Annotated in this window: 49 protein-coding genes and 2 pseudogenes (1 of these 51 running past the window's edge); 19 read left to right on the forward strand and 32 right to left on the reverse strand. The window is 49.7% G+C overall.

Annotated features, from left to right (window positions below; genetic code table 11):
- Positions 1-718: 718 nt before the first annotated feature.
- Positions 719-1,657, reverse strand: a complete 939-nt coding sequence (locus WH37_RS27930) for an aldo/keto reductase family protein (RefSeq protein WP_046233948.1) — start codon at positions 1,655-1,657, stop codon at positions 719-721.
- Positions 1,644-2,075 carry a winged helix-turn-helix transcriptional regulator gene (locus WH37_RS27935; protein WP_082111040.1) on the reverse strand — a complete coding sequence of 144 codons (432 nt, stop codon included), beginning with the start codon at positions 2,073-2,075 and terminating at the stop codon, positions 1,644-1,646. Before WH37_RS27935 ends, WH37_RS27930 begins: the two co-directional genes overlap by 14 nt.
- A gap of 201 nt (positions 2,076-2,276) precedes the next feature.
- On the opposite strand from WH37_RS27935, the gene WH37_RS27940 reads away from it, so the two are divergent.
- The 4 genes from WH37_RS27940 to WH37_RS27960 all read left to right on the forward strand — a co-directional run bounded on the left by WH37_RS27940 (position 2,277) and on the right by WH37_RS27960 (position 5,462).
- A complete protein-coding gene (locus WH37_RS27940) occupies positions 2,277-3,011 on the forward strand; it encodes an SDR family oxidoreductase (protein WP_046233949.1) in 735 nt (244 codons plus the stop codon).
- Positions 3,012-3,214: 203 nt separating this feature from the next.
- Entirely contained in the window at positions 3,215-3,817 is a 603-nt protein-coding gene (gene cysC, locus WH37_RS27950; RefSeq protein ID WP_046233951.1) for an adenylyl-sulfate kinase, read from the forward strand.
- 42 nt (positions 3,818-3,859) lie between these two features.
- On the forward strand, positions 3,860-4,588 hold the full coding sequence (locus WH37_RS27955) for a sulfotransferase family 2 domain-containing protein (protein WP_046233952.1): 729 nt from the start codon (positions 3,860-3,862) through the stop codon (positions 4,586-4,588).
- Between the two features lie 73 nt (positions 4,589-4,661).
- Positions 4,662-5,462 carry an HAD family hydrolase gene (locus WH37_RS27960; RefSeq protein WP_046233953.1) on the forward strand — a complete coding sequence of 267 codons (801 nt, stop codon included), beginning with the start codon at positions 4,662-4,664 and terminating at the stop codon, positions 5,460-5,462.
- Positions 5,463-5,650: 188 nt separating this feature from the next.
- On the opposite strand, the gene WH37_RS27965 is transcribed toward WH37_RS27960, so the two are convergent.
- The 4 genes from WH37_RS27965 to WH37_RS27980 all read right to left on the reverse strand — a co-directional run bounded on the left by WH37_RS27965 (position 5,651) and on the right by WH37_RS27980 (position 10,935).
- The gene (locus tag WH37_RS27965; protein WP_046233954.1) at positions 5,651-6,628 is read right to left on the reverse strand and encodes a diaminopimelate dehydrogenase; all 978 of its coding nucleotides are present in this window, start codon (positions 6,626-6,628) and stop codon (positions 5,651-5,653) included.
- A gap of 66 nt (positions 6,629-6,694) precedes the next feature.
- Positions 6,695-7,954: a Glu/Leu/Phe/Val family dehydrogenase gene (locus WH37_RS27970; protein ID WP_046233955.1), complete on the reverse strand. Its 1,260-nt coding sequence runs from the start codon at positions 7,952-7,954 to the stop codon at positions 6,695-6,697.
- A 423-nt stretch (positions 7,955-8,377) separates the two neighbouring features.
- Entirely contained in the window at positions 8,378-10,177 is a 1,800-nt protein-coding gene (locus WH37_RS27975; RefSeq protein ID WP_046233956.1) for a sensor histidine kinase, read from the reverse strand.
- The gene (locus tag WH37_RS27980) at positions 10,174-10,935 is read right to left on the reverse strand and encodes a response regulator transcription factor (RefSeq protein ID WP_046233957.1); all 762 of its coding nucleotides are present in this window, start codon (positions 10,933-10,935) and stop codon (positions 10,174-10,176) included. The genes WH37_RS27975 and WH37_RS27980 overlap by 4 nt, the downstream gene beginning before the upstream one ends.
- A gap of 222 nt (positions 10,936-11,157) precedes the next feature.
- Here WH37_RS27980 and WH37_RS27985 point away from each other — a divergent pair, with 222 nt between their 5' ends.
- On the forward strand, positions 11,158-12,240 hold the full coding sequence (locus WH37_RS27985) for a M23 family metallopeptidase (RefSeq protein WP_231594397.1): 1,083 nt from the start codon (positions 11,158-11,160) through the stop codon (positions 12,238-12,240).
- Positions 12,241-12,330: 90 nt separating this feature from the next.
- Here WH37_RS27985 and WH37_RS27990 read toward each other — a convergent pair whose 3' ends face one another.
- Positions 12,331-12,741 carry a GNAT family N-acetyltransferase gene (locus WH37_RS27990; protein WP_046233958.1) on the reverse strand — a complete coding sequence of 137 codons (411 nt, stop codon included), beginning with the start codon at positions 12,739-12,741 and terminating at the stop codon, positions 12,331-12,333.
- Between the two features lie 157 nt (positions 12,742-12,898).
- Positions 12,899-14,611 (reverse strand): ABC transporter ATP-binding protein, encoded by a 1,713-nt coding sequence (locus tag WH37_RS27995; RefSeq protein ID WP_046233959.1) that lies wholly within the window; start codon positions 14,609-14,611, stop codon positions 12,899-12,901.
- A 404-nt stretch (positions 14,612-15,015) separates the two neighbouring features.
- On the opposite strand from WH37_RS27995, the gene WH37_RS28000 reads away from it, so the two are divergent.
- From WH37_RS28000 to WH37_RS28015, 4 genes are all read left to right on the forward strand, one after another.
- A complete protein-coding gene (locus tag WH37_RS28000) occupies positions 15,016-15,720 on the forward strand; it encodes a GNAT family N-acetyltransferase (protein ID WP_046233960.1) in 705 nt (234 codons plus the stop codon).
- 735 nt (positions 15,721-16,455) lie between these two features.
- Positions 16,456-17,328: an ABC transporter ATP-binding protein gene (locus WH37_RS28005; RefSeq protein ID WP_046233961.1), complete on the forward strand. Its 873-nt coding sequence runs from the start codon at positions 16,456-16,458 to the stop codon at positions 17,326-17,328.
- The gene (locus WH37_RS28010; RefSeq protein WP_231594399.1) at positions 17,325-18,134 is read left to right on the forward strand and encodes an ABC transporter permease; all 810 of its coding nucleotides are present in this window, start codon (positions 17,325-17,327) and stop codon (positions 18,132-18,134) included. The genes WH37_RS28005 and WH37_RS28010 overlap by 4 nt, the downstream gene beginning before the upstream one ends.
- 7 nt (positions 18,135-18,141) lie before the next feature.
- The gene (locus tag WH37_RS28015; RefSeq protein WP_046233962.1) at positions 18,142-18,918 is read left to right on the forward strand and encodes an ABC transporter permease; all 777 of its coding nucleotides are present in this window, start codon (positions 18,142-18,144) and stop codon (positions 18,916-18,918) included.
- Between the two features lie 21 nt (positions 18,919-18,939).
- On the opposite strand, the gene WH37_RS28020 is transcribed toward WH37_RS28015, so the two are convergent.
- The 4 genes from WH37_RS28020 to WH37_RS28035 all read right to left on the reverse strand — a co-directional run bounded on the left by WH37_RS28020 (position 18,940) and on the right by WH37_RS28035 (position 24,119).
- Positions 18,940-19,407 (reverse strand): hypothetical protein, encoded by a 468-nt coding sequence (locus tag WH37_RS28020; protein WP_046233963.1) that lies wholly within the window; start codon positions 19,405-19,407, stop codon positions 18,940-18,942.
- A 94-nt stretch (positions 19,408-19,501) separates the two neighbouring features.
- The gene (locus WH37_RS28025; RefSeq protein ID WP_046233964.1) at positions 19,502-21,343 is read right to left on the reverse strand and encodes an ABC transporter substrate-binding protein; all 1,842 of its coding nucleotides are present in this window, start codon (positions 21,341-21,343) and stop codon (positions 19,502-19,504) included.
- 146 nt (positions 21,344-21,489) lie between these two features.
- Entirely contained in the window at positions 21,490-23,001 is a 1,512-nt protein-coding gene (locus WH37_RS28030) for an ABC transporter permease (RefSeq protein ID WP_046233965.1), read from the reverse strand.
- A gap of 14 nt (positions 23,002-23,015) precedes the next feature.
- The gene (locus WH37_RS28035) at positions 23,016-24,119 is read right to left on the reverse strand and encodes an ABC transporter permease (RefSeq protein WP_046233966.1); all 1,104 of its coding nucleotides are present in this window, start codon (positions 24,117-24,119) and stop codon (positions 23,016-23,018) included.
- 156 nt (positions 24,120-24,275) lie between these two features.
- Between WH37_RS28035 and WH37_RS28040 the strand changes: the two genes are divergently transcribed.
- Positions 24,276-26,012: an ABC transporter ATP-binding protein gene (locus WH37_RS28040; protein ID WP_046233967.1), complete on the forward strand. Its 1,737-nt coding sequence runs from the start codon at positions 24,276-24,278 to the stop codon at positions 26,010-26,012.
- Between the two features lie 242 nt (positions 26,013-26,254).
- Here WH37_RS28040 and WH37_RS28045 read toward each other — a convergent pair whose 3' ends face one another.
- Complete coding sequence (locus tag WH37_RS28045) at positions 26,255-27,079, reverse strand: AraC family transcriptional regulator (protein WP_046233968.1); 825 nt, start codon at positions 27,077-27,079, stop codon at positions 26,255-26,257.
- 126 nt (positions 27,080-27,205) lie between these two features.
- Here WH37_RS28045 and WH37_RS28050 point away from each other — a divergent pair, with 126 nt between their 5' ends.
- The gene (locus tag WH37_RS28050) at positions 27,206-28,663 is read left to right on the forward strand and encodes an alpha-L-fucosidase (RefSeq protein ID WP_046233969.1); all 1,458 of its coding nucleotides are present in this window, start codon (positions 27,206-27,208) and stop codon (positions 28,661-28,663) included.
- A gap of 272 nt (positions 28,664-28,935) precedes the next feature.
- Positions 28,936-29,190, forward strand: coding sequence for a hypothetical protein (locus WH37_RS28055; RefSeq protein ID WP_046233970.1), 255 nt, complete (start codon positions 28,936-28,938; stop codon positions 29,188-29,190).
- Positions 29,191-29,334: 144 nt separating this feature from the next.
- Here the strand turns inward: WH37_RS28055 and WH37_RS28060 are convergent, their stop codons facing one another.
- Positions 29,335-30,147 (reverse strand): UTP--glucose-1-phosphate uridylyltransferase, encoded by an 813-nt coding sequence (locus WH37_RS28060; protein ID WP_046233971.1) that lies wholly within the window; start codon positions 30,145-30,147, stop codon positions 29,335-29,337.
- Between the two features lie 216 nt (positions 30,148-30,363).
- Here WH37_RS28060 and WH37_RS28065 point away from each other — a divergent pair, with 216 nt between their 5' ends.
- Genes WH37_RS28065 through WH37_RS28080 form a run of 4 tightly spaced genes read left to right on the forward strand, consistent with a single transcriptional unit; the run spans position 30,364 to position 34,860 of the window.
- On the forward strand, positions 30,364-31,647 hold the full coding sequence (locus WH37_RS28065) for a UDP-glucose dehydrogenase family protein (protein ID WP_046233972.1): 1,284 nt from the start codon (positions 30,364-30,366) through the stop codon (positions 31,645-31,647).
- Positions 31,644-32,582, forward strand: a complete 939-nt coding sequence (locus WH37_RS28070; RefSeq protein ID WP_046233973.1) for an NAD-dependent epimerase/dehydratase family protein — start codon at positions 31,644-31,646, stop codon at positions 32,580-32,582. Before WH37_RS28065 ends, WH37_RS28070 begins: the two co-directional genes overlap by 4 nt.
- A 17-nt stretch (positions 32,583-32,599) precedes the next feature.
- Complete coding sequence (locus WH37_RS28075) at positions 32,600-33,850, forward strand: glycosyltransferase family 4 protein (protein WP_046233974.1); 1,251 nt, start codon at positions 32,600-32,602, stop codon at positions 33,848-33,850.
- Positions 33,851-33,855: 5 nt separating this feature from the next.
- On the forward strand, positions 33,856-34,860 hold the full coding sequence (locus WH37_RS28080; protein ID WP_046233975.1) for a CotS family spore coat protein: 1,005 nt from the start codon (positions 33,856-33,858) through the stop codon (positions 34,858-34,860).
- A gap of 13 nt (positions 34,861-34,873) precedes the next feature.
- On the opposite strand, the pseudogene WH37_RS37665 reads toward WH37_RS28080, so the two are convergent.
- Positions 34,874-35,143: pseudogene (locus WH37_RS37665) on the reverse strand (DUF3885 domain-containing protein); the annotation flags it as partial.
- Between the two features lie 153 nt (positions 35,144-35,296).
- Between WH37_RS37665 and WH37_RS28090 the strand changes: the two are divergent.
- Positions 35,297-35,836 (forward strand): hypothetical protein, encoded by a 540-nt coding sequence (locus tag WH37_RS28090; protein ID WP_046233977.1) that lies wholly within the window; start codon positions 35,297-35,299, stop codon positions 35,834-35,836.
- A gap of 99 nt (positions 35,837-35,935) precedes the next feature.
- Here the strand turns inward: WH37_RS28090 and WH37_RS28095 are convergent, their stop codons facing one another.
- Entirely contained in the window at positions 35,936-37,573 is a 1,638-nt protein-coding gene (locus tag WH37_RS28095) for an alkaline phosphatase (protein ID WP_046233978.1), read from the reverse strand.
- A 369-nt stretch (positions 37,574-37,942) separates the two neighbouring features.
- On the opposite strand from WH37_RS28095, the gene WH37_RS28100 reads away from it, so the two are divergent.
- Positions 37,943-40,789 carry an S-layer homology domain-containing protein gene (locus WH37_RS28100; RefSeq protein ID WP_082111043.1) on the forward strand — a complete coding sequence of 949 codons (2,847 nt, stop codon included), beginning with the start codon at positions 37,943-37,945 and terminating at the stop codon, positions 40,787-40,789.
- A 33-nt stretch (positions 40,790-40,822) separates the two neighbouring features.
- On the opposite strand, the gene WH37_RS36720 is transcribed toward WH37_RS28100, so the two are convergent.
- Entirely contained in the window at positions 40,823-41,089 is a 267-nt protein-coding gene (locus WH37_RS36720) for a hypothetical protein (protein ID WP_046233980.1), read from the reverse strand.
- A 92-nt stretch (positions 41,090-41,181) separates the two neighbouring features.
- On the opposite strand from WH37_RS36720, the gene WH37_RS28110 reads away from it, so the two are divergent.
- The gene (locus WH37_RS28110; RefSeq protein ID WP_231594401.1) at positions 41,182-42,804 is read left to right on the forward strand and encodes a PucR family transcriptional regulator; all 1,623 of its coding nucleotides are present in this window, start codon (positions 41,182-41,184) and stop codon (positions 42,802-42,804) included.
- Here the strand turns inward: WH37_RS28110 and WH37_RS28115 are convergent.
- The 15 genes and pseudogenes from WH37_RS28115 to WH37_RS28185 form a co-directional block, all read right to left on the reverse strand.
- Positions 42,801-43,091 (reverse strand): hypothetical protein, encoded by a 291-nt coding sequence (locus WH37_RS28115; RefSeq protein WP_052737268.1) that lies wholly within the window; start codon positions 43,089-43,091, stop codon positions 42,801-42,803. The genes WH37_RS28110 and WH37_RS28115 overlap by 4 nt on opposite strands.
- A gap of 63 nt (positions 43,092-43,154) precedes the next feature.
- Positions 43,155-44,579, reverse strand: a complete 1,425-nt coding sequence (gene hydA, locus WH37_RS28120; RefSeq protein ID WP_046233981.1) for a dihydropyrimidinase — start codon at positions 44,577-44,579, stop codon at positions 43,155-43,157.
- Between the two features lie 3 nt (positions 44,580-44,582).
- Positions 44,583-45,884: an NAD-dependent dihydropyrimidine dehydrogenase subunit PreA gene (gene preA, locus WH37_RS28125; protein ID WP_046233982.1), complete on the reverse strand. Its 1,302-nt coding sequence runs from the start codon at positions 45,882-45,884 to the stop codon at positions 44,583-44,585.
- 96 nt (positions 45,885-45,980) lie between these two features.
- The gene (locus tag WH37_RS28130) at positions 45,981-47,339 is read right to left on the reverse strand and encodes an NAD(P)-dependent oxidoreductase (protein ID WP_046233983.1); all 1,359 of its coding nucleotides are present in this window, start codon (positions 47,337-47,339) and stop codon (positions 45,981-45,983) included.
- Between the two features lie 66 nt (positions 47,340-47,405).
- Positions 47,406-48,287 (reverse strand): nitrilase-related carbon-nitrogen hydrolase, encoded by an 882-nt coding sequence (locus WH37_RS28135; protein ID WP_046234006.1) that lies wholly within the window; start codon positions 48,285-48,287, stop codon positions 47,406-47,408.
- 11 nt (positions 48,288-48,298) lie between these two features.
- Positions 48,299-49,579 (reverse strand): M20 family metallo-hydrolase, encoded by a 1,281-nt coding sequence (locus tag WH37_RS28140; protein ID WP_046233984.1) that lies wholly within the window; start codon positions 49,577-49,579, stop codon positions 48,299-48,301.
- The gene (locus tag WH37_RS28145; protein WP_046234007.1) at positions 49,560-50,951 is read right to left on the reverse strand and encodes an aspartate aminotransferase family protein; all 1,392 of its coding nucleotides are present in this window, start codon (positions 50,949-50,951) and stop codon (positions 49,560-49,562) included. Before WH37_RS28145 ends, WH37_RS28140 begins: the two co-directional genes overlap by 20 nt.
- A gap of 279 nt (positions 50,952-51,230) precedes the next feature.
- Complete coding sequence (locus WH37_RS28150) at positions 51,231-51,452, reverse strand: hypothetical protein (protein ID WP_046233985.1); 222 nt, start codon at positions 51,450-51,452, stop codon at positions 51,231-51,233.
- Between the two features lie 87 nt (positions 51,453-51,539).
- Positions 51,540-52,224 (reverse strand): annotated as a pseudogene (locus WH37_RS28155) (ABC transporter ATP-binding protein).
- 206 nt (positions 52,225-52,430) lie between these two features.
- Positions 52,431-52,925: a hypothetical protein gene (locus WH37_RS28160; protein WP_156182402.1), complete on the reverse strand. Its 495-nt coding sequence runs from the start codon at positions 52,923-52,925 to the stop codon at positions 52,431-52,433.
- A complete protein-coding gene (locus WH37_RS28165) occupies positions 52,915-53,733 on the reverse strand; it encodes a helix-turn-helix domain-containing protein (protein WP_046233987.1) in 819 nt (272 codons plus the stop codon). Before WH37_RS28165 ends, WH37_RS28160 begins: the two co-directional genes overlap by 11 nt.
- 356 nt (positions 53,734-54,089) lie before the next feature.
- Positions 54,090-55,613 carry a glycoside hydrolase family 43 protein gene (locus WH37_RS28170; protein WP_046233988.1) on the reverse strand — a complete coding sequence of 508 codons (1,524 nt, stop codon included), beginning with the start codon at positions 55,611-55,613 and terminating at the stop codon, positions 54,090-54,092.
- A 55-nt stretch (positions 55,614-55,668) separates the two neighbouring features.
- Positions 55,669-56,502 (reverse strand): carbohydrate ABC transporter permease, encoded by an 834-nt coding sequence (locus WH37_RS28175; RefSeq protein WP_046233989.1) that lies wholly within the window; start codon positions 56,500-56,502, stop codon positions 55,669-55,671.
- Between the two features lie 9 nt (positions 56,503-56,511).
- On the reverse strand, positions 56,512-57,456 hold the full coding sequence (locus WH37_RS28180; protein WP_231594402.1) for a carbohydrate ABC transporter permease: 945 nt from the start codon (positions 57,454-57,456) through the stop codon (positions 56,512-56,514).
- Between the two features lie 124 nt (positions 57,457-57,580).
- Positions 57,581-57,671, reverse strand: the end of a protein-coding gene (locus WH37_RS28185; protein ID WP_046233991.1) for an ABC transporter substrate-binding protein. Its footprint extends 1,199 nt past the window's final position; 91 of the gene's 1,290 nt are visible here — the last part of the coding sequence; its start codon lies off the right edge, out of view; it ends in the stop codon at positions 57,581-57,583.

Consider the following 57,671-nt stretch of genomic DNA (forward strand, 5'->3'; position numbering starts at 1 on the left):
TCGTTACGTCTATTATTAGGCGTTCCTTAATGCTGTGTCCACTTTTTATTCTAGCTACATCCTGTCCGCGTACAGCCCGAAATCTGAGCAAAAGCCAGAATAGCGGATCCTCAGTCCTCCAAAAAAGGAGTGAGCGTCCCGAGCTGAGTGGTCTCAGCCACAATCACATGCTGCGGTTCCCCGGCCTTGAATCATCTGATGAGATTGGCCTCGAATAAGCACTAAGCAAGGCGCAGCAGGCCGACTCCCGTTTGCATACACATCCTAGGTGAAATCAATACCTACTACAGTCAATGTGTGTCATCTATACTAAAAATAATATCTACTTACAAAAGATACATTTAAAATCAGCACTATTGAATCTCAAAATAAGTATGAAATAATTTTTAATCTACACAGCTTAGCTTTAGGGGGTAAAATGAACAATCCTTCATTTCGTATTGTTGGCGAACTTTCAAGTTTCCCTATTCAAGAAAATCGGCCACTATGTTATTTGTTTAGCTTAGGTTATATAGCCGTCATGCTTTTTTTGGTACAGTTCAAATTCTTAAGCGCTGATCTTGCTTTATATTTCATTTTTTTGGAGCCATTCTTTCATTTCCTTTAATAGCGTTATTCCAAAAAAACAAGAATATGAATTCTTTCCAATTAAAAAACCGCCTGAGGAATGAACCCCAGGCGGCCTGCTCTATTTTTGCTCACTAATCTCGATCATTTATTAAGCCAGTATTTCCTCGATTCGCTCCAAAACGTCAGCGCTAAGCTCCACGCCTGCCGCTTTGGCATTCTCTTCGACCTGTGCCGGGCGGCTGGCGCCCACAAGCGCACTGGACACGTTCGGCTGACGTAAAATCCAGGCCAGCGCCAGCTGTCCAACCGTCAGCTCAAGCTCCGAGGCGATTTTGTCCAACTGCTGCACCTTGGCGATTTTCTCGTCGGTCACATTTTTGCGCATGTTTTCGAGCTTTGCTGCCCGGCTGTCTGCCGGAAGCTCATTCGCCGAGCTGTATTTGCCCGTCAGCAAGCCTTGCGCCAGCGGCGAGAACACCACTTGGCCAATGCCATTGCGCTCCCCGAAAGGAATGACTTCCTTCTCAATGTAACGGTTGAACATATTATATATCGGCTGATTCGCTATGATGCGGTCCAGCAGATAACGGTCGGCAATCGCATGCGCTTCCGCCATCTGCGCCGCTGTCCATTCACTGATGCCGACGTACAGCACTTTCCCCTGGCGAACCAAATCATCCAGCGCGCGCAGCGTCTCCTCCATCGGCGTATTCGGATCATGGCGGTGGCAGTAATAAAGATCAATATAGTCAGCGCCCAGACGCTTCAGGCTCGCATGGCACTGCTCCGTAATATGCTTGCGGGACAGCCCTTGGTCATTGGGCCCATCGCCCATTTTGCCAAACACTTTCGTTGCGAGCACGTAAGATTCGCGGGGATACGCACGCAGCGTTTCGCCCATCACCTTCTCGGCCTCGCCCCGCTCATACACATTGGCGGTATCAAAAAAATTAATGCCCAATCCATAGGCGGTCTCAATCGCTTTGACGGCGTTGCCGCGCTCAACGTAGCCCCCGTATGTCAACCAGCTTCCCAGACTGATCTCGCTGACTTTCAAACCGCTTTTTCCTAAATTACGAAATTGCATTTGAACTCATCTCCTCATACGTCCGGTCCGTCTTCCCTCTCACCTCGGCTGATGCCTCTGGCTGGGAATCCGTGGCCTTATTGGTTTCCAGCTCTTTCACAAACCGGGCATGCTTCCTTCCCCAGCCGCACATGCTGTCCAGCACTGCCGACACGCTAAGCCCATGCTCGGTCAGACTGTACTCCACGCGGGGCGGGATTTCCTGAAATATTTCACGCTGCACAAGCCCGTCTTCCTCCAGCTCACGAAGCTGCTTTGCAAGTGTTCCTTGCGACACATCGGGTATTAACCGCCGCAGCTCGCCAAACCGTTTCGTACCTTCTACGAGTAAAATAAACAGGATGAGCGGCTTCCATTTGCCTCCGAATACTTCCAGCGTTGCAATAACTCCTGCCAATCTCGGCTCTTGTAAATTCATCCCAGTCTACTCCTCTCTCTACCATCATACCAGTTTAATGCCTATCCTGCACACTCGCTATCCAACCTCCGCGCGCTGGCTGATGGTACGAAATTTCGGACTATGTACGAAAAAACTGCGTACTTGGCAGCGCTTATGATCTCTCCAATAATAACGGTAATGGCGATATTCGCCCATCGATAAAATTCAGGAGGTTTGCCTATGACCGCTCTAACTTTGAAAAATCAACGCGTCGTCATTATCGGCGGCAGCTCGGGAATTGGCCTGGCGACAGCTCGCCAGGCACTTGAACAGGGGGCGTCCGTCGTCATTGCCGGACGCTCCGAAGCGAAGCTGGCAGCAGCCCGTCAGCTGCTCAGCTCTGACAAAGTGGAAACATATGCGCTGGATAATCGCGACAACAGCCAGCTGGAACTATTTTTCAAGGCAATCGGCAGCTTCGACCACTTATTCACCCCAGGAGCCTCTTATGTGCGGGGGCCGATCACTTCGGATGAAGCGACAGCGGAAAGCTGCTTCAAGGCGAAGTTCTGGCCGCAATATTATGCGGTGAAATTCGCGCTTCCTTATCTTCATCCGGCCGGCTCCATCGTGCTCATGTCAGGCGCATTCAGCCAGCGGCCGCTGACGGATGGAGCATCCTATGCCGCCTGCAACGGCGCAATTGAAAGCTTGGGAAAGGCACTCGCTGTCGAGCTGGCACCGAAGAAAATCAGAGCGAATGTCATCTCGCCAGGCACGATTTATACGGCGTTCAATTGGGAGGGCGCCGAGCAGGCAACCCGCGATGCCTCCTACAATGCTTACACGGATATGAATGTGCTGGGCCGAGTTGGAAAAGCAGCGGAAGCCGCTCATACGGTTGTCTATTTAATGACGAACAGCTACACGACAGGCACGACCTTGCATCCCGACGGCGGCTATTTGCTGCGCTAGTCCTTATAGCTTAAATGGGATAGCAGATGAACCAGACCATGTGTCCGGACAACAAGTCCGGGCAGAAACGGGCAGCTCCGCCCAAATAAAATCAGGCACAGGCCACTGTGCCTGATTTTGTGTTTTTGTACGAACGATTGTTGCAGGACAACATATTTTAGTACAAAAAGGACCGTAGCGCCCTCCGGAAGTGAAGTGGAAATATGAAACATGAAACGCCCCCTATAGTGCGGCATTCGTCCAAAGTAAGCAAGGAAGACCGACATCAACTGAATGGGCATAAAAGCTGCGTGCTATGGTTTACCGGTTTATCGGGCTCCGGCAAATCGACTTTGGCTTCCGAAGTAGAACATGAGCTGTTTAAGCGCCATATGCACAGCTATGTTTTGGATGGGGACAATCTTCGGCTTGGCTTAAATCAGGGACTCGGCTTCAGCCAGCAGGATCGCAGCGAAAATGTCCGCCGCATTGGCGAAGCCGCTCGGCTGTTCGTCGATGCCGGACTGATTGTATTGGTCGCTGCCATCTCCCCCTACCGGGCCGATCGCGAGCGGGTCAGATCCTCTTTTTCCGAGGACGAGTTTATTGAGATTTATGTTAAATGCCCGCTTGTAGAATGCGAGCGCCGAGACCCGAAGGGCTTGTACAAAAAAGCTCGCGCCGGTAAAATCCCCGATTTCACAGGTATTTCCTCCATCTACGAAGCACCGGTCCAGCCCGAAATCATCATCGCAAGCGATAAGCATACGCCTAATGAATCCGTCCGCCTCATTCTGGATTATTTAAGGGACAACGGCTGCTTATAGGCGTCAGCTCCAGCTAATTTTTTATGAATGAGGTGTAAAATAATGAAAACAGACTCTAACCCCTTGCTGCTTTATATACACATTCCGAAAACCGGAGGTACGTCCTTTACCCAGGCGATTATGGAGCATTGTCCAAACACCGTCTATTATTTTCAAGTAGCAGCCAAACCCGATTTGCTCCTGCAAACGCTAAACCAGGCCGACGCAATCTGCGGCCACCTCCCCTTTGGTCTCCATCGTTCCGTTGCCCGACCCTGCCAATATGTGACGATGCTGCGTGATCCGGTAGATCAAATTGCTTCTTTTTTTTATTTTAAATATAAAAATCCGCGTTATCTCATCAGCTACAATCCTAACCTCACGTTCGAGGATTTCATAAACAATCCGAATTTTGAGTCCGAATACGTCAATTTGCAAACCAGATTTCTGACCGGACAGTTATTCGACACAGCCCCTGATTTAAGCTTGGCGAAAAGAAATTTGGAGCAGCATGTGTCGTTTGTGGGTATTACGGAGCTGTATGCGGAATCGCAATTTTTGTTTATGAAAGCAATGGGCTGGGAGCCGAAGGTTTATTCGAAACTAAATGTCAACAAAAACCGCCCGCCTAAAACAGCAATGACAAGCGATATCATCCACAAGATCCAAAGGAAAAATGCCAGTGATATGGAGCTGTACTCTTTTGCCCGCCAGCTTCTGCTGAAAAAAATTCATGCGCTTTCGCCTGACTCCCAGAAGGAGCTTCGCCTGTATAAACGCAATTGCTGCTAGCAAGTCCGGGACGGATTGGGTTACTATTAGAGGAACTGACAACGAAATAGATGAAAACGGGAGAGAACTAGCTATGGAAGATCACACCTTAAATACTAGATTCGCAGATACCCCTGCAGCAGAAAACCGGCCTAAAACTCCCTCTGTAAAAGGTATTTTTTTCGATGTGGATGATACGCTGTATGACCATTTGCCCCCTTTCACGAAAGCGGTAAAAGAAGTACTTCAGCTCGGCGAAGCCTTCCCCTATGAAGCAGCCTACCGACGCATGCGGCATTACAGCGATGTGCTGTCCGAGCAAATGGGCGGCGCTGGCGCACTGGAAGCTGGGGCTGCGACGGAGCTGATGCGGACGCGCCGCTTCCAGCTGGCGCTAGGCGAGTTTGACGCAGCGCTTACGGACGAGCAGGCCGCAGCGATGCAGGCTGCCTATATTGGCTGCCAATACGACATCGTGATGTTTCCGGGGGCAAAAGAAATGCTGGAGCGGCTTGTGAAAGCCGGGTATATCGTTGGCCTTATTACCAACGGAGCTGGCAGCCATCAGCGCCGCAAAATCGAAGCGATGGATATCGATCATCTGATCCCGCGTGACCGCCAGTTCATTTCCGGCGAAGTGGGCTGGGACAAACCCGACCCACGGATTTTCAAGCTCGTGAATGAGCGGACAGGCACGCTCCCAGCGAACAGCCTCTACATCGGCGACTCCTGGAACAATGATGTAGTAGGCGCCCTGCAAGCGGGATGGATCTCGATCTGGTTCAACCACCGCCAAGTGCAGCCGTTAACGGAGCACGCTCCTGCCTACATCATGTCTGGTTATACGGATTTGCAGGAGCAGCTGGTGAAAATGGGCATTTTGTCTGAACAATAGACCTCATTGAAGAAGGAGACGATCGGCCAACGATTCCACCAAGGTATCCGCAATTCAGCTGTTCCATGCCAATATAGCAAAAACAAGCCGCCCCTCCGCAGAATGAACTGCTGAAAGGACGGCTTGTTTGTCTTTTATATCGTTAATAACTAGTAAAATCAAAGCAAGCTAGTTTGATTTGGAACGAACTACAGCAATTCCTTACGCAGCTGCGCTGCGGATTTCGGCGACAGAAGGCCGAACGGAATATCAAAGACGGTTTTCGCGCCAGCTCCACCTTCTTGAGCAAGCTTGTAGGCTGCTCTCGCATAAGCGACAAGCACGCTCGCTGTGAACTCAGGATTGCTGTCCAGCGTCAGCCCGAACTCAATAATTTGTGTGCTGTTTGCTCCGGTTTTGCCGCTGCGCAGTACCGTGCCGCCATGCGGCATTGCGGAATGCTCTGCTTTCAGCGTCGCTTCGTCTACGAAATGCACAACCGTATCATAGTCGGCAAAATAGTTCGGCATATTGCGGATTTCATCGGCAATTGCTTCTTGATTCGCGCCTTCTTCTGCTACGATATAGCATTCTCTAAGATGCTTCTCACGCGTTGTGAGCTCAGGATTTTCCCCGCTCCGTACACGATTGACCGCTTCTTCAACGGGAATCGTATATTGCACGCCGTTCTTCACGCCATTGACACGGCGAATCGCATCGGAGTGGCCTTGGCTAACCCCTTTGCCCCAGAACGTATACTCCTTGCCCTCTGGCAAAATCGCTTCCGCCAGCAGACGGCTAAGGGAGAACAAGCCCGGATCCCAGCCTGTGGAAATCACGCTGATTTTGCCGCTTGCTTTCGCAGCTGCATCCACCTGCTCAAAATATTCCGGAATGCGAGCATGCGTATCAAAGCTGTCAACCGTGTGGAACAGACGGGCAAAAGCAGGCCCCTGCTCTGGCAGGTCTGTTGCCGAGCCGCCGCACAAAATCATGACGTCAATGTCGCCAATAAATTTTTCTGCGTCTTCGATGGAATAAGCTTTCGTCTCAGACGGAATGGAATCCGGATTTCTGCGTGTAAAGATAGCGTCCAGACGAAGGTCTGGACTTTGTTTGATGGCAAGCTCCACGCCGCGGCCCAAGTTGCCGTAACCTACGATGCCAATGCGAATTTGTTCAGCCATGTGTATCGCCACCTTTTTTATAAATTGTAAAAATGATTGCAAGCAGATTGGGAACGGAAGTCCGTTCTACACCCAGCCTCTTGCTTCCATTGCTGCAGCGATACGCTTGATGGAAATCATATAAGCCGCTGTACGAAGATCGGTGCTGTGCTCTTTCGCCAAATCACGAACGGCCACGTACGACTGGATCATGTTCGTTTCAAGCTTCTCCAGCACTTCAGCCTCGCTCCAGTAGTAGTTCATCAGGTTCTGTACCCATTCAAAATAGGATACTGTTACGCCGCCTGCATTTGCTAGGACGTCAGGAATAACAACGATGCCCTTCTGGAACAGGACGCGGTCTGCTTCCGGCGTCGTTGGGCCATTGGCTGCTTCAGCGATGATTTTCGCTTGAATGCGGTCTGCATTCGCAGCTGTAATGACATTTTCCAGTGCAGCTGGTACCAAAATATCAACATCAAGCTCCAGCAAAGCTTCGTTGGAAATGACGAAGGATTCACCATAGTCCAAAATGGAGGCATTGTCCTTAAGGTTCGAAATTTGATCAATGTCCAGGCCATTCGGATCGTAAATACCACCGCGCGAATCGCTGATCGCGACGATTTTGCAGCCTGCTTCGCTAAGCAGACGCGCTGCGATTCTTCCTGCGTTGCCGAAGCCTTGAACGGCTGCGGTCGCATTTTGTACCGGAAGATGCTGATCCTTGAGCGCTGCCAAAATCGTATAAACGCAGCCTTGCGCCGTCGCTTCATTACGGCCTTTGGAACCGCCGATAATAAGCGGCTTGCCTGTAATGACACCTGGGGAATATTTGCCCTTCATCTTGCTGTACGTGTCCATCATCCAGCCCATAATTTGCGGCGTCGTATACACGTCTGGTGCAGGAATATCTTTATCCGGTCCGACAAAGTCAGCAATAGCTTCCATAAATGCGCGGCTTACGCGTTCCAGCTCGCCTTTGCTCAGCTTGCGAGGATCACAGATAACGCCGCCTTTGCCGCCGCCATAAGGCAAGCCAACAACGCCACATTTGAAGCTCATCCACATCGACAGTGCTTTAACTTCATCAAGCGTAACGTCCGGGTGAAAACGAATGCCGCCTTTAGTTGGCCCAATCGCATCATTGTGCTGGGAACGGTAGCCTTCAAAAACCTGTACGGTACCATCGTCCATCCGAACCGGGAAGTTGACCGACAACACACGCATCGGATGCTTCAAAATTTGTGTCACATGCTCAGGCAGCTTAAGATGGGCGACCGCCGTATCGATTTGCTGCTGGGCAATTTTATAAGGGTTTAATGTTTCTTCTGCAACAGCGACTGTCATTCTCGAAATCATTCCTTCACTCTAATTTGGTATGCATTAAAACTGCCGCTTTACCGCGACCGCGCATTATCGAATTGCACCGACAATGGGTTTTTTTCATTTTACCTTTTTCACCTGCATATTAAAAGAATTTTCTTGATAATAATGCAAAAAATTATTCAAATCGTCCATTGTAACGTTAGGTTTCTTTAAAAGTTATAAGAAATGACATATGACATCAATTGATATATAAATCCGAAATTTTGTGTCAAAACTCGGATTTTAGCCCTGAAAATAAAAATAAGGCAGGTTTTCTGCCACTTCATTTTTCCTTTCCAGCCATTCATAAGCTTATCCCATTGTTTTTATGACACTCATTATCACATGAAAAGGATATAATAGGTAACAAGAGTAGTGGTCGCCTAAAAAGAAACGCTGGATGCTTTATGCATCCAGCCCCGCACCATCTGCCCTCACCTTGATATCGCTCCAATTGAGCCGAATGATCGTACCTTGTCCAGGCGTAGTCACGACCGTGATTTTTCCGCCCATCGCTTCTGTCAGCCCTTTGGCAATCGCCATCCCGAGGCCCGAGCCATTCGGCGAGGAGGCGGTATCTGTGCCACGATAATATCGTTCAAACAGCCGATTCAGCGTATTCTCGTCCATTCCACCGCCATTGTCGGCAAATTCGATCGTCACGCCTCTATTCCTCTTCTCATCCGAAATGATCAACGAGACGGTTAGAACGGTATCCGGCGAATTATGCAGAAGCGCATTTGCTGTAATGTTGTTAACGACACGCTCCAGCCAAGGAGTATAGAGCTGAACCAGCACAGCTTTCTGCGCCGACGCTTGGTACCTGATTCGACCTTTACCAAACAGTGGATCATCTGCCGCTAGCTGCAGCGTATCTCGCAGCCAGGCATTCAATTCTACTTCTTCAACCTCAGGAGGTAAAATCCCCGTCTTCAATCGATACGTCATCGCCAGATCGCTGATCAGCATATCCATATGAGCCGATTTATCAAGCATCGTTTCTGAAAATTTGCGCACATCCGCCTGTGACCATTCATACTTGGGCTCCGCGAGTAAATGGGCGTAGCCCGTAATGGAGGACAAAGGCGTCTTCAAATCATGGGTAACTCCCGCAATCCATTCCTCGCGCAAGCTTTCCGTCTGCTTCCGCAGCTCCTGCTCGCGCTGCAAAGCAGCAGACAGCTTATCAATGGATAAAATGACATCGGCGAAAACACGGTATCGCCGCCGCCATTTGCCAGAAGGCATCCGGCTGCGCGACAAGCCCTTGCGATCCAGCGGCTCTTGATAAACGGCATTGCCGATGGCATCCAGCCACACCAGCATATGCAGCAAAGGTGCGCCAAACCGGCGCGCCTGCCACAGAGACAGCAGCAGGAACAGGATCAGCATCGCGGCAAACATCGCAATGACGCCAATGATGACAATTTGCGCTTCGGCCGGAATGAGCGGCTCTTTGCCCGTCGCCGCTGTTCCGGCATTTTTTTGCCCAACAATCCATGTCTGCTTCGTCTGTTCATTATAGGAAGATTGAATGAGGTAGCCGTACCTGTCGGAGTAGAGCGTCCGGAGTACCAGTTCCTGAACGGAATATTGCCCCGGAATGGCATCCGGCTTATTGTATGAGGCAAGCTCCGTGCCTGCCCGATCCAGCAGTTGCACGAACACTTGACCTTGCCTAAGCTCGTATGCCATCGCATCAGGAAGTAACAGCTGCCCGCCTTGAGCTGCAAATCCGCCATCGCTCACCTGCGTTAATAGAGGTTGAATGATATTCGGCGCGCCATAAACGAGCGTGTACAGCCTCCCGTCCTTCTGCTCGATCCATATTGCCAAATGGTAAGCAAACGGCTGCTTCCCTGTCCAATAAGCGACAAGCTCACCCGGCCCATATTGCTTGGGAACATCCGCAGGCGTATTATAGGAGCTTTCCACCTGCCCCTTCTCATCCAGGCTTTGCAGCCAGCCGCCATTTTCCTTCACCTGCTTCAGCAGGCTCGGATCAAACCGAATCCCCTCTGCTCCAAGCTCCGACGATTCAACTAGCCTCTCCAGCCCAACGCTAGCAAAATCACGCGTAATGCTAATTTCGTTAAACTTTTGCAGCATCCAGATCACCGCAACAGCGGACATGAGCAATACAATGGTCCCGGCTACCGCCAGCTGGAGGATAAACCTCAACGTCAATTGGCGCTTCATGTTCATCGTGGGATATTCTCCCTCGGCAGGCCTTGAACGAGCTTGTAGCCAAGCCCCCTCACATTGACGATTAATTGCGGATTGGAAGGGTCGGCTTCAATCCGTTCCCGAATACGGTGAATATGAACCATGACGGTATTGTCGTCGCTAAAGGCGTCGTCGCCCCAAACCTTCTCGTACAGCTCGCTTTTGCTGAAAATCCGGTTCGGGTTTTTACATAGAAACAGCAGCAGTTGAAACACTAGCGCCGGGCAGGCAACCGCTTGCCCTTCCACCGTCAGCTCGCCCGCCGCTTCATCCACCTTAAATCGTCCATAATCAAAAATAGGGCTGGCATGGGCTTGTCCCCGCTCCATCTCCGCAGCTCTGCCACCATTTACTTGAGTGGACGCGCCAAAATACCGCCGCAGCTGCGCCCTTATACGCGCTACTACCTCAAGCGGATTAAAGGGCTTCGTAATATAGTCGTCACCTCCGATGGCAAAGCCAGTCAGCTTGTCGAAATCGGAAGTGCGTGCGCTCAAAAATAAAATCGGAGCATCCGTCGTCTGCCGGATAAACGGACATACCTCGATTCCGCTGCGCCCCGGCAGCATCACATCCAAAACGATTAAATCATATTTTTTCGCCGTACAGGCGGCAATCGCCGCTTCTCCCGTTCCAGCGCTGTCAATATTCGTGTAGCCTTCCTTGCGCAGCACCGTCTGCAACAGCTCCAGCAGCGCCTGTTCATCATCCACAAGCAAAATCGCTGCATTCTCCACTACGCCGCCTCCTTTCATTATCTGTGCTGTATTTATGCTATTTCTCCATCATAGCATGATAGCCCTGATTAAATACGCTAGGCCGTCTTAACAGAAGCTTAATTCGTCACACCAGCCTGTTGCTGAAAGTTAAGACAGCGTTAAGCCGCCGTTTCATAGCAGCTAAGAGTGGATTGCTACTATAGAGTTATAGACGATAGGAATATAGAGGAGGAGATAGAAATGAAGAAACCATCATTTAAGATGATTAAACAAGGCGGCACTTCGGTTAAAATAGCTGCTGCAATCGGCACGCTTGCCGTGATTTTAACCGCATGCGGGGGCGGGGATACAGCGGCAACGAGCAATAGCGGGGCAACAAATTCCGCCGGAGCTGCTAATCCGGCAGAAAGTGTTGCCTCAAATCCGCCAGCTGCGACGGAGTCAGCAGCAAATCCAAGTGAAGCGCCGGTAACGCCGGAGCAATTGCCAGAGGCACTGCTTGCTGGCAATTATAAAGGGATTTATGAGCGCTTTAGCGCTCCGTTCAAGGAACAGATTAGCGAGGCTGATTTTATAAAAATGGCCGAGTCCTTTATGAGTGGCGTGAAATCGCTCGAAAAATCCTCCATTTTGAACAAAAGCGGCGCTGAACAGCGAACATGGGTGAGCGATTCTGGAAACAAGGGAATTGTTGGCATTTTTGATACGGAAGGCACGATTCTCGGGCTTCAAGTAAAGGAGCTCACCCCTGCATCGGAAACAGACAGCATACTGACCAAAAACAGTTACAGTCTGCCGTTTCGCGGGGAATGGCTTGTCATTTGGGGCGGAAACAATGCGATGGTCAATTATCACTATGAATATGAGAGCCAGCGGTACGCCTATGATTTTGTGAAGGCGAAGGACGGTTATTCCTATGAAGGCGATCCTTTGAAAAATGAAAGCTACTTCGCATTTGGCGAGGATATTATCGCCCCTGCGGACGGTACGGTCGTATCGGTTGTTAACGATATTGCCGATAACGAGCCCGTTGGCGTCATGAATGAAAAGGCGCCTGCCGGCAATGTGGTTGTCATTGATCATGGAGGCGAATACAGCTATCTCGCCCATATGAAAAAAGGTTCAGCAACTGTAAAGCCAGGCGACAAGGTCAGCAAAGGCGATGTCATTGGACAGACGGGCAATTCCGGCAACTCCAGCGAGGCCCATCTGCATTTTCAGCTGTCCGACGGGAAGGATTTGTTCACCTCCCTCGCTATTGCGGTCAAATGGGAAGGCGGCATTAAGCCTGTGCAGGGGGAAACGATTGGCACCGCTGAATAAGTAAACATAATAAAACCGCTGCGAGCATCGGTCTTCTCAGACACTGCTTGCAGCCGTTTTTTGTTTCTCGTTTTTCTTTTCTCCTGATTTTCAATTAAACCGAATTAAACGTTTGTATACGAATGTCGTCTTGCGGTAGTCCGGCCCCTCCTGAAACGGCGTAGGGGGATCGAGCTGCTGCCCCATCTCGAAAAGCGATTCCGCCTCAAGCATCAGCTGCCCTCCTACGCCTCTGTCCACGTATTCCGGATGTACGGTCAGCCCGCCAATATAAGGAACGCCCCCTCGCACATGCAAGTGAATCGAACCGACAATGGCATCGCCATCCACAACCGCTTTGAGAAAAATATGGTCTTGGAACTGCTCCCTTATAGCCGCCAAGGACGAAATATAAGGCTCCAGCCTATACCTGCCGAATCGGCCGACCTTTCCTCTGCTCGCCACTTGCTTCAGCGCGATGATTGCTTCGGCATCGGATACGAGCGCTATTTTTATTATCATCTGCTCCATCACCTCTTTGAGCGTACAATCTTCTGCAAACTTCTTACTATTCATTATAAAAATAAATCTGAACTGATTCTGAACACTCTACTTGTCCCACTATACAAACAAAAAAGCAGATCGAGAGAACTGCTTTTCTCTTGGTCTGCTTCAGCCATTAACCAAACTGTGCCTGATGGAGCCTGCTGTAAATGCCGCCTTGGTGAACAAGCTCCTCGTGACGGCCCTGCTCCTCAATCCCTTGCGGAGTAACGACGACGATGCGGTCAGCGTTTTTGATCGTTGCTAATCGGTGCGCAATAACGAGCGTCGTCCGGCCCTCCGACAGCTCAGCCAGCGACTGCTGAATAATCAGCTCCGTCTCTGTATCAAGCGCCGACGTTGCTTCATCCAAAATAAGAATCGGCGGATTTTTCAAGAACATTCTCGCAATCGACATCCGCTGCTTCTGCCCGCCGGACAGCTTGACCCCGCGCTCGCCAATGACCGTATCCAGCCCTTCCGGCTGCGTGCGAATAAAATCATCCAGACGCGCTCTTCGAGCGGCTTCCCAGATTTCATCCTCTGTGGCACTTAGCTTGCCGTAGAGAATATTTTCACGAATCGAGCCCGAGAACAAAAATACATCCTGCTGCACAATGCCAATTTGGCTGCGCAGCGATTGCAGCTTGATCTGACGAATATCGACGCCGTCCACGGTAATGGAGCCTTCATTCAGCTCGTAAAAGCGCGGCAGCAGGCTGCATAGCGTCGTTTTCCCCGCACCAGAAGGCCCGACAAAAGCGACCGTTTCTCCTTTGCCCACGGTGAGGCTAATGTTGCTGAGTACCTTCTCTTCGCCTTCATAGCCGAAGGATACATTTTGGAAACGAATATCACGCTTAAGCTCACCCATCGCTACCGCGTCCGGGGCATCTGCAATATCCGGCTCAATATCGAGCAGCTCCACATAGCGCTTGAAGCCAGCAAAGCCTTGCGGATAGCTTTCAATAATGGCATTAATTTTCTCAATCGGCTTAAAGAAGACGTTCGTCAGCAGCAAAAATCCGATAAATTCGCCGTACGTCAGCTCGTTCTGAATAACAAACCAAGTGCCGCATACCATGACGAAAACCGTAACCAACCGCATCATCATGTAGCTGATCGTTCCGTTTTGCGATATAAGCTTGTAGCTAAGCAGCTTCGTCAGACGGAAACGGCTGTTGTTCGTGTTGAACTGCTCCTTCTCATACGACTCATTAGCAAATGCCTGAACGACGCGAATACCGCCGACATTATCCTCAACCCGCGCATTGAAATCGCCAATATCGGTATACAGCTGATGGATAGCGGTTGTCATTTTGCGGTTGAAATAAATAACGAACCAAATAATGACTGGCACGACGATGAAGGTCATTACCGCCAGCTTCCAATTAATGAGCATCATCAGCACGAAGGAGCCTGCCAGCGTCATAACGGCGATGAATAAATCCTCTGGGCCGTGATGCGCCATCTCGCCGATCTGCATCATATCATTGGTCAGACGCGTCATTAAATGCCCCGTCTTCGTATTGTCGAAAAACTTAAAGGACAGCTTCTGGATGTGCTCAAACAGCTTTTTGCGCATATCCGTCTCAATGTTAATGCCCAGCATATGCCCCCAGTAATTCACGACAAACAACAGAAGCGTATTAAACACATACAAGGCCAGCAGCCCCAACGATGCCCACACGATGATCATCCATTCTCCCTTTGGCAGCAGATCATCTACAAACCGGTTGACGACGAGCGGAAAAGCCAGCTCAAGCAGCCCGGCCAGCACCGCACAGCCAAAATCCAGCATGAACAACCCTCTATAAGGCTGGTAATAAGAAAAAAAACGACGTATCATCAGCTTGCTCCAATCCCCCTTATCATCTGTCTCTTTAAAAATATATAGAAAACAGCGTTGGGAGACAATGGTTTATTGCAGGTTCGCTTGGACGATTTAAGAAATGCGGTCCAAAACACTCCTCAATTCATTTATTTATTCATTCTTACCTGCCTGTTAGATTGGAACCAAGGTTGCCACTACGAGAAAGGTTGGACTTCCAGGTTCCTTTGTATTTATTTATATTTCCTAAACCAACTGTTTAAGAATTTTTCGATGGTTTGCTTTTAACCCTTCAGTATTTTTCAATTTCAGTTTCATTAACTCCCAAAAGAGATTTTCTTAATAGTTAAACTTCCAATTTCTATTAATAACACTTATAATATTTATCTGTTATAACACTTTTATCCAAAGGAGGGTTAGACATGTTCACTCTTGATATGACAGACTCAAAAAATAACAGAATTCAGTTGTACACATCGGTTACTCACAGAACTTTCAATGAATATCTAGAATATCCCGAATTTGAAGAAAATTATGATTTCTCACCTATTAGGCATGGTATTAAATTAGTAGCATCTTTAGATATGATATTAGACGAAACAAAGGAGCAAGATATAGAAGAAAAACTGAAAGCCGAATATTATTTAGATGACGAAAGTAACGAATTAGTTATTGCGAAAATCAGCATTACTGAATTTCCAGCTGAATGGAAAGAAAACATGGAAGATTCTTGGTTCATGTGGTTAGACACACTGGATGGAGACCATTGTGTTATAGGCAGCCGAGCCGATGAGATCGAGGAGCAAGATTTATATGATGATCCATTTTCATTTGGAAGTCTATTCTATATAGAACGGATCGATGTACACCCAAAGTTTCGGGGACAACACACAGGCATTAATTTAATTCAGTATACTTTTAAACATCTTATTAGAAACGCAAATGGGATGGTATTCTTAATTGCAAAACCAATGCAATCCACTCTCTCTAAAAAGAAAGAGACTTTTAAAAGTCAAGCAAGGCTTGCGAAATACTATGAAAAATGCGGCTTTAAAAGAGTTTCCAAGAAAAAAGCAGATTGTATTTTGATGGAGACAAATTTGCAGGATTTAGTTGAATACAATTGAATTAGAAGAAAACAGAATTGTGATCCCACAATATTTTTAGATAAAAGCGCCTGTTCAAGGCGCTTTTACTTTTCTTAAAACCTGATATCGTTTCTTTCTAAAATCTAGGACGTGTATGCAAACGTAAGCGAGCCAGAGCCAGATCCCGATAGATGCCAGCGTCAAACATACTCCCCCTATTACCGGGGATGTCACCCCTCATGAATGTGAACCTACTTACCAAAAGGCAGCTTCATGCTCCTCGTTTCAGGGGTTTGCCTCCTGAACGAAGACACAAAGATAGAATTGGAGGACACAGCAGCCGCTATTTCAACCAAATCACTGGTTTTGGCACAGGCTGCGGACTCAGGAGCCGCTAATGCGCTGCCCATCATCATTTTGAGAGGATTATGAAGGCAATAGCGGATCTCCTGTCCGCTTAAGGTCCGAAATTGGATTAAAAGCCAGAATAGCGGAATTTCAGTCCTTCAAAAAAGGAGTTGAGCGTCCCAAGCTGCGTGTTCTCAGCCACAGTGTTCTCTGCAACTTGCTCTCAGCAACAATCGCATGCTGTGGTTCCTTAAGCCTTGAATGGTCAGAGGAGATTGGCCTCGAATAAGCATTAAGCAAGGAGTAGCAGGAAGGGCTCCCGTTTGTATACACATCCTAGTCAATAAAAAAATTAGTTTGACAGCGCTTCCCATAAAATGATACTATCTTCTCCCTGTCATTTTAACAACGTGAGGAGGAAAGCACTTGATTGAGGTTAACGGAATAAGCAAGTCCTTCCTGGTGTCGAAGCGGCCGCCGGGATTGGCGCATGCGGTAAAATCGCTTTTTCGGAGGGAATATACGGTGGTGGAGGCGCTGCAGAATATTTCATTTACGATTGGCTCCGGCGAAATTGTCGGTTACATTGGCCCGAATGGCGCCGGAAAATCGACGACGATTAAGACGATGAGCGGCATTCTCGTACCAGATAGCGGGACATGCTCGATTATGGGGTACACCCCTTGGAAGGATCGCGTTTCATATGTAAAAAATATCGGCGTCGTGTTTGGACAGCGCTCGCAGCTATGGTGGGACGTTCCGGTCCTGGACTCCTTCGAGCTGCTGCGCGACATCTATCGCATTCCTCCGCTGGAATATCGATCTACTCTGGCACTGCTCGTGGAAACGCTGGATTTACAAGCGCTGCTGCATACTCCCGTTCGCCAGCTCAGTCTTGGACAGCGAATGCGCTGTGAAATTGCCGCTTCGCTGCTGCATAGCCCCAGCCTGCTGTTTCTGGATGAGCCGACGATTGGGCTTGATGCCGTATCCAAAATCGCCGTCAGGCAGTTCATTAAAACGATCAATGAAGAAAAAGGCGTTACCGTCATTTTGACGACCCACGATATGAATGATATTGAAGCACTCGCAAGCCGCCTGCTGCTCATCGGCAAAGGGAAGCTGCTTTATGACGGCACCGTGCAAGGACTACGCAGCCGTTATGGCAGCAAAAGCGGAGCGGCAGAAGCTTCACAGCTGCAGCAGGCATCCGCTTCAACGTCTGAACAGGGCCATTCTACAGGCAGCCTGTCCATCGAAGACATTGTCGTGCAAATGTATAAGGAGTACGCGCTATGATAAAACCTTATTACGCCGTACTCAGACTGCGGCTCAGCAACGGGCTGCAATACCGTGCCGCCGCATATGCAGGCATCGGGACGCAGTTTTTTTTCGGCTTTATTTTCATTATGGTGTTTGAAGCCTTTTATGCCCAGACCAGTGCAGCCGCACCACAAATGAGCCTCTCCGAGGTTGTCGCCTATTGCTGGCTCAAGCAAGCGTTCCTTGCCTTCATCGTATTATGGCTGCGGGACAATGAGCTGTTTCAGCTCATTACAAGCGGCAATATTGCCTATGAGCTGTGCAGGCCAAGCGGCATTTATGGCCTCTGGTATGCAAAGCTGCTCGCCCAGCGGCTGTCCAGCGCTTTGCTTCGCTGCCTGCCGATATTGCTGGTGAGCTTTTTTCTGCCACAGCCCTACAGGCTTGAGCTGCCACCTGACTTTGCCGCCTTTCTCCTATTCGTCTGCTCGCTTATCATAGGCTTGTTCCTGATCGTAGCTATCTCTATGCTCATTTATATTTCAGTATTTATTACGATGTCACCGGCCGGCTCCTTGCTGATGTTCAGCGTGTTTGGCGAGTTTTTCGCCGGAATGATTATTCCGGTGCCGCTTATGCCGGATTGGATGCAGCGGATCGTCTATGCTCTTCCCTTCCACTGGACCGTTGACTTCCCGTTTCGCGTCTACACCGGAAACATTTCCACGCTGGATGCCAGAGCGGGGCTGCTGTTTCAACTACTGTGGCTCGCCGCCCTTATTTTCATTGGCAAAATCGCGATGAACAAGGCGCTGCGACGCGTCGTTGTACAAGGAGGCTGATGCGGCGATGACGCTTTATTTTAAATACATGCTGCTGCTGTTCAAAGCGCAAATGGAGTACCGCGCTTCTTTTCTGCTGCTTGTGCTTGGACAATGCTTAACGCCATTTACTGTATTTACCGGGCTATATTTCATGTTCGAGCGTTTCGGGGACATGAAGGGCTGGAGCTTTTACGAGGTGCTGCTGTGCTTTGCTGTGACGCATATGGCTTTCTCAATTACCGAATGCTTCGCACGCGGGTTTGATATGTTCTCCTCGCTAGTTGTCAGCGGGGATTTCGACCGGCTGCTCGTTCGGCCGCGCGGCACCATTATTCAGGTGCTGGGCTCCAAATTTGAATTTTCCCGCGTCGGGCGTCTGCTGCTCGGAGCCGGGGTCCTCATCTGGGCGATCATGAATCTGGACATCGCATGGTCGCCGCTCAAAATAACGGCGCTCGTGCTGATGGAAGCCAGCGGCGTCATTATTTTTGCCAGCATCTTTATTTTGTGCGCTTCGTTTAGCTTCTGGACCGTACAGGGACTTGAAATCGCCAATATTTTGACCGATGGCGGGCGGGAAATGACGCAATATCCGCTGAGCATCTACCATAGGCGCATTCAGCAATTTTTCACCTTTATTATCCCGTTCGGCTGTGCCAACTATTTGCCGCTGCAATACATACTCGGACGCGAGGAAAACCCGATATATGCTTTTCTGCCGCTGGCAGGACTGCTTTTCCTTGTGCCTTGTCTGCTCATCTGGCAAATCGGCGTTCGGCGCTACCGCTCAACCGGATCGTAGAGCTGTTGTATAAATAGCTAGTTAATCGGCCGCCGGATAAATGCGATAGGCATCACGGCCAGCAGCGTCGGAGGCATGGGGGGCTGCACCATCCAATCTGGACAACGACCAACCGTAAGAAAGCACTGCGGCAAGCCGATCAGCTTCATCGTTCGTCAGCCATGCATGGACCGCTTCGCTGCCTGACTCCAATAGGAGCTCCGCCTCCTGCTTGAAGGCAACCTTGAGCCAGCTGTGAATGCCGCGAATCGTATTGTATTTAATTTGATAGCCCTCGGTCACAGCCTGTGCAAAAAGCTCCGCATCGCTGCTGGCTAAAGCATTTAATACGCTGTAGTCAAATTGAAAGGGGCTCGTGTCCTCGGGAAAATCGCCCGCATGCACCTTGCGGATCAATTGTTCATCCGTCCAGCCATAGGACTTAAGCGATTCCAGCAATAGCGCATCCCACTGTGATAGTTTAATAACCGTTCCTGTCTTTGCATCCATCAAATACATCTCCTTTATTTGTGCCTATACTTGTCCTTATATGAGTAAAGAGATTGCCCCGGCCATCACGAAGGAGGGGGGCAATCTCTTTCTATTATTTAGCTGTTGCGCCTGCTTGGTAGGCGTTCAAAAACTCTTTTACTTTTGCCGAATCAGCTTTCAGCTCTAGGCCTGTTTTCACGAGCGGGCTAAGCGTAGAAATCGCTTTGAATTTATTGCCGCCGTAATAGGCTAAAAATTCATCCTGATTGATCGAGTAAAGCACAGCTTTTCTCAAATCTGCACTTTCTGCAACTGGACGGTTTTTCGTATTAAACAGCAGGTACGAAGCCGCGTTGCTCGGAATCGTCTGGAGCGCCAGCTTGCTGTCGCCCTTCACGATGTCAAACTTCGTTTCAGGCACGCTGTAATAAAGATGAATTTCGCCGCTGCGCAGTGCGGACAATGCGCTATCGGCATCTTTAATAAAGCGAACTTTAATCGATGTAATTTTCGGCTCATGCTTCGTGCCCTTCATGTAGCCAGGGTTTTTATAGAAGACAGCTTCATAGTCGTTTTTGTGAGCCAAGATGTAAGGTCCGCTTGTGTACAGCGTATTGTTGTACTGGCTGCCCTCGGTTACCGTGTTTTGGTCGCCGTAAGGAATATCCTTGTTCACATCGAATTTGGCTACATCGTACGTATTAATTTTTTCTACCTGCTTCTTGGATACGATACCCGCAGATTGGTGGGCCAAATAATTCAGCACTTGCGGGAATGGCACCGTTGTTGTCAGCTTCACAACCTGGTACTTGCCTTCCTTGCTATTTGCCTGTGCCTTATCCGACACGAGCTCGGAAATTTTGGCATCGAGCCCTTTTTCCAGTTCATTTTTCACATTATCGCTGCCGCTGGACAGCTTTACAGACTCAAGCGCTGCCGGATCAGTAACCAGCTCGACATTTTTAATATGCTCGTGCAGGGTATACGTCCGGTGGTCAGGAACGGAATCTTTATTTTTGGCGCGATCCAGCGAGAAAATAACGTCGTCGGCGCCTACACGCTCGCCAGAATCGGCAACGAGCTTGTCTTTAATTTCCGCAAAATGAATATCATCACGCAAAATGAAATAATAATCGGAATTGCCTTCGGCAATCGCAAAGTTATACGACAATGAGCCTTCTGCCGTCAGCTTGTCGTCATCGGTCAGGTTCAGCAGGCGCACGTATTGGTTCGTGTTGATAATGTTAATGGAGCCATCATTGCCTTTAATCGGGTCAAGCGAAGTCAAGGTCGCCATAGCCGATTGCAGCACCAACGCTTCCGTATTGCGCTTCGATGCGTCTTTAAAATCCAGCTCTTCCCACGGGAGCGATCTAGACTTCGATAGGCGAACGCTGTCCTTGTTCAGCACTTCCTGATTGAATGCTTGCGACTTAAGCGAGCTGTAAAGCGGAGCAATATAGGCGTTGTCAAAAACGAGCTTTTGCTCCAATTGTTTATACGTTTCTGTGTATTGATCCGGTGTTTGTGTGGAAGCCGTATCAATGAGGGCATCAATGTCCTTATCGCTCATAATGCTATAGTCACCGCCGGTTTTAAACAGCGAGCGAACCGCATAGTCCGGATTTCCCGTTACTGTCGTCCAGCTCGACAACGCTATATCATAGTTGCCAGCATCCTGCTGCGCTTTAAAAGTACCGTAATCCGCTTGAATGTTCAGCTTAACGTTAAAGCCGTTTTTCACCAGCTGGTCACGTACAATGTTGAGATCCGTCTCATTGCTGCTCATTCCGAGCAATTCAATATCAACCGGCTTGCTGTCAACAACTGCCTCTGCGCCCTCCGTCGCTTGCGGCGAGCTTGCAGCCTCATCCTTCGTCGTCAATGTGCAGCCGCTCAGCATAATAGCCAGACTGAGCAGAATAAGTGAAAATAGCTTTCTTTTGTGTTTCATGTTTCTCTCTCCTCTTGTAATAATCTATAGTCTATAAGTTAACTCACATTCGTACATCGCCAATACATCGTTTCGTAACGTAGCTTTGGATGGAATATGAATGAGGTTACAGCAAATACAGTTGCAATTGCAGCTTTAGCGCTGCCCTAATCCAGCTTCGGATCTAATGTATCCCGCAGGCCGTCGCCGAGAAAATTAAACGATAGCACGAGCGCAATAATCGCAAGCCCCGGATATATCGCCGTATAGGCGTGGGTTTCCAAATAGGCGCTGCCCAGCCGCAAAATATTGCCCCATTCCGGTATATGCGGCTCGACTCCCAAACCGAGATAGCTCAAGCTGCTTGTTGAAATGACAGCTGTGCCTATTGTAAGCGTCGATTTCACAATCATAGGAGCGATAGCGTTAGGCACAATATGCTTGAACAAAATAACGAGGTCGCCTGAGCCGAAAGCCCGCGCGGCCTGTACATATTCGAGCGTCGATACGAGCAGCACATTCGCCCGCATCGTACGGGCATAGGTCGGAATAGCGCCGATACTCAGCGCCAATATTAAATTAGTCGTGCTGGCGCCAAAAGCGGCAATAATCGCGATAGCCAGCAAAATACCGGGAATGGCGTATAACACATCCAGTGCACGCATGATAATGTTATCCGCATGGCGGCCATAATAGCCGGACACCGCACCCAGCACACCGCCGATTAAGACGGGAATGAGTGTAGATAAAAAGCCGACTAGCAGCGAGATTCGGGCTCCAAATACGATGCGTGAAAGCAAATCCCGGCCGAAATTGTCCGTACCCAGCGGATAAGCGAGGCTTGGATGCTGCAAAATCGCTCCATAATTATTATCGATAGCCAGTCCATAATCAAAGATCAAATAGCTGGTGACCGACAAGGTCAGCAGGAACAAAATAAAGAGCAGTCCCAGCATCGACGTTGAGCTTCTGGACAGCCGCTCCACCACATTGCTCACCCGTGAGCCGGATGTAAAGCTTCGATCTCGGAGCTTGGCGATAAGCAGCAAGCCGAGGAACAGAGCAAACAGATTGCCGCTCACTGCCGTTGCGATTAGGATCAAGGCGACCAGCCACATCCAGCGCGGCAATTCCGCCTTGTCAGCGTATTTGGCAACAAGCAGCAGGCTTGCAAGCTGGATAACCGCTGAGATGAGCAGCAACAGCATGCCGAGCAAAAACGTATTCGCGACATAAGGCTTGAACAGATTTAAAGCAGAGACGGCGAACACAAGCACCGTAGTCAGCAAAGTATAAACAGCAAGCGTATAAGCAGCGCTCTTCTTCCGTTTAATGAGCTGGAATGCTGCGGTAGCAATAAACACATTCACCGTCACCAAGCTGAGCAGCAGCACATAGCCAAGCGCTCTAGTCAAGCGGCCAAGCTCTCCGCCTTCTTTAAGCAAATCGCGCCGAATGAACGCCCATACCGCAAGCTGCAGCAGCGCAAAACCAAAATAGGCAGCGCTTATGGCAAGTCCAGTTGGCTTGAATGAGGCGTCAGCAGGCGTATAGCTGCTGAGCAGCAGCACAAGCGCCAAAGCGAGGGAAACAATGCCCGCGAAGCTGGCCTGGCTGTACTCCAGGCTAGATTTTAATTTAAAACGAATTTGTTGCTTATTTATGAAATCATTGGACATGGATAGCACCTGCTTTAGTATTGTTTCATTTTGGAGCGAATTCTAGGGTCAAAAAAGGCGTAAAGCAGATCCACAATAACGTTAATAACCGATATCGTAATGGCTGTGTAGACGACGCCGCCCATAATGGCCGGGATATCCGGAATAAACTGCTTGTCTACAATATAGCTCCCAATCCCGCTAATGTTGAACACCTTCTCCGTCACTGCCGCCCCGCCAAGCATCGCGCCAAATTGCAGTCCAATAACCGTAATAATCGGAATGAGCGCATTGCCTACAGCATGCTTCCAAATGACCTGCCGGCGGGCCAGTCCTTTCGCTCTGGCGGTCGTAATATAGTCATCATGGATAACCTCCAGCGTTGAAGAGCGGGTCATGCGCGCAACCGCCGCCGTCAGGCCTGTACCTAGAACGACGATCGGCATAATCGCCGACAGCGCATTTTGTGGATTATAAGTAGCTGGCAGCCAGGATAGCTTGATCGAGAAATTCAAAATAAAAATCAATCCTTGCCAGAAATTCGGAATCGACAGCCCTAGCAAAGCAATGAACATAAAGGTGTAGTCGAAAAAGGAACCTGGCCTCGTTGCCGAAATAATGCCGATTGGCAAAGCAATCAATACCGCGATCAGCGTCGAGACGATCAGTAGTCCAGAAATCAGCGACAGTACGAAAAACGCGGGCCGCTTGAGCAGAGAGTGGAACGTATCACTAAACGTCAGCTTCCCTTGCTGCTTCTCTGTCAGACGTTCCAATACGCGGGTGGCAAGCTGCTCTTTAAATTTAGCGGCAGCGATTCGCCTCGCTTCCTGCTCCGTTTTGACTGCGCTGGGCGACTGACCGAAAAAACGCTGCTTGCGCTGTATCTGATCCAGCGCCTCCGCAAGCAGCTTGTCCATGCTGCCTGCTTGCAGCAGCTCTTCTCTCGTCTCTTCCTCAAGCCGGCGATAGCCAAACCGGGCTTTACGATATAAATAAACCGCGAATACGAACGCGGATACGGGTGCGCCTGCGATAAGCAGCAGCAGCCTGTAGGCTGGATGCTGAAGCATTTTACGATAGACAGCAGCCGTTAGGTCTGTGATGCCATTTCCTATTTTCAAATCTTGCCCCGTCAAGCATGTCCGCCCCTTTTACTCTAGCAATTTTAATTGCATTATTCCGATGGATATAGTAGATTTTATTTTAAGGAATACAAAATGTCAACATTCTACTAAATATGATTTGCATTTAATATTTTCCCTAAGGAAAACTAATCCATTGCAGGTGACGATATGAAACCATTATTACAAGTAAATAATTTGTCCGTTTCCTTCTTTTCTCGCGATTCAGAGGTTGAAGCGGTACGCGGTGTAAGCTTTGAAGTGAAGCAAGGAGAGACGCTCGGCATCGTAGGCGAATCGGGCAGCGGCAAAAGCGTAACCGCCCGCACCATTATGCGTTTGCTCCCTTCTCCCCCCTCTATAGTCAAAGGCGGCGAGGTATTATTTCAAGGCGATAATCTCGCCCATAAATCAGAGCACGAAATGGAGAAAATACGCGGCAAGGATATCGGCATGATTTTTCAGGACCCGATGTCTTCGCTTAATCCGACGATGCGCATCGGCCGGCAAATTGAAGAAAGCTTAATCAAGCATCGCAAGCTCGGCAAGCAGGAAGCCCGGAAAGCGGCAACCCAGATGCTGGACATGGTTGGCATTTCGAATAGCGAGTCCCGCTATTATCAATACCCTCATGAATTTTCCGGTGGCATGCGGCAGCGGGTTATGATTGCGATCGCCCTCGCTTGCCGGCCTTCCCTGCTCATCGCAGACGAGCCTACGACTTCACTGGACGTAACGATTCAGGCGCAAATTTTGCAGCAGATGAAGGAATTGCAGCAGCAGCTTGGAACGTCCATTATTTTGATTACGCATGATTTGGGCGTTGTAGCAGGGATGTGCGACCGCGTAGTCGTCATGAAGGATGGGGAAATTGTGGAGACCGGCACGACGGAGCAAATTTTCGAAAGTCCACAGCATCCGTATACAGTAAAGCTGCTTCACGCCCTGCCGCGTCTGGATGAGAAAAAGAAGCCCAAGCCGAAGCCGTTGCTATCCCGTCCGGAGGACAATGTTCCGCTGCTGCAGGTGCGCTCTTTGCGGCAGCATTTTGACCTCGGCAAAGGCCAAATCGTTAAGGCGGTTAACAATGTGAGCTTTGATATTAAAGCTGGCGAGACGCTTGGCGTTGTCGGCGAATCGGGCAGCGGCAAGTCGACGACAGGCCGCACGATATTGCGGTTAAACGAAGCGACAGGCGGGGAAGTGCTGTACCGGGGAATACCGCTCCAGCATTTAAATCGGGCAGAGATGAAGCAAATGCGGCGGCATATGGGCATTATTTTTCAAGATCCCTATGCTTCGCTTAACCCACGCCTGCGCATTGTCGATATTATTGGCGAGGCGCTGGACGCTCATGGCATGACGAAGGGCAAGACGAACCGTCTCAAACGCGTAGAGGAGCTGCTCGAATTGGTCGGGCTGAACGCCTCCCATGCCCTCCGCTATCCGCATGAGTTTTCCGGCGGGCAGCGGCAGCGTATTGGCATCGCCCGTACGCTGGCGGTCGAGCCGGAATTTATCGTCTGCGACGAGCCGCTGTCTGCTCTCGACGTCTCGATTCAGGCGCAAATTGTGAAGCTCTTGGAGGAGCTTCAACAGCGGCTTGGCTTGACTTACTTGTTTATCGCCCATGATCTGTCCATGGTTAAGCATATTAGCGACCGGGTCGCGGTTATGTATAAGGGCAAAATCGTTGAGCTGGCTGAAAGCGAGGAGCTATATACGAATCCGCTCCATGCGTATACGAAGTCGCTGCTCGCGGCCATCCCGGTTCCTGATCCAGCTATTGAGTCGAAGAAACGACTCCTGCCGCATACGGAGGCATCCAAAGCCGATCCATACGGGCTGGAGCATTCTTCCTTTATTGAAGTGAAGCCGGGGCATTTTGTTGCCGTTGCAGGAGCTTAGACTTACAAATAAGCTTTAGAACAGAATAAGCTAACACAGGTTTAAAAAATGAACAGCCAGCGCTGCCGAAAGATAGACGGCAGGCGCTGGCTGTTCAGCGTTCTTTTTTTTCACAGAAACAACGTTCTATCCCTATTTAACTTCATAAGTTGCGACGCTTTATTATTTGCTGCATCAGGAAACGATATCCGTAATTGAGAAGATTGGGAAGATCAAGCTGTTTTCTCGGCCTCTATGATCCTTTATGGTCCTTGTTTTCTAAACTCCGTTGGAGGAAGGCCAGCGATTTTCTTAAATTGCTTTGAAAAATAAAACAGGTCATTAAAGCCCGCTTGCTCGGCAACCTCGCTAATGCTTAACGAAGAATCGGCCAGCAGCTCCTTCGCTTTTTCGATTTTTAAACGAGCGATGTATTGAATCGGCGGTACGCCCATTTGCTCCTTAAACATCCTTATAAAGTAGTTCGGATGCAGGCACGCTCGCTTTGCCAGGTCATGAATGGTGATGTCGCTGCTGCTATTCATATGGATATAGCTCAAAATTTCCGTCAGCCGCTGAGTGGCAGCCGCATTCTTCAAGCTGATGCTCTCCTCGCCCTGCTGCATAATGAACAACGAAAACAGCTCCAGCAGCTTCGCTTTTGCAAGCAGCTTGGCGTAGATCGTCTGATCGTTCGCATAATGCACCAGTTCGGCAAAAATCGTCCGTACCCGCTCCTGATCAGCAGCCGCGCAAAGATAAGGCACATCCAGCAGCTTGAACAAGTTGATTTCCCCAACTTTGGCGCTGAAATGGCACCAATATTTGCGGTATGTGGCACTCCCGTCAATAGACGAATACGATTGAGGCACGCCCTCCGGCATCAGGATAAGCTGTCCTGGAGCAGGTGAATACTCCTCATCGCCGATTTTGACCCAGCCGCTGCCATGCTCGATGAAATAAAACTTGCTGTAATCCGGCGTAAAATCGAGATCACGCCATTCGGTACTGACCGTATTATGATGGGCGATAAATAGCTCGACCTGCATATGGGACAAATAATAAGCGAGCAAGGAATGAGCATTCATGGGGCAAACCCGCTTCCATGGTTAATTTTATACAAATAAAAGTTAGTGTCCCACATTCTTAATCTTGTTAGCGCTTGCTAGAATAGCCATGTAGATTTCAAATCGGAAAGGACGGTAACAAAAACCATGAATAAACAAGATTATTTGAACAAAATAGCCGCAACAATTGCGCAGGGCCCTTATCGTGATGATTGGCAATCCCTCGGCGATTTTGAGATTCCGGCTTGGTATAAGCAAGCTAAATTCGGCATTTTCATTCACTGGGGCGTGTACGCCGTTCCAGCCTTCGGCAACGAATGGTACCCGCGAAATATGTATATCCAGGGCAGCAAGGAATATGAGCATCACCTTGCCACCTATGGCGAGCATAAAAACTTTGGCTACAAGGATTTTATCCCCATGTTTCAGGCTGAAAAATTTGATGCCGAGGAATGGGCTGACCTGTTCCAGCGCTCGGGAGCAAAATATGTCATGCCCGTTGCGGAGCATCATGACGGCTTTCAAATGTACAAAAGCGCCGTTTCCCGCTTTAACGCCTTTGAAATGGGACCTAAACGGGATTTGCTGAATGAAATGAAAACCGCTTTTGAACAAAAGAATTTGACCTTCTGCGTCTCTTCCCACCGTGCGGAGCATTGGTTTTTCCTGTCGCATGGCAAGGAGTTCGAATCCGATATCCAAGAACCGCTTGAGTGCGGCGATTTCTACTGGCCCTCCATGCCTGAGCCGGATCATCATAACTTGTATGAATCCCCTCCGACGGATGAATATATGGAGGACTGGCTCATTCGCTGCTGCGAGCTGATCGATAATTATGAGCCGAAAGTTTTATATTTTGACTGGTGGATTCAGCATGCCTCGTTCAAGCCGTATTTGAAAAAGCTAGCGGCATATTATTACAATAAATCCGCTGAGCTTGGCTTCGGGGGCATTATTAACTATAAGCATGACGCCTATATGCTCGGCAGCGCCGTTCCAGATGTGGAACGCGGACAATTCGCCGACCTGAAGCCGTATTACTGGCAAACCGATACCGCTGTTGCCCGAAACTCATGGAGCTATACGCCTAACAATGATTATAAATCGCCGCTTGAGCTCATTCAAGATTTGGTCGATATCGTCAGCAAAAACGGCAATCTGCTGCTGAATGTTGGTCCTAAAGCTGATGGTACGATCCCACAGGAGGATCAAGACATTTTGCTCGCGATCGGAGGATGGCTTGAGACGAACGGCGAGGCAATCTATGATACGAGCTACTGGCGTACTTACGGGGAAGGACCGACGAAGGTTGCAGAGGGACAATTTACTGACGGCAAAAGCAAAATCTTCACTCCGCAGGATATCCGCTTTACGGTGAAGGGAAGCTGTCTGTATGCGACCGTGCTCGTCTATCCAGAGGACGGCGAGGTTAAAATTACATCGCTGAAAGAGAAATCCCATGATTTCCAAGGCATTATTCAGCAGGTCGAGGTGCTTGGCTTTGAGGAGCAGCCCGTCTGGGAGCGGACTGATGAGGCGCTAGTCGTGAAGACGAATGACGTTCGCAGCCTGTATCCGGTTGTACTGAAAATTACAGTAGATTAAGATTCCATATAAGTGCCCTCTCTTTGGGTGATGTGTTCTAGTCAAACATCACTCTACCAAAGAAAAGGGCACTTTTTTTACTTTTGTATAAACCTTTACTAGCTGCCTGATATATGAAGACTATTAGACTATAAAAACAATCAAATGCCTCGTTACGGAAAATAGATTTCAGTCATATATTGTAATACATACAAGAAAGGGAGGTTTGCACATGTCAAACTTCAGATCATCATCCTGTTCCGGCGGCAACCGCACTGGAGGTAAACGCACTGGTGGCAACCGTACTGGCGGCAATCGCACTGGAGGTAAACACACTGGTGGCAGCCGTACTGGCGGCAATCGCACTGGAGGTAAACACACTGGTAGCAACTGCACTTGTGGCAACCGTACTGGCGGCGAGCGTTCAAAAGGCAATCACTCGCATGGTCACCATCACCGTTCGCACGGCCACCATCACCACTCGCGTGGTCAATGCAACCAGGCTGAGCAATACAAAAAAAACTCGGATGACGATTACGAGTAAATAACTAAGCAGCTCACATGCTTGGACCAACTGTCGCCTTTTATATGAAGGCGACTTTTCTCATTTGCGCAAAAAAAGAACAAAAGATCAAAGAAAACCTTCAAACAACGCTTCATCAGCTTTGTTTGAAGGTTTTCTTTCCCCTCTTTTAAGACTGCTTGTTCATTTTGTAAGCATGATACTGTGCATGAATATATTCGCTTTCAATACTTGTATCATACCATTTCTCCTTAAAAACATAGCCAAACGCGGCATCTTTCTGACAGAGATCATTCAGCGCATCTGTTAGCTGGAGCTCTCCCCCGTCTTTAGCCTTCAATTGATCAAGAGCAGCAAATATTTTGGGTGTCAAAATATATCTCCCCATGACTGCAAGCTGGGATGGCGGGTCCATTTTAGGCTTCTCGACAATAGAAGTAAGCCGGTACACTCCGGCTTGAATCTGTATTCCAGAAATCACTCCATAATTTTGCAGAAGTTCCTTCTCCACAGACTGCAGTCCGATAATCGGACGCTTGTACTGCTCGTACAGCTTAATCATTTTGCGCAGCGGAGGCGGCTGTTTCAAGCAAAGCTGATCCGGCAGCAATACAACAAACGGGTCATCCCCTACGAACGTTTGTCCTAACTGAACAGCATGGCCAAGCCCGAGAGCCTCCGGCTGCCTTACGTATTGAAAGCAAACTTTCGGCGGCTCTATACCTTGAAGCATGCTGTTTTTCTGATGTTTGGTTAAAAACCATTCCAACTCAATGGAGCGATCAAAGTAATCCATAATCTCTGTCTTATTGCGAGAGAGAATAATTAAGATTTCTTTTATTCCGGCATTGATCGCTTCCCTAACAATATAGTCAATGACGGGCCGACTATTAATAGGAAACATTTCCTTTGGAATCGCTTTAGTAATCGGCAGGTTGCGTGTTCCGTATCCCGCTGCAGGAATAATAGCTTTAAATACCACTGATATCACCTCGTTTTGCTGGAAGCTCACCTAATATTTACTAGTAGTATATTAGCGAAAATCAATTTTGAAGCTTGTCCTCTATGAAAATAAGGCGAATGCGGCAACCCAATTCAATAACCACGATCTTAATTTAATAGATGCAGCAGCCGTGACCATTCTTAACAAAAATCTATATTTTAGTAGTAGTAGTAGATTTCGAGAGGAGCGATATTAATGGAGATTTGTATTGCTGGAGCGGGCTACGTTGGCCTAACAACAGCAGCTGTGCTGGCAGACATTGGCCATACCGTATTTTGCACGGATGTTGATGCGGGCAAAATTGCCAAGCTTCAGAAAGGGATTATTCCGATTTACGAGCCTGGCCTAACCGAAATGATTACGGAAAAACAGCAGCAAGGGACGCTCTTTTTCGATACGGATAGCAAGAAGCATATGGCTCATTGTCCTGTCATTATGATTGCAGTAGGCACGCCTTCAGCGAAGAATGGCAGCGCCAACATGATTTATGTCAAGCATGTCATTGCCGCTATTGCAGAGACGATTCGCTCACACAAAATCATTATTATGAAAAGCACCGTTCCGCCCGGCACGGCTGATTGGGTTGAAGAAGAGCTTCAGGCGCGAGGGATTGATCCCGATTTATTCGACATCGTCTCTAATCCTGAATTTCTAAGAGAAGGAACAGCCATCGAGGATACCGTTCATCCTGATCGTATTGTGATTGGCGCTAAGCGAGGTGAGGCTGCCATGATCGTCCAAGACATGTATAGCTCCCTTCAAACGAGGTTTCTGTTAACGAACCAGCTGGAGGCTGAACTGATCAAATACGCCTCCAATGCTTTCCTCGCCACCAAAATCTCCTTCATTAATGAAATCGCCAGGATTTGCGACGCCTATAATGCTGACATTACAGAGGTATCGCAGGGAATTGGCCTGGATGAGCGAATTGGGGGCAGATTCCTGCAAGCCGGCCTCGGCTACGGCGGGTCCTGCTTTCCTAAAGACGTGAACGCCTTGAATTATGTGGCTGCCTCTAAGGGTGTTAAGCTTGATCTGCTGCATGCTGTCAAGAAAATCAATCGTTCACAAATAGACATTTACCTGAATAAAATAACCCATGCTTTAGGCGAATGGACCGAAACGCCGCGAATTGCCGTATGGGGGGCAACCTTTAAAGAAAACACAGACGATATTCGCTATTCCCAAGCGGTTGCTTTAATGAAAAAGCTAACGCGCAAAGGGTATGCGGTATATGCTTACGACCCGCTTGCAACCCCCGAGCTTCCTTCCGTTATTTGGTGCTCAAGTCCGTATGTAGCTGTGGAGCAAGCGGATGTGCTGGTAGTCGCCACTGCATGGGACTCATTCCTAGAAGCCGATTGGCAAAGGGTCAAAACGCTAATGAGGCACCCAGTTATTGTAGACGGACGAAATTCCCTGAACAAGAAAATGATAGAATCACATGGGTTTGCTTATATAGGGGTTGGTCGCCCATGAAAATCATCGTAACTGGCGCTGCTGGCTTTATCGGATCCCACCTATGCGAATATTTGCTGGCAAGCGGTGAGCATGAAGTTATCGGAGTTGATGCGTTCGTTCGTGAAGAATTGCAATGGATTGGCACTAAAAACATGGATAGCTTTCTGAATCACCCGCAATTCAAAATGATTACAACTAATATGCTCCTCATTGATTGGAAAAAATTGCTTAAAGATGTAGATATCATCTATCATCTGGCTGGCATACCGGGTGTTCGCTCCAGCTGGGGAACCGATTTCCAGAGCTACGTTGAATCCAATATTCTTGCTACTCAGCAGCTTCTCGAGGCTTGTCGTCAAGCATCGATTAAAAAATTTGTATTCGCATCTACCTCTTCCGTTTATGGAGAAACGATGGGGCAAGTATCTGAGGACTCGCCGCTTGCCCCTCTCGCCCCTTATGGTGTCAGCAAATTAACAGGCGAGCATTTATGCCGGGTCTATAGCCAAAATGTTCCTATCGTTATTTTACGCTTCTTTACCGTGTATGGGCCTCGTCAACGCTCCGACATGGCGTTTCATCGTTTTATTAAACAGCTGCTGGCTGATGATCCGATTACTTTAATTGGCGACGGCTTGCAATCTAGGGATTTCACATATATCAGTGATTGCGTAGAAGCAATCGCCGCTGTAGCTAGCGCCCCCCACGTCATAGGAGAAACCATTAACATTGGCGGTTCAGAGCGGGCTACTATCATACAGGTTATTCGAACCCTGGAGCTTCTTACTGGAAAAAAAGCAGCAATCGCTCCAAGTGGCAGCATGCACGGAGAGCCTATGCACACTTGGGCCAATATATCCAAAGCCAGACGTCTTCTGCAATACGAACCCAAAATCAGTTTAAAAACCGGATTAGCCAAGGAACTCGCGTATTTTAGCAACCTTTATAAATGACAGGAGGCTGTCTCCGTATGAGACTGGCATTCATATGTACGGAAAAGCTCCCCTCTCCCGCTGTTAGAGGGGGAGCCATCCAAATCATGATGGACGGAGTAACTCCCTTTTTATCACAGAAACATCAATTAACGATCTACTCCATTACCGATGCTGATCTGCCCGACAGGGAGACGCGTGGTGACACTAAATATATCCGCTTTCCAAGAGAAAGCTATGTTGAGGATGTTGCGCGTTCATTGAAAGAGCACGCCTATGATGTCGTTCATGTATTTAATCGTCCTAAAAACATCGTGACTTATAAGGAAGCTTCCCCGACTAGCCGTTTTGTCGTCAGCCTGCATAATGAAATGTTTGAGCTCAACAAAATATCCGACATCGAAGCAGAGCTTTGCGTGGAATATGTACACAAAATAACGACGGTAAGCAAATATATTAAATCAACGATTACTAGGCGCGTTCCTGCTGCAGAGGATAAAACAGAGCCGATCTACTCCGGAATTGACCCTAACTCTTATTACCCCATTTGGACCACCCGCGGCTTGCAATTACGCAATCAAATGCGTGAAAAATACGGCGTCCAGAACAACAAAGTCATCTTGTTTGTTGGACGGCTCAGCATCAAGAAAGGGCCTCACCTGCTCATTCAGGCGATGAGCCGTGTCCTCGATGAGCATCCGGATGCCGTCCTTGTTATCGTAGGAGGTAAATGGTTCAGCGATAACACCATTGATGACTATGGACAATGGTTATTAAAGCTGGCTGAGCCTTATCGCAGCAGGGTCATATTCACCAAATTCGTTCAGGCTAACGAAATCCAAAATTATTTTTCAATGGGTGACGTATTTGTTTGCAGCTCCCAATGGCAGGAACCGCTCGCTCGCGTTCATTATGAAGCGATGGCCGCCGGTATCCCCGTCATTACAACCGATCGCGGCGGCAATGCCGAAGTCATTCAACATAAGTGGAACGGCTATATTGTTCGCCACTACACAAGCTCAGACTCATTTGCCAATGCCATTAACTATATGCTTACTTATCGAGACGAAGCAAGAACGATGACGTTCAGAGCCAGGAAAATGGTCGAAGGATTTTACACCTTCCAGCATGTAGCGGATCGTCTGAATAAAATTTACATGTCCGCCTATAGAAGTGAGCCTACCCGGTTATCGAATCTTACTGTATCCAAGCTCAAGAGACTGCGGCCTCTTCGTAAAAAAATTAATCGCCACTCTGGAATCAAACGAATTCAGCAAAGGGGCAGGTAACGATTATGCAAACGATAACTGGACTGATGACCCAATATCCGCTTCAAGTGAAGAGTATTAAGCTCATTTCGGATAAAGGAAAGAAGGCGACCTGGAGCCTTGCGACAAGCACGGGAACTAAAATATTGAAAAAGACGCCCGTCTCCAAGCAAAGGCTCCTCTTTCTTCTTCAAGCCATTAGACATTTGCAGAAAAATGGTGCGCCTATCCCTCGCATGGTAGCTACCAAGGACGGAAATGATTATGCAGAGGACAGCAGCGGCAACTGCTACGTCTTATCAGATGCGGCGGAAGGCAATTCGCCCTCCTATGTAACGTCGGATCTCCTTCTTATTATGAAAGAGCTTGGAAAATTTCATTTGGCCTCCCGAGGTTTTCAATCCGCCTATACAACGAATGAAAGGGAGCATCTTGGAAGCTGGGGACGGGGCTATGCGAAGCATCTCGATCAATTAGAACGCTTCAAGGGAATGGCCCGGAGGAGCAGCAGCGAATTCGAGAGGCTGTATCTGCTTCATGCGGACAAATTTATTGAGCAAGGCAAAGAAGCACTGCACCTTATTCAAGGCAGCCCTTATACCAATTGGGTAAATAAAGTGGCCATCCAAAAAAATCTTTGCCATCAGGATTTTGCAGCAGCTAACTTGATCAAGACCAGGCAAGGGCTTGCCATCATCGATATGGATTCATTAACCTTTGACTTACCAGCAAGGGATATTCGCAAAATATTCAACAAGGTGATGAAGAAGCATGGATGGAGCTCGTCTAAAGCCATATCCATGCTGCGCGCTTACCGAGAGGTTCATCCTTTAAGCGCTGAGGAATGCAGCGTCATCTATGCGGATCTGTTATTCCCCCATCTCTTCTATGGCTTATCCAGCAAATACTTCAACAGACGTACGGAATGGAATGCCCCCCAAACGATACAGAAGCTGAAATCATTAATTACGACTGATCGCGAACGCCAGCAAATGCTTGCATCGTGGGGCAGCATTATCAATCAATCTTAAGCACCAAACCTCTTTAAGGCCTGCTCTGGCGTTTCCAGGCAGGCCTTTTCTTGGTGCACGCTTGCCCTATTTCGAGAACGCAGTACGGTGCTGCAATGTCCAGCCCTCTGTCATCATAAAGGTGAAATATCGTTTTGTTCGTGTCATTAATTATATATATGTCTCCATCAATAATAGGCTCAAGACCAAGCGAACGATTCGCAATCGCCTCTAGCAGATTACTAGCGTTCAATTCCTGAAGCTTCACGCGTGCACAGTACCTCACCGTCACAATATCATCCGAATCATCCGGATCTTTGTATCATCGCGATGATTGACTGCATTAAAAATAGTATAACCGCTCCTTTTCACCTCTGCCAGAAAACCGTTGTATAATAAACACAGCTCTATACGAACGATTCGAGCTTTAAAATTCGACCACTGCGAGGGAAAAAAGATGTATGATCCAACCGTATTCGACAATTTGAAGGTTGCTTTTGAAAATCAGCTGTACGACCTGGATACTCTGGACGAAACGATTCAGATTACGGGCCGCAAGGATACGATGGAAATGTCCGTGATGGGACGAGCTTTCAGCCTTGCCTTCCACTTAACAAGGCAGGAAGCTGTCTCCGCCGAGCTGCGACTCGAAGCCTCCTTGAAGGAGCTCGCTGCCGAGCTACTGGAGCTGCCGGGAGAGACGCCCGGATGCGAGCTGAGCTTGATTTTTCATATGAGGGTGAAGGATTTCGAGCAGCAATGTCCGCAAATTGAAGCCGTATTCCAGCGGCTTTGGCCGGAAAACCCCGCCCCTGTGCAGACGCTTAGCTTTGTCTACGCAGAGGGACAGGCGGAACATCAAAACGAGATCAAGCTGCTGTTCAAGCGCAAAATCAACGAAGAGCAGATGGAGGATATTCCCGGCTTGCTGGAGCATGTCCTCCTGACTCTGCGCGGGCTAGGCGAAATTTACGCTTCAAGCATCGAGGAAAAATAATCTGCCCACCGCACCGCACGACATGCCATAGCAGCAAAAAAGAAGAGCCCGCGGCAAATGCGGGCTCTTGCTATCTGCACCATTTTCACAATCAATGGTTTATTTGATTAGATCAACCGCATCCTGTGGCACGAAAGCATCGGTTCCGTTGTAAACGATAACGCCGTTAAGGCTCGATTTCTTCCCGTTCAGCACCGCGATGTTTTTGTAAATTTGCAGCTCCAGCTTCTGGCTGCCCTTCGTCACGAGGATTGCAGGATTTTTCGCATCCTTCAGGTTAAGCTCGTATTTCGCCCCTTTAGCGGTAAAAGCCTGCTTCGCTGGCACGAACAGCTGCTTGCTAACCGCATCCAGATCAAGATCAAGCACGCGTGCCATATACTTCGCAATATCCGTGTTGTCGATGACGCCAAACGGTCTATCATTATTCGGAGCATACGTGTACAGCACCACATCTCCGCCCGTATGTCCGCCAGTCGTCCAGCCAATACCTGCGCGCTTGCTGATCATCGGCCCTACTGCATAATTCATTCTGCCCGGCTCCGCAGCCTTAATTGCGGCAATCTCCTCTATCGTCAAATCCGAAATGCCATAATACTGCTTAAGCACGGACTTAATGTTCGTCCTCTTCGCATCAAGCTTCGCTTCCAAGCCTTCCCCCGTCAGCTTCGCTTTTTTCAGCGGACCAATGAAGGTGGACAATGGCTCTTTATCGTAGCTGCCTGTCGTCGCGGCGTTGCCAATCGTCAGTCCGCCATTGCCATGGTCAGTAACAGCAACAACGGCTGTCTGCTTGTCTTTTTTCGCAAAATCCAGCGCTACTTTAACCGCATTATCAAAGGCTAGCACATCGCTGATAATACCGATTGGATCATTGGCATGAGCTGCCCAATCCACTTTGCTGCCCTCTACCATGAGGAAAAAGCCGTCTTTATCCTTGGAAAGAATGTCGATCGCTTTTTGCGTCATATCGGCGAGGCTTGGCTGCTTAGCTGGATCGCGGTCCATATCATAGGACAAACCTGCCGGTGCAAACATGCCCCACAGCTTGCCCGATTTGGAGGCCTTCATCGCCGCCGGCGTCGTCACATAGTCGTAACCGAGCGCTTTTATAGAAGAAACCAAATTTTCGCCATCGCTGCGGCCGGAAGGAACCAAATAATCGCTGCCGCCGCCTAATACAACATCGACCTGATTATATACCTGCTGTTTGCTCAGGGCATCGTAGTTTTTACGATCGGGATAATGGGCGGTAAAGTCAGCAGGAGTCGCATGCATAATTTCTGAGGTTGCGATAATGCCAGTCGCCTTGCCAGCAAGCTTGGATGCTTCCAGAACAGAAGCGACAGGTTTTCTCTCATCGCCCGGGGCGATAGCCTTTTGACCTGGCATCGTAGCCTTGTCCGGCAAAACGCCAACAAACCCCGTATGCGATTTATGTCCAGTGGCAAAAGCAGTGCCCGCAGGTGCAGAATCAGCGATCGGCGCATCTGCCGAGTGGGTGCGGACCATGCCGCTCGCCATTTGATCAAGCGTTAAGGAAGAGCCTTTATACCATCTGGCGAGCGCAGTTGCATCATTTGCCATGCCGTCAGGAATGAGAATGATGACATTTTTGATTGGCGATTGCTCATCCTCTGCGCTCACTCCGCTGTTTCCCCCTACAGTTGTTACTGCCACAATAGTCGCTACGGCAAGTGCCACCTTGGCTGCACGAGCATGGAACCTCTTTAACATGTACACCCTCCTATTAACTAGATTGGATTATGCTTCAACACAACTAGTTTATAAGAGAATTGATAGGGGAATGTAAAGATCACTTTGATTATTTGTAAATTTACTACTATTACCCAAAATTGGTTTGCAACTTGAACCCATTTTGATACATGCGTTATTTCTACTTTATTCAGCTTTATTCAACAAAATATTTTGCTAAATTCAATAAAACATCTTCCCTCCACATAATTTTCCATGGTAGTATTATACTATTGAGCAAAAAGACCTATTTTTTTCATCTGCTAGATTAAGTACATAGTCTTACTATTTTAGGTCCTATGCACAATATGCAATTGTTTGGAAAACAGAGAATAGATAAGGGAGAGAGTTATGATGATTGGCAACATGGCAAGCAAACGTATTTCTGTCGCACTTGTTTTTGCAATGGTCCTATCGATTTTTTCCACGAACTACATCGCTTTTGGGGCAGAGGCAGTCTCCTCCTCCGTGTCGTTTACAGACATCGAGAAATCTTATGCCAAAGATGAAGTAACCGCTCTTGTTGAAAAAGGCATTCTGGGCGGCTATGGAGATGGCAGCTTTAAGCCATCGAACTCTATTACACGCGCCGAATTGGCTAAAGTGCTTGTGCTTGCACTTGGCAAAGAGCAGGATGCTGCAAGCGCAGCACCTTTCAAAGATGTGGACAGCAAAATCTGGTATAGCGGCTATGTTGGCGCACTGGTGAAATCCGGCATTACGCAAGGCATTTCCGCCGACCAGTTCGCTCCGAACAAAACCGTTACACGCGAAGAGCTCGCTGTGTTTTTCATTCGTGCCTTCGGCTTGGAGCAAGCCGCTCAAGCGGTGCCGCTGGATGAGAAGCTGTCGGATCTCTCCACCGTGTCGACATGGGCGAAAAGCTACGTTTCCTTCGCCTATCAAATCGGCTTCATTAAAGGCGTAGCCAATGCAGACGGTACGACTCGCTTCAATCCTTCGGGCGTGGCAGATCGTCAAGCGCTAGCTCGTCTAGCCTACGAATTCGTCTTCAACAAGACGTCCTATGAGCTAGCAGCAGCTTCGCTTGGTGCAACTGCTACACCATCTGCTACTCCAACGCCATCTGCTACACCGACTCCGACAAGCACGCCGAAGTCATCAGACAGCAGCGGCAATGGCGGCGGGAACAATGGCGGATCGACGAGCAAAGACATTAGGCTCGCAGGTGAATACACGCTGGGTGCGGTTACTGGCGATGTGCGCATCTACGCTGCCAATGTTACGCTTAAAAACACAACGATTACGGGTAATCTTTACTTGGAAACAAGCATCGGCAATGGCGATGTAACGCTCCAGAACGTTACGGTTAGCGGATCGACGACCATTAATGGCGGCGGTCCTAACAGTATTCACGTACAAAACTCCATTCTGGCAACCGTCATTGTAGATAAGCAAGATGGAAGCATCCGTCTCGTATTGGAAAATGGAGCAGATGTCCAGCAGGTTACGCTTCGTTCTGGCGCTATTATTGAAACATTGCCAGGCGTTGGACAAATTGGCGACGTCAATATCTCAAGCAGCGTTCCACATAATGCACAAGTTTCGTTAAACGGCGTGTTTAATTCGGTTTCCGTCTATGCTGAGCAAGCCGCCATTACACTTGGCGAGAACGCATCTATCGGCCAGCTTGATGTATTCGCAAGCGCACTGAATACCGTTTTCCACCTGGAACAAGGCTCAAACGTTGCAAATGCAGTACTTAATGCGATCGTTTCCTTCCTTGGACAAGGTACGGTTACTGAGGCATTGGTAAATGTAGATGGCGTGGACTTCAGCTCACTGCCAAGCCAGCCTGTTCTGCAAGCTGATCCGGCGGTTTCAAGCATCACAGCGGCACCTGCACAAGGCTTTGAACTTTCCGCTATTGGCGCAACTCGTCAAATCGTTGCAACAGGTGTGAAATACACAGCTAACCCTATCGATATTACGACTCATTCCAGCTGGAGCAGTGCAGATGCATCTGTAGCCGAAGTGGTATACGGCAAGGTTAGAGCGGTTAGCGAAGGCACTACCTACATTACAGCAACCTATGGCACGTACGATGTACAGGTCCCTGTAACGGTAGCTGTGTATGAGCAAGGTTACCCGACGATTTCCGCTGTACAAGTGACGAACGGGGCAGTGAATGTTTCTTTTGATCAGCAAGTGGATGATGTGAGCCTGTCTGATTTCGCGATTTCTGCAACACTTAACGGTGCGGCTTATGAGCTGAGCGGCTTGCAATATGCGGATGGCAAAATCACCTTTAATCCGGTTCAAAGCTATGGCTCCACGCTGTACGTACATGTTGAAGCGAATGAAACAAAAACCAAGTTTGCAGGCAGCCAAAGCGGCTCGGTTAAGCTGACGGGCTTCGGCGGTACAATTATTGATGTGGCCCGCAATCCTGTAGCTAACCTGACCATTGAGTTCCGCAAAGGCCTTGGTGCTACCAACGGGGATGTTGTTGGAACAGCTGTAACCGATGCTAACGGCAGATATTACATTTATTTAGCTCCTGGTATTTACACAGGTGAGTTGGGCGGCGTAGGCACGCCATATGTAACGACCTATATGACCGCAGTATCGGCTGTAAATGTAAATAACCAGAATGAAAACCAGACTGCAATCGGCATCCCATCCGAGAATGAAACCCGTATTGTTTTAACATGGGGCAAGGACCCTGCCGATCTGGACTCGCATCTAATTGGACCAGCGTCACAAGGCGGACTCTTCCACACTTGGTATGCGGATAAAGGGTATTATTATAACAATTCCAAAATTGCTGATCTGGATCTAGATGACACATCGTCATATGGACCTGAGACAACAACGATCCGCAAAGATACAAACGGCACGTATACTTTCTATGTGCATCACTACTCCGGAGCAAGCACGATTTCGGCTTCCGGTGCAAAAATTGAAGTATACCGTGGTTCTTCTGTTACACCAATTAAAGTGTATGAGGTGCCGACGGACAAAGGCAATGAAAGATATTGGACCGTATTCACGATGACAATCACGGATGGTCAAGTTACTTTCACGGATGTTAATGCGTTCTCGAATACGGATCCTGCAAGAGGCATGACCATTGTCGACAACGGCCAAAGACCTTCTGAAGAACAAGAGCAGGAGCAAGAAGAAGAACAAGAACAACAACCGGAACAACAGCCTGATCCACAAACAGCACCTTAATAGGTTGTATAAAAACAGCTCAGCGATATCGCCTTAAACTTTAGGCAACCGCTGGGCGACCATCAAAAAAACAGCATGACCGCTGAATCGGTCATGCTGTTTTTTTGCTTTTCTAACTAAAGCCACAAATAATACACAGCCAATGAAAGCTTGAGCACCCGTCTCATTCGGTTTACGTTTATGCTGCTGGCTGGCGTATTCGACTTTATGGGCATTGTTGCCTCTCCCGTACAAATGTTTATTCTGTTTATCGCTTTCCTGATCGGTTTTTTCGCAAAACCAAGCAGGCGGGCCGCTCATACTAGATGGGAAGCTTCACCTTTTTTCATAGCCCGCTTCTATTTTCAAGGCGCTATCCTGTATAATAGTGTCAACCATCTTCACATGAGGAGGTGGACGCTATCGTACAAACGCTGCTGCAGCTGACAATCCGCGATATTTTACAACGGCCGCTATTCCAAAAAGCCGAGGTGCTTGCAAGTGAAGAAGCCTTGAACCGTACCGTCAGATGGGTCCACATTATGGAGGTCATTCAAGCTGGCCAGCTTTTAAGCGGCGGCGAGCTTATTTTGACGACAGGCATCGGCTGGCAGGAGGATGAAGAACGAAGCCTGATTTTTCTGCAGCAATTGCTCCGTTCAGGCGCTTCTGGGCTTTGTATTGAGCTGGTCACTTATACCGCCAGACCACCGGAACGCATGCTGGAGCTGGCAAAACGCGAGCATTTCCCCATTCTCCTCTTCCACGAGCAAGTTCGCTACATTGACATCACCCAGGATCTGCACGCCCACTTCATTAATCAGCATCATAAAATGGTAGCCGAGCTTGAAGTGTTGTCCAAGCAGCTCGGACAGCTGCTCTTGTCCGGCAAGGGCCTGAGGCCCCTTCTGGAGCTGCTTCAGCAAACAACGGATGCACAGGTCGCTTTTTTTCCATTGAATGCGGAAGCCCAGTTTGTCCCCGCCATTACGAAAGCGAAGGCAGACAAATTTTACGAGCGGTGGATTTACAACGAAATGTTCCCCTCCCCGCTGCTGAGCCTGCAGCTTGCCCATCGTCCCATTGTGGCGCTCGGCCGTCTATTCGCCGATTTGCTCATTCACGCGAAGCAGGAGCTGACTGAATTTCAAATTCTTGCGCTGGATCGCTGTGCGACGGCGGTAGCCCAGGAAATGATGCGTACTCAATATGTCGAGGAAAAACGCCGCTACCAGGACGATCTCTGGCTCGGCGACTGGCTATCCGGCAAACATGGCTTAACCGAAATCAGCTATTATATTCGCCATATTAAACCGTCTGCCAAGCTCGGCAGCTTAGCGGTATGCGTGTTTCAATTGAAAGCCTCGCATGCAGAAGCGAAGGATTTTGAATCGCTGATGCTGCAGCGCAATCGGGTGGCGCGGGCGATTTTTGAGGGGGAGGGCTTTTATTTGTTCCCGCTGCTGCTGCAAGGGCAAATGGTGTTTATTTTGCTCGATCAGCTGGAGCGCCAAAAGTGGAAGGAGCGCCTGCTGCAAGCGGTTGAGCGGCTGCGCAGGACGGAGATGAAGCAGGAGCCAGCGCTCTTCTCCGGGCTTTGGGGCATTGGCAAGCTGGCCGCACAGATCGACCAAGCGGCGGAAAGCTATGCAACCGCGAAAGAAACGATTGCCATACAGCGGGATGCCGGACCGCTGCCGGCTCCTTTCTTCGACGAGCTGCATACGTACAAAATCATTTCCGCACTGAAAAAATGCGGGATGCTGGATGAACTGATCCGCGAATACATTGAGCCGCTTGCCTCCTATGATAAGGAAAAACACGGCCAGCTGCTGCTCACGCTGAAAACCTATTTAATCCGCTCCGGCTCCAAGCAGGATACGGCCCGCGAGCTGTTCATCGCCCGGCAGACGCTTTATCACCGCTTGGATAAAATCATTGCGCTGCTGGGCGAAGACTTTATGAGCGCCGATAAGCGGCTCGCCATTGAGCTCGCTGTGAACGCCTATGAATATACGCGCGGTGCCATCCGCTAATGGGGGGCAGCGGATGGCGAGGATGGCACAGATGACGCGGCGCTTGAGCTGGAGGATGATGCAGTGGCCGATGTCCGGGCCTGTGCCAGCTGCCTGATCAGCAAATTGGTTAAATATTTGCGTGCTTCGGCGGTAAGCAGCTGCACCGTTGCGGCTTCGCCTCCCGGGTGCTGGAGCGTTACCGTCGCTCCGCTCAAATTTTCTTCAATGTGAATAAATTTAAACTGCCTGCCCATGTAGCCGTCCAGCTTCGCCTTCTCCTCCAAAACCTGCTGATATTCCGACATTTCGATCCCTCCTCGCTATCATTGAGCCGTCTATTTGTTTTTGCTGCTTATGCTGACCGCTGCTTAGGGAGCAGTAGCCAGCTCCGCCTGTACGGGCTGTTTATAGGGGGCGCGCTTCACATATTGTCCGGCGCCTGCTCGTCCGACGAAGTTCAGGTCACGAATGACGAACTCGCCGCGAGACAGCACGCTGATCGGGGCTCCCGTTACAGCCGTTCCTTCAAACGGGTTATAGTCCACATTCATATGATGTGTAGCTTCCGAAATAACCCGCTCTGCCGCCGGGTCAAAAATCACGATGTCGGCATCGCTCCCTACCGCAATCGTTCCCTTGCGTGGGAACAGCCCGAACAGCTTTGCACTGCGCGTCGAAACGAGGTCCACAAACTGGTTCAGCGTCAATCTCCCTTTCGCCACGCCTTCGGAATAGAGCAGTGAGAAGCGGTCTTCGATGACCGGTCCGCCGTTCGGGATTTTGCTGAAATCGCCCTTCCCGAGCTCTTTTTGCCCATTGAAATTAAAGGAGCATTGGTCCGAGCCGATCGTTTGCAGCCCTCCGGTTCGCAGCGCATTCCACAACACATCCTGATGCCGAGCCTCGCGCAGCGGCGGCGACCATACGTACTTGGCTCCCTCAAAATCAGGCAGCTCCAAATACGATTGGTCGAGCAGCAAATATTGCGGACAGGTCTCGCCCCAGACGTCGAAGCCCTGCTCCCTCGCCTCAGCAATGGCTTTCACCGCCTCCTCGCAGGTGACATGCACGACGTACAGCCTCGCTCCGGTCAAGCCAGCAAGCTTTGCCGCTCTTCCAGTCGCCTCTCCCTCCAGCATCGATGGGCGGGTCAGCGCATGATAGATCGGCTCCGTATGCCCTTCCGCCAATGCCTTGGCAATGAGATAGTCGATGACATCGCCATTTTCGGCATGGACCATAACCATTGCTCCCAGCTCGCTTGCGGTCAGCATCGTCCGGTAGAGCGTGCCGTCGTCGGCTTGGAAAACATTTTTGTAAGCCATAAACACCTTGAACGACGTGATGCCTTCCGTGTGGACGATATCAGGCAGCTCGGCCAGCACCTCATCGTTAATTTCGCCAATCATCAGATGAAAGCCATAGTCGATTGCCGACTTTCCAGCCGATTTGGCATGCCACTTCTGAATCGAATCAGCGAGCGGCTTGCCTTTATCCGTCAGGCAAAAATCAATAATCGTCGTCGTTCCGCCAAACGCAGCCGCAATCGTCCCTGTCTCAAAATTATCCGCTGTCACCGTGCCGCCGAACGGCATATCCAGATGCGTATGCGGATCAATGCCTCCGGGAAACAGATATTTTCCAGCCGCATCGATGATTTCCGCGCCAATAGCCGCACCAGCAGCTTCAAGCCCCGTCCCGATAGCCTGAATGATGCCTCCTTCAATCAGCACATCTGCCTGATACGTGTCCGCAGCGGTTATGATCGTCCCATTTTTAATCAGCTTCGCCATGCCCTACACCGCCTCTCTCGCACTTGATTTGGCATTCCCTTCGCCGCCTATGCCCGCAATGGCCTCCTGACGCTCGTTCCAGGACATCGGCATAGCGGAAGACGGCACCTCTACCATCGAAATCGCTCCTTCAACCGGACAAACGATCGAGCACAAATTGCAGCCGACGCAGTCCTCTTCCCTTACCTTCAAGTAAGCACGCCCGCCTTCGTCCGTATGCCGCTCAATACATTGATGCGAGGTGTCCTCGCAGGCGATATGGCATTTGTTGCATACGATACATTCTTCCTCATGTATACGGGCAACGACTTGGTAATTCAGATCGAGATCGCCCCAGTCCGAATAGCGGGACACCGATTTGCCGATCAGCTCCATCGCCGATGATAGTCCCTTGTCGTCCAGGTAATTGTTCAAGCCGTCGATCATATCCTCGACAATGCTGAAGCCATGATGCATCGCTGCCGTGCATACTTGAACGCCCGTTGCGCCCATCAGCATAAATTCGACCGCATCGCGCCAATTGGAAATGCCGCCGATTCCCGAGATCGGAATATTCACCTGCGGATTACGGGCACATTCCGCGACCATATTCAGCGCAATCGGCTTCACGGCAGGGCCGCAATAGCCGCCATGCGCGCCCTTCCCGCCCACATGCGGAATCGTCAGCCAAGAATCCAGATCAACGCCAGCGAGCGAGTTAATTGTGTTAATTAAGGAGATCGCATCTGCGCCGCCCCTAGTCGCCGCCTTTGCCGTCGCTGTAATATCGGTAATGTTTGGCGTCAGCTTGACGATAACCGGCGTCTGCGCTGCCTCCTTCGCCCACATCGTTTGCGCTTCGACTAAATCCGGCTGCTGTCCGGAGGCTGCGCCCATGCCGCGCTCCGCCATGCCATGCGGACAGCCAAAGTTCAACTCAAGGCCGTCCACGCCGACCGCCTCGACCTGTTTGACGATTTCATGCCATTTCTCACGGCTTGGCTCGACCATTAGCGAAGCGATGACGGCATGATTCGGGAATCTCTTTTTTGTCTCATAGATTTCCTTTAAGTTGACCTCCAGCGGACGATCCGTTATGAGCTCAATATTGTTGAAGCCCGCAACCCGCTGCCCATTAAAATGCACGGCGGCAAAGCGCGAGGACGTATTAATAATAGGATCGCCCAGCGTCTTCCAGACTGCGCCGCCCCAGCCCGCCTCGAATGCGCGCTGCACCTGATAGCCGGTATTGGTAGGCGGCGCAGATGCCAGCCAGAAAGGATTTGGAGATGCAATACCCGCCAGATTGATGCGCAAATCAGCCATTGTCGTTCCCCTCCTTTAGCCATCGATAAGATGCGTATTTGCACAACTGCGTTTATCGCAGCGTGGCATCAATTCTTGATCCCGCTGCTTGCCTGCTTATGCCGATTCCTCCTGCAGCTTGATCAGCTGCTTATAAATGGCATAAGCTGCCTTCTTGCCCTGCTGGGCGGCCGAGACGACCATCGCCTCTCCTTGGCCCTCACCAAAAACAACGTCCCCAGCGGCAAAAATTTGCGGATCGGACGTCTGATAGCTGCTTTCGTCCACCGTCACAATGCCGCGCTTATGCGCGATGCCAAGCTGCTCGATTAGTGGAAGATGGCGCGTTTGTCCAATGGCTAGAATAACAGCGTCCACTTCCAGCTTGAACGTCGATCTGGGAATCGGTACTGGGCGGGCCCGCCCTTCCTCTGTTTTCTCCAGCTCCATCATGATGCATTCCAGCGCCGTCACATGTCCCTTGGCATTCCCGATAATGCGGGCTGGTGCCGTCAGCCATTGAAATTCAACGCCGTCCTGCTTGGCGAAATCATATTCGAACGCATAAGCCGTCATTTCGGCGGCACTGCGGCGATAGACGATTTTCACATTCATGGCTCCGAGACGTACCGAGCAGGTCGCCGCGTCGATCGCCGTGTTGCCCGCGCCGATAACGGCGACACGTTTGCCCGCTATATCGGTGCGCACAGCTGTTTTCGTCGACTCTACAAAATCAATGGCGTCGAATACGCCGTCCAGCGTTTCGCCTTCAATGCCGAGCGACGGCACCTTCGACATGCCAATCGCCAGCACGATGGCATCATATTCGCGGCGCAGCTGCTCTATGCTCACATCTGCTCCGACCTTCGCATTCGTCCGAATGTCTACGCCTAGCTGCCGTACTTGCTCGACTTCCCAGAGCGAAACTTCCTGCGGCAGCCTGAAGGAGACGATACCATACGTATCTAGGCCGCCCGCCTGCTCCTTCGCCTCAAACACGGTTACAGCAAAGCCGAATCGCGCCAGCTCTCTTGCCGCAGACAGCCCTGCCGGCCCGCCGCCGATAATCGCGACGCGCTTGCCATTGCTCTGCCCGGCAGAGAACAGCATCTGCTCATTATGAATCGCCCAGTCCGTGGCGTAGCGCTGCAAATCGCCAATCCGAATCGGCGTGGAGGAATGATTCAGCACGCATGCGCCCTCGCACAGCTCCTCGGTTGGGCATACGCGCGAGCAGGTCGCCCCGACCGGGTTTGCATCCATAATCGTTCTGGCGGAGCCTTTCAAATTGCCGGAAGCGATCTTTTTTATAAAAGAAGGGATATTGATGCCTGTAGGGCAGGCCGTCATACACGGCGCGTCATAGCAATACAGACAGCGATTCGATTCATCGACCGCCTCCTTGCGTTTCATGCCTGCCTTCACCTCGGCAAAATTGCGCCGGAGCGTTTGTTCCGATATAAAGGCGATGCCCATAGCTGCTTCTCCTCCTATTTTTTAATCGCCTACTTGTTTTGAAAATGACTCGTTATCCGTTTTCACTCACAAACTGACGAGATTGTCATACGTCTCTGGGCGGCGGTCGCGGTAAAACTGCCACACCTCGCGGACCTCGCGAATCAGCTCCTTATCCAGCACGCCCATGACGATTTCTTCCTTATCCCGACTGCCGATAGCCGTAATCGCTCCGCGCGGATTGACCAAATACGATTGCCCATAAAACTCGCCCATGTTCCAAGGCTCCTCTATTCCCACGCGGTTGATCGCCGCAACATAATAGCCATTTGCCACCGCATGGGCCGGCTGCTCCAACTTCCACAAATACTCCGACGTTCCCGCTACCGTCGCTGATGGATTAAACACGATTTCCGCTCCATTCAGCCCAAGTGCCCGTGCCCCTTCTGGGAAATGGCGGTCGTAGCATATATACACGCCAATCTTGGCGTATGCCGTATCAAAGACAGGGTAGCCCAGATTGCCCGGTTTAAAATAAAACTTTTCCCAAAACCCGCTCCCTCCGCCGCCCGCGGCGACATGAGGAATATGATGCTTGCGGTATTTGCCAAGATAAGCGCCATCCGCATCAATAACCGCAGCGGTGTTGTAATAGGTGGCGATGCCCTCCCGCTCGTAAATCGGCAAAATGATGACGATGCCGCATTCCTTTGCCAGCTCCTGAAAAAGCCGCGTCGTCGGCCCGTTCGGAATTTCCTCAGCAGCGGCATACCACTTTGTCTGCTGCTCCGCGCAAAAATAGGGGCCATAAAAAATTTCCTGAAGCGATACAATCTGCGCACCTTCAGCAGCGGCTTTCCTGATCATGCCGATATGCTTCTCAATAGCAGCCGCCTTATGCGCTTCGACAGACTCGCTGCCATGCAGTGCATTCGCCGCTTGTATTAACGCAATCGACACCTTGCTCATCCCATTTTCGCTCATCCTGCCTCACTCCTTCCCCTAGCAATCTGCACAGCCGCGCGGTACAGCAGCTCCGCTCCAAGCGCAATATCCTCCGGCGCTGCATATTCTCGCGGATTATGGCTAATGCCTTCCTCGCAGCGTACAAAAATCATGCTGTAATCGCACACGTAAGACATCGTGAGCGAATCATGGAATGGCCCGCTCATCAGCTCTGGCGGCGCAAGCCCCATACCCGCAGCCTCGCGGTGCAAAATCGTTTTTAGCCAGTCCGCGCAATATCTCGGCTCGCTGTTCGTATCCTCGCGGATCGTATACGCGAGCCCATGCTCCAGGCTAACCTGCTCGATAATGCCTCGCAGCTCCTGCTCCAGCTTGTTTCTCCGCTCCAGCTCAATGTCTCTGAAATCAACAGTAAAGCTGACCTTCTCCGGTATAATGTTGCGCGAATCCGGGAAAACAGCGACCGAGCCGACGGTGCCGACCGTTGGCGCAGCCGGCTCTCGCCGCGCCAGCTCATCCAGCGCGACGATAACCTTGGCGCAGCCGACCATCGCATCTTGGCGCATCGCCATTGGGACGGAGCCGGCGTGCCCGGCAAAGCCGGTCATTTCGACCGTCCACCAGACGGGGCCGGAAATGCCGCTGACGATGCCGATTGGTTCATTTTTCGCTTCCAACACAGGCCCCTGTTCAATATGAAGCTCCAGAAAAGCTCTGATTCTTCCCGCCTCAAAGGAATAGCTGTCATATTCTGCTGGATCACAGCCGAATTGCAGCAGCGCTTCCCGCCGGGTTACACCGTTTTTATCCGCCCGCGCAAGCTCCCCTTCCTCCAGCTTTCCAGTCATTCCCCTTGCGCCGAACAGCCCTTTATTGAAGCGGCAGCCCTCTTCATCGCAAAAGGCGACGACCTCTATATCCATCTCTGACATAATGCCGCGCTCCGCCATCGTCTGCACTGCTTCAATCGCGCCGAGAACGCCAATGACGCCGTCGAATCGGCCTCCATAAGGCTGAGAATCAATATGTGAGCCCAGCATAAGCACAGGTGCCTGCTTATCCCGTCCCTTGTACACACCGATCAAATTGCCAAAAGGATCGATCCGCGCCGTCATGCCAGCTTCCTCCATCCAGCCCTTTACGAGCTCCACTCCTGCGCGGTCCTCTGGGGATAATGCGAGGCGGCATACGCCTGTCGTGCCGATCCTGCCGATTGCCGCTAGCGCCATAATCCGCTGATGAAGCCGCTCTGCCTGAATGTGATGCTTATTCTCCTTAGCCTGAAGCGGCTTCATGCTGCATCCCCTCCTCTGACGTTCCGCCAGCGGCTCCGAAAACTGCCAGCAGCGTATCGATTATAAAAGCGATATCTTCATCCGTCGAAGAAAGCGGCGGACTGAGTGTCAAAATATTCATAAAACCCGGGACGGTATCCCCGTTTTTGCCAATAAGCAGCCCTCGCGCCTTGCAATCCGCGATGATGCCCGCAACCAACGTGGCAGACGCAGGATGCTTCGTCTCCTTATCCTCAACCAGCTCGATGCCGATGGCGGAGCCGAAGCACCTGATTTCTCCTACATTCGGATGCCGGAGCAGCGGCTTCATGCGGCTGCGCATTCGCCTGCCAATGAGAGCAGAGCGCTCAACTAACCCTTCACGCTCAATAATCTCAAGGTTTTTCAGGGCAACGGCACAGGACACCGGATTGCCGCCAAAAGTATTAACATGGCGAAAGTGGCTGTCCGGCCCCGATTCCTTGAAGCTTTCATACAGCTCGGCGGATACAGCGGTTGCGGATAAAGGCGAATACGCACTCGTCAGCCCCTTCGCCATCGTGACGATATCAGGCCTTACACCAAAATTATGATGGCCAAATTTTTGCCCCGATCGGCCAAAGCCGCAGATGACCTCATCGACGATGAGCAGCACATCATGCTTGTCACAAATCTCGCGCAGCTTCGGCAGGTAGCTGTCCGGCGGAACAAGCATGCCGCCCCCTGTAATGACCGGCTCGACGATAATGCCAGCGACCGAATCTGACCCTTCCCAGATGATCGCGTCCTCATAGGCCTGGGCGCATTGCAGCTCGCAGGCTCCACTCGTCTGGCCGAATGGGCAGCGGTAGCAATAGGGCGGCGGCACGTGGGAGAAGCCGACCCCAAGCGGCTCGTATTTTAGCTTGCGCTGCGCCTGCCCCGTTGCGCCTAGCGCCCCCATTGAGTTGCCGTGATAAGCGCGGTGGCGCGAAATGAACTTGTGCTTGGTCGCTTTTCCACGTTGATGAAAAGCTTGGCGGGCGATTTTGAACGCAACCTCATTTGCATCAGAGCCGGAATTGGAGAAGAATATCCGATATTCCCCCTCCAGCCAATCATTGAGCTTCGCCGCCAGCTCAATGCCAGGGACATGGGATTGAATGAGCGGCGAATAGGCAAGTGTCGTCATTTGCACGGCAGCCGCCTCGGCAATTTCCTTTCGCCCGTGTCCCACATTGACGCACCATAGGCCTGACATGCCGTCCAAATAGCGATTGCCGTCCATATCCGTAATCCAGCTGCCCTCCCCTGACGCGACAATCATCGGATGATCATTGTGAGGTGTAATATGATGCCACAGGTACGCTCGATCCTTTTCCAGCAGCGCTTCCTTCAGCTCATCTGCTTGCATGGCTGCATGCTTGGCTTCTTCATCCATTGCTTCGTGAATATCCATCAGCTTCTTCACCCTTCCCGCCGACTGCCGTCTATGTGCTCGATCTGCCATTTATGTTGTCTATGCCCTGCAACATCCATTTATGCACGAGCCTAAGAGGCCCTGTTATCCCACAGTCTCGCAGTCTCAAAGTCCCGCTGCGCTTATGGCTTAGCCGCATCCTCTAAAATCGTCTTATCCACAGCCACCGTTAAATCTGGCGCCTTCTTAATCAGCGCATATTTAAGCGAAATATCAACCGTCCGCAATAGGTACCATTTGCGAGGCAATCATATACGGCGACAGCGTATGCGCAAGCGTACGGGATAAGCTCATCAGCACCGCGAGAAGGAAACCGACCGAGGAGCCAATGGCGAAGCCCAGAAGTGAATTGCCGAATGTGATGGCACCCTGCTCGGCTAAAACCGGCCAATACTGCACAGCCGCATGCAGTACCAGATGCAGATATCTCCTCATGGAAGCAGCTCCGTACCAAATCGGTCATCGCATGAAACTAATCGGATCTGCGAGCATGCGCAAAGCTTCCTTCCTCCCGCTCAACCTTCACAATGGAGTGAACACGTCCCGGATGGGCCGATAAAATGACGATGCGATCGGATAAATACACCGCTTCAGAAATGCTGTGGGTGACAAAGACGACCGTTTTATTCGTTTGTCTTTTAATATCAAGCAAATCAAGCTGCAGCGCTCCTTCGTAAATTCATCAAGTGCAGAGAAGGGCTCATCCATCAGCAGCAAGGGAGGATCAAGCGACAAGGCCCGAGCAAGCGCAACCCGCTGCTGCATGCCTCCGCTGAGCTGCCACGGATAGTGGTTTTGAAATTTGGGAAGGCCGACAAGCTCCAGCAAATGCTTTGTTATTTCAGAATATTCAGACTTTTTAAGTCCCATTATTTCCATCGACAGCTCAATATTGTCCTTGACCGTGCGCCATTCAAACAGCGTAGCGCTTTGAAAAACAATGCCGAATTTGCGGCGCAGGCGCGCCTCGCGGGGATGCTGATTGCCAATCGTAATTTGTCCCGAGGTAGGCTGCATTAAATCGGCCATTAGACAGAAGCGTCGATTTGCCGCAGCCGGCTGGGCCGAGGAGCGAGATGAATTCGCCGTTTCGGACGTCAAAGCTTACATTTTGCAGCGCAGCCACCTTGCGTTCCCCACTGCCAAAATACATGGATATATCATCGATGCTAATTTCTACTGGTTGATTTTCCTTCGGAGTGTCCATGCCATCCCTCCTTATCTTCAATCAACGCTATCTTTGTGTAATATTATATAACACTCAGTTTTAATTACATTAGACATAGTGTTACATATTCCAGCCATTTAATTTGACAATTTGTTTGATATACAATTTAAAAAAGCTCCGCACTCTAAAAAATGTGCGAAGACCTAACAAAGTCGTTCCAATTTTCACTATGCAACCTACTATTGTCATGCTTCGCGCTTCTTAAGTTCTTCCACTCTCCAAACCTGCCATTCGTCCCGATAGCGTTGGATGAGTTGAATGGATTCTAAAATATGAATAATGTCACGCAATCTAAAATTGGCTATTCTTTCATGCTCTGACTTATTAGGCGTTGGCTCATCATGTTGGTGATAATGAATAGTTTCGGTCCAATACTTCTTGGGATGGAACGTATCGAAATGAAACTTCCACTGCCTATCCGGGAGATACTGCCAATTATATTCAAATTTATCAATAGTATTGGTTCGAATATTGACAAATTCACTAGCTTCTATAACGCCCATTCCATTTTGCAGGCGAATCGTTTTCCTTATTTGGGACCCTTTTTCTTGACCTTCACTATTTCCAGATTTAATTTCTCCTGAGATCATATCGGCAAACTGGATGGCTATATAGTCAAAATCTGTAGCAGTCATTTTTTCATCCTTATTCGTTGCCCAATGTCCATAACTAGCCATCATTCAGTTCCTCCAACTTTCTCTCATAGAAGGTCCACCATGATTTATCACTTTCTTCTGCTGGTGTCAGAGGACGGTCACTAAATGTATCTTCACAGGATAACTTGCCATATTTTTGTTGCAGTTGATGAATTTGCTCCATCAATTCCAGACGCTCTTCGTCATCTGCAAAAGTTCGTTTCTTACCGTTATACTGTTTCACCAACTGCTGTAGGTACACGATAGAACCATCCGACTTTAAAAATCTCCCATCTGCTGGAATACGTGCATGAATGCCGGCCTGAGGCCTTTTGTAATCGAGAAAACGCCCTTCTTTTATCCATTTATTAATTGCTGTTACAGAAACATTAAATACCTCAGCTAGCTGAGCCGTCTTGTAAAATGTATGCTGCGATAGTGGATTAACTGTATAAGCAATCTGTACTTTCGAATCGATGCCCCCCCTGCTTACACGACCAATCGACTGAGCGATGGATTCATCAGAACCGCTTTTTTCTATAATAGATATATGTGACCCCTCTCCTACTGAATAGCTTCGGGTTATTTGAGGGCGATAAATCTGGTCTACCCTTTTATTTACAAGCAAATCAATAGTGGCAGCAGCAGTATGGAGAGGGTCCGTTTCCAAGCTTACTTGAGTTATAGTTTGATAATCCTTGATGACTTCCATCATCGATTTTAATACTCCAACCTGAATTTCTACATAATTATCCTCTGGCTCGTTACTCAGCTTTTCCCACAGTTCAAAAATCCCCATCATTGTACGCCGATCCATTACACTTGACATTAGTTTCACCTCTTTAAATAACATCGTTTGTTCAACTCCCATTATAAGTTTTCAAATTACAAATTGCAATTAAACTGAAACTAAATTAAAACCAATTTAAAACTAATTTATGTTAGCATTTTGTCCATTATGAAAGCTACCATACTTAGCGTATGATAAATTTCCGCTAGAGCCCTTCATATTCACCCTTTAAACGCTAGAGCAAACTATCTCTCTACAACTTAATTGGACGTTCTCCTCTTCAACTCGAACAAATAACAAGAAGACTCCCCATCCGACAAGAAAGAAGCATCGTTCAAACCGCAACAAATGCGGTTGAACGATGCTTCTTAAAAAACGACACAGTCATTGGCGTAGCCGACTCAAGCGAAACAAGCCTACTAGCTTTCCCCTGCCACATAATCAAACCAGTCGAACAGCGCAGGAGCAGCGCTGCGCCTGCCATTCCCCGTCGCATACAAACCGAAATAGACACCTGTAAAATCTCCCGCAACCTCCGGTGCAAGAAGACAGCATTCCCCGATCCCGATTGTCTGAGCCTCATCGTCTGGCAGCTTATAAGTGAACATATACTGATGCGGATCAGCTTCTACTCCTAGCTCCACCACCACCTCATCGGAGATTAGCTCGACGAACGCCTCTACTTTCCACAACGTACCGATCCGCCTGCGAAAAATAATCCCTTTTTGTCCCTCATCCCGCGTCACGGCGACCTCATAATGAAACCGTTCATTCATGAACACCGTTAATCCCGCCTCTTCCCTATCCTGCTGCGGTGCGAAATGCAGCGCCGTCTGCACCGAGCAATGGAAATGCTGCTGCCGCCTGCCGATAAAGGCTGGCGAATCGGCATCATCCAGCGTAATCTCCGAACCCCGAAGCGTCAGGAAGCCGGAATGCTCGGCAAGCGACCAATCCTCCTTGCGCGGGTTGCGCAGGAAATTCCACTCCAGCCCAAGCTCCGGCTGGTCGAAATGATCACGCTCCCCAGCCTCCTCCCACTTTACGTGCGGCAGCGCCCGGCCATGCATCTCCAGCGCGACCTGCCCTTTGTCGCCAATGAGCGGCCAGCCTGCTTCCGTCCAGCTAACTGGCGCAAGAAACGTCTCTCGACCCAGATGCGTCCGGAAAGGATACGGCACCGGTCTCGTTCCTAGAAACACCGCCCACCAGCTGCCGTCGTGAGCTTGCAGCAAATCGGCATGTCCGGTGGCATGAATCGGAGAAAACCTGCTGCGATGCGTCAAAATCGGGTTATAAGGACAGCTTTCATAAGGCCCCCACGGATTGTCGCTTCTCGCCACAGTCACCATATGACCATTCTCCGTTCCTCCTTCAGCGATAATCAAATAAATCTTGCCGCCGATGCGATATATATGCGGTCCCTCGGGATAGGCGCCTCCCGTTCCCTGCCAAATCGATCGGACCTCGGAAATTCGCGCCCCTGTCCGAATATCAATTTCACATTGAATAATTTCCGCTTCGGGATGCGGCCGGCAGGCGGTAAAATACACCCGCCCATCGTCATCAAAAAACAATGACGGATCATAGCCGTCCATATCGACGACAATCGGGTCCGACCACTCACCAGCCGGATCATCCGTCCATACGTAGAAATTCGCATTTAGCGACCGATTCGTTGTAGCCATATAAAAAATCCCATCATGATGCCGCAGCGTCGGTGCGAATATCCCTTCCGAGCTGTTCGCCCTCTCCAGCGGCAGCTGGCTGGGGCGCGTCAGCACATGGGCAATCTGCTTCCAATGGATCAGATCACGGCTGTGAAACAGCGGCACACCGGGAAAATATTCAAAGGAGCTTGTCGCCAAATAATAGTCCTCCCCCACCCTGCACACGCTGGGATCAGGATAAAAGCCGCTTAAGACCGGGTTCTGATAGGCCATAATTTTACTCTTCCCTTCACAAAATAATGCCTCGCCCTCGCTGTACGTACGATTGTCAGCCCTTCACCGCTCCATCGGTCACGCCCGCAATAAATTGGCGGTTAAAGAACAGGAAAATTAGAAACAACGGCAGTGTAGCCATAACCGAAGCCGCCATAACAAGCGATTTATCTTGAAAATAAGACGACGTATCCAATCGCAGCAGTGCGACCTGCACCGTCAGCATCTCATTCGATTTCATCACAATCGACGGCCATAAATAGTCATTCCACGCGCCCATAAAGGTCAGAATGCCAAGGGTCGCATAAGCAGGAGCAATCGTCGGCACAGCTATCAAGGCATACAGCTGCAGGTTTCGGCAGCCATCGATTCGCCCCGCCTCCACCAGCTCGTTCGGAACGGAAGCCTCGATATACTGCCGCATGAAAAACACCCCGAAGGCGCTCACCATGCCCGGCACTATCACCGCTCGATAATCATTCAGCCATTGAAGCTTCGTAATAATCAAATATTGCGGGATAATGCCGAGCTGCGCCGGAATCATCAGTGTCCCGAGTACAAACAGCAGCATAAAACCTTTTCCCGTAAAATTCAGCCGGGCAAAAGCGAAGCCGGCCAGCGAGCTGAGCAGCAGCATCGATACCGTGATGCTGATCGCAATAATGGCCGTATTTCCCATCGTCCGCAGAAAATCGACATTTTCATTATTGAAAATCTTATCGAAATTTTCGGCCAGACGACTGCCATAAAACACCTTCGGTGGTATCGCCGAAATTTCGCCAGCTGTACGGGTAGAAATGACGCTCATCCAATAAAAAGGGAAAACTGAGAAGCCGACAAACAGCAGCAGCAACACATAAACGATGGAACGTCCCGTCTTATTTCGCATAGCTGCCTCCTACCTCCTTAGCTTTCCGACAAGCAGCGAATTGAATAAAGCGAACAACAAAATAATGACGAGCAGCAAATTGGCAATCGCCGAAGAATAGCCGAAGGCGTGGTCGGTGAATGCCGTTTTATATAAATACATGACAACAGTAAGCACCTGATTGTTCGTACCGCCATTCACAGCCGCGACGGCTCCCGACAAATCGGACATGAAGGTGAACGGCTCTGTAAACAGCTGCAGCCCCCCGGTCGTAGCAATCAGCGTAGAGAACATAATCGTTGGCGTCAGCAATGGAATCGTAATGCGGAAAAACTGCTGCCCCTTGCTTGCCCCATCAATCGTAGCAGCTTCGTATAAATCACCTGGAATGCTTTGCAGGCCTGCTAGCTGAATGACCATGTGGAAGCCGAGATAGCGCCAAAACACAAGCGCAGCGACAGCAAGCTGCGTAGCCCATGAATCCCCCGCCCAATCAATTCGATCCAAGCCCAGCAGCGTAAGCAAATAGTTGAACAAGCCGTATTTCACGCCAAACACATTAGCGAAAATCAAGCTCACCGCAACGAGCGAGGTGATATTCGGCAAAAAAATAAAAAAGCGGAACACGCCTTTTCCTTTAATAAACGCCTGATTAAGCAGCACCGCCAGCAAGATCGCAAACAAAATTTGAAAGGGCACCGATTCAAACCAAATTAAAAAAGTGTTGCCAATCGATTTCCAAAACAAGGGGTCATCCGTTAACAGCAGCCGATAATTCCGCAGTCCGACAAACGTCCGGTCCCCGAGCATATCCCATTTGAACAAGGAAATATAAATGGTATACAGCATCGGATAGAAGCCAAATACCATGAAGATCGCAAAAAACGGCAGCGTGTACAAATAGCCGGAAATATGGTCGCTCATTCGCTGATTAAAGCGGCGGGCGGCTTGCCCGGTCCTCATCTTCCTCTCCACTTTCCAGCCTCCCTCCTGGCAGCCTTACGCCATTTCACCCTTGAAAAATAGAGGCAGAGCGCAGCCAGAAGGCTGCTCCCTATCCTCTTAGCTCTGCCACTTAATCCTGCAAGCGTCTCTCCCCTTAGCGAGCAAGCGTTGATTTCACCTTGCTGACCAGTTCCGTCCACGTTCGCTCGGGATCAGCACCCTTCTCCACATTCGGGAGCTGCTGC

This window comes from Paenibacillus algorifonticola, from assembly GCF_000971975.1.
GTDB lineage: Bacteria > Bacillota > Bacilli > Paenibacillales > Paenibacillaceae > Pristimantibacillus > Pristimantibacillus algorifonticola.

What these genes read in the sequence shown, in the direction of transcription:
- WH37_RS28000 (WP_046233960.1), top strand. Translation starts at nt 15,016, where the DNA reads ATGTTCACTCTTGATATGACAGACTCAAAAAATAACAGAATTCAGTTG.
- WH37_RS28030 (WP_046233965.1), bottom strand. Translation starts at nt 23,001, where the DNA reads ATGTCCAATGATTTCATAAATAAGCAACAAATTCGTTTTAAATTAAAA.
- WH37_RS28015 (WP_046233962.1), top strand. Translation starts at nt 18,142, where the DNA reads ATGACGCTTTATTTTAAATACATGCTGCTGCTGTTCAAAGCGCAAATG.
- WH37_RS28070 (WP_046233973.1), top strand. Translation starts at nt 31,644, where the DNA reads ATGAAAATCATCGTAACTGGCGCTGCTGGCTTTATCGGATCCCACCTA.
- WH37_RS27930 (WP_046233948.1), bottom strand. Translation starts at nt 1,657, where the DNA reads ATGCAATTTCGTAATTTAGGAAAAAGCGGTTTGAAAGTCAGCGAGATC.
- WH37_RS27970 (WP_046233955.1), bottom strand. Translation starts at nt 7,954, where the DNA reads ATGACAGTCGCTGTTGCAGAAGAAACATTAAACCCTTATAAAATTGCC.
- WH37_RS27985 (WP_231594397.1), top strand. Translation starts at nt 11,158, where the DNA reads ATGAAGAAACCATCATTTAAGATGATTAAACAAGGCGGCACTTCGGTT.
- preA (WP_046233982.1), bottom strand. Translation starts at nt 45,884, where the DNA reads ATGGCTGATTTGCGCATCAATCTGGCGGGTATTGCATCTCCAAATCCT.
- WH37_RS28170 (WP_046233988.1), bottom strand. Translation starts at nt 55,613, where the DNA reads ATGGCCTATCAGAACCCGGTCTTAAGCGGCTTTTATCCTGATCCCAGC.
- WH37_RS28050 (WP_046233969.1), top strand. Translation starts at nt 27,206, where the DNA reads ATGAATAAACAAGATTATTTGAACAAAATAGCCGCAACAATTGCGCAG.
- WH37_RS28075 (WP_046233974.1), top strand. Translation starts at nt 32,600, where the DNA reads ATGAGACTGGCATTCATATGTACGGAAAAGCTCCCCTCTCCCGCTGTT.
- WH37_RS27935 (WP_082111040.1), bottom strand. Translation starts at nt 2,075, where the DNA reads ATGAATTTACAAGAGCCGAGATTGGCAGGAGTTATTGCAACGCTGGAA.
- WH37_RS28160 (WP_156182402.1), bottom strand. Translation starts at nt 52,925, where the DNA reads ATGATGGCTAGTTATGGACATTGGGCAACGAATAAGGATGAAAAAATG.
- WH37_RS27975 (WP_046233956.1), bottom strand. Translation starts at nt 10,177, where the DNA reads ATGAACATGAAGCGCCAATTGACGTTGAGGTTTATCCTCCAGCTGGCG.
- WH37_RS28135 (WP_046234006.1), bottom strand. Translation starts at nt 48,287, where the DNA reads ATGAGCAAGGTGTCGATTGCGTTAATACAAGCGGCGAATGCACTGCAT.
- WH37_RS28090 (WP_046233977.1), top strand. Translation starts at nt 35,297, where the DNA reads ATGTATGATCCAACCGTATTCGACAATTTGAAGGTTGCTTTTGAAAAT.
- WH37_RS28010 (WP_231594399.1), top strand. Translation starts at nt 17,325, where the DNA reads ATGATAAAACCTTATTACGCCGTACTCAGACTGCGGCTCAGCAACGGG.
- WH37_RS27955 (WP_046233952.1), top strand. Translation starts at nt 3,860, where the DNA reads ATGAAAACAGACTCTAACCCCTTGCTGCTTTATATACACATTCCGAAA.
- WH37_RS28165 (WP_046233987.1), bottom strand. Translation starts at nt 53,733, where the DNA reads ATGTTATTTAAAGAGGTGAAACTAATGTCAAGTGTAATGGATCGGCGT.
- WH37_RS28150 (WP_046233985.1), bottom strand. Translation starts at nt 51,452, where the DNA reads ATGAGGAGATATCTGCATCTGGTACTGCATGCGGCTGTGCAGTATTGG.
- WH37_RS28130 (WP_046233983.1), bottom strand. Translation starts at nt 47,339, where the DNA reads ATGGGCATCGCCTTTATATCGGAACAAACGCTCCGGCGCAATTTTGCC.
- WH37_RS28045 (WP_046233968.1), bottom strand. Translation starts at nt 27,079, where the DNA reads ATGAATGCTCATTCCTTGCTCGCTTATTATTTGTCCCATATGCAGGTC.
- WH37_RS28095 (WP_046233978.1), bottom strand. Translation starts at nt 37,573, where the DNA reads ATGTTAAAGAGGTTCCATGCTCGTGCAGCCAAGGTGGCACTTGCCGTA.
- WH37_RS28115 (WP_052737268.1), bottom strand. Translation starts at nt 43,091, where the DNA reads ATGTCGGAATATCAGCAGGTTTTGGAGGAGAAGGCGAAGCTGGACGGC.
- WH37_RS28100 (WP_082111043.1), top strand. Translation starts at nt 37,943, where the DNA reads ATGATGATTGGCAACATGGCAAGCAAACGTATTTCTGTCGCACTTGTT.
- WH37_RS28175 (WP_046233989.1), bottom strand. Translation starts at nt 56,502, where the DNA reads ATGCGAAATAAGACGGGACGTTCCATCGTTTATGTGTTGCTGCTGCTG.
- WH37_RS27990 (WP_046233958.1), bottom strand. Translation starts at nt 12,741, where the DNA reads ATGATAATAAAAATAGCGCTCGTATCCGATGCCGAAGCAATCATCGCG.
- WH37_RS27995 (WP_046233959.1), bottom strand. Translation starts at nt 14,611, where the DNA reads ATGATACGTCGTTTTTTTTCTTATTACCAGCCTTATAGAGGGTTGTTC.
- WH37_RS28065 (WP_046233972.1), top strand. Translation starts at nt 30,364, where the DNA reads ATGGAGATTTGTATTGCTGGAGCGGGCTACGTTGGCCTAACAACAGCA.
- WH37_RS28080 (WP_046233975.1), top strand. Translation starts at nt 33,856, where the DNA reads ATGCAAACGATAACTGGACTGATGACCCAATATCCGCTTCAAGTGAAG.
- WH37_RS27960 (WP_046233953.1), top strand. Translation starts at nt 4,662, where the DNA reads ATGGAAGATCACACCTTAAATACTAGATTCGCAGATACCCCTGCAGCA.
- WH37_RS28040 (WP_046233967.1), top strand. Translation starts at nt 24,276, where the DNA reads ATGAAACCATTATTACAAGTAAATAATTTGTCCGTTTCCTTCTTTTCT.
- WH37_RS36720 (WP_046233980.1), bottom strand. Translation starts at nt 41,089, where the DNA reads ATGAGCGGCCCGCCTGCTTGGTTTTGCGAAAAAACCGATCAGGAAAGC.
- WH37_RS28025 (WP_046233964.1), bottom strand. Translation starts at nt 21,343, where the DNA reads ATGAAACACAAAAGAAAGCTATTTTCACTTATTCTGCTCAGTCTGGCT.
- WH37_RS28145 (WP_046234007.1), bottom strand. Translation starts at nt 50,951, where the DNA reads ATGCAAGCAGATGAGCTGAAGGAAGCGCTGCTGGAAAAGGATCGAGCG.
- WH37_RS27965 (WP_046233954.1), bottom strand. Translation starts at nt 6,628, where the DNA reads ATGGCTGAACAAATTCGCATTGGCATCGTAGGTTACGGCAACTTGGGC.
- WH37_RS28020 (WP_046233963.1), bottom strand. Translation starts at nt 19,407, where the DNA reads ATGGATGCAAAGACAGGAACGGTTATTAAACTATCACAGTGGGATGCG.
- hydA (WP_046233981.1), bottom strand. Translation starts at nt 44,579, where the DNA reads ATGGCGAAGCTGATTAAAAATGGGACGATCATAACCGCTGCGGACACG.
- cysC (WP_046233951.1), top strand. Translation starts at nt 3,215, where the DNA reads ATGAAACATGAAACGCCCCCTATAGTGCGGCATTCGTCCAAAGTAAGC.
- WH37_RS28140 (WP_046233984.1), bottom strand. Translation starts at nt 49,579, where the DNA reads ATGAAGCCGCTTCAGGCTAAGGAGAATAAGCATCACATTCAGGCAGAG.
- WH37_RS27940 (WP_046233949.1), top strand. Translation starts at nt 2,277, where the DNA reads ATGACCGCTCTAACTTTGAAAAATCAACGCGTCGTCATTATCGGCGGC.